At 45.5% G+C, this 57,671-nt stretch carries 50 protein-coding genes (2 of these 50 cut by a window edge); 26 read left to right on the forward strand and 24 right to left on the reverse strand.

Annotated elements, in window-relative coordinates; translation table 11 throughout:
• Window positions 1–657: the final stretch of a S8 family serine peptidase gene (locus tag ABIX36_RS18290; RefSeq protein WP_348083614.1), read on the forward strand. The gene continues 3,090 nt to the left of window position 1, outside the view; 657 of the gene's 3,747 nt are visible here — the last part of the coding sequence; the start codon falls outside the window, past its left edge; the stop codon is at window positions 655–657.
• A 72-nt stretch (window positions 658–729) separates the two neighbouring features.
• On the opposite strand, the gene ABIX36_RS18295 is transcribed toward ABIX36_RS18290, so the two are convergent.
• Complete coding sequence (locus tag ABIX36_RS18295; RefSeq protein WP_348083615.1) at window positions 730–1,221, reverse strand: hypothetical protein; 492 nt, start codon at window positions 1,219–1,221, stop codon at window positions 730–732.
• Between the two features lie 168 nt (window positions 1,222–1,389).
• On the opposite strand from ABIX36_RS18295, the gene ggt reads away from it, so the two are divergent.
• The 4 genes from ggt (at window position 1,390) to ABIX36_RS18315 (ending at window position 5,308) form a co-directional block, all read left to right on the forward strand.
• Window positions 1,390–3,102, forward strand: a complete 1,713-nt coding sequence (gene ggt, locus ABIX36_RS18300; protein ID WP_348083616.1) for a gamma-glutamyltransferase — start codon at window positions 1,390–1,392, stop codon at window positions 3,100–3,102.
• Between the two features lie 219 nt (window positions 3,103–3,321).
• Window positions 3,322–3,762, forward strand: a complete 441-nt coding sequence (locus ABIX36_RS18305; RefSeq protein WP_348083617.1) for a MarR family transcriptional regulator — start codon at window positions 3,322–3,324, stop codon at window positions 3,760–3,762.
• Between the two features lie 91 nt (window positions 3,763–3,853).
• Entirely contained in the window at window positions 3,854–4,348 is a 495-nt protein-coding gene (locus ABIX36_RS18310; protein WP_348083618.1) for an FKBP-type peptidyl-prolyl cis-trans isomerase, read from the forward strand.
• Between the two features lie 6 nt (window positions 4,349–4,354).
• Window positions 4,355–5,308 (forward strand): FKBP-type peptidyl-prolyl cis-trans isomerase, encoded by a 954-nt coding sequence (locus ABIX36_RS18315; RefSeq protein WP_348083619.1) that lies wholly within the window; start codon window positions 4,355–4,357, stop codon window positions 5,306–5,308.
• 2 nt (window positions 5,309–5,310) lie between these two features.
• On the opposite strand, the gene ABIX36_RS18320 is transcribed toward ABIX36_RS18315, so the two are convergent.
• The 4 genes from ABIX36_RS18320 to ABIX36_RS18335 all read right to left on the reverse strand — a co-directional run bounded on the left by ABIX36_RS18320 (window position 5,311) and on the right by ABIX36_RS18335 (window position 9,484).
• On the reverse strand, window positions 5,311–6,621 hold the full coding sequence (locus ABIX36_RS18320; protein ID WP_348083620.1) for a deoxyribodipyrimidine photo-lyase: 1,311 nt from the start codon (window positions 6,619–6,621) through the stop codon (window positions 5,311–5,313).
• On the reverse strand, window positions 6,614–7,519 hold the full coding sequence (locus ABIX36_RS18325) for a TIGR01777 family oxidoreductase (protein WP_348083621.1): 906 nt from the start codon (window positions 7,517–7,519) through the stop codon (window positions 6,614–6,616). Before ABIX36_RS18325 ends, ABIX36_RS18320 begins: the two co-directional genes overlap by 8 nt.
• Window positions 7,520–7,619: 100 nt before the next feature.
• A complete protein-coding gene (locus ABIX36_RS18330) occupies window positions 7,620–9,068 on the reverse strand; it encodes an SDR family oxidoreductase (RefSeq protein ID WP_348083622.1) in 1,449 nt (482 codons plus the stop codon).
• Between the two features lie 104 nt (window positions 9,069–9,172).
• On the reverse strand, window positions 9,173–9,484 hold the full coding sequence (locus tag ABIX36_RS18335) for a Dabb family protein (protein ID WP_128535778.1): 312 nt from the start codon (window positions 9,482–9,484) through the stop codon (window positions 9,173–9,175).
• A 308-nt stretch (window positions 9,485–9,792) separates the two neighbouring features.
• Between ABIX36_RS18335 and ABIX36_RS18340 the strand changes: the two genes are divergently transcribed.
• On the forward strand, window positions 9,793–10,005 hold the full coding sequence (locus tag ABIX36_RS18340; protein ID WP_348083623.1) for a hypothetical protein: 213 nt from the start codon (window positions 9,793–9,795) through the stop codon (window positions 10,003–10,005).
• A gap of 31 nt (window positions 10,006–10,036) precedes the next feature.
• Here the strand turns inward: ABIX36_RS18340 and ABIX36_RS18345 are convergent, their stop codons facing one another.
• Genes ABIX36_RS18345 through ABIX36_RS18355 form a run of 3 tightly spaced genes read right to left on the reverse strand, consistent with a single transcriptional unit; the run spans window position 10,037 to window position 12,799 of the window.
• Window positions 10,037–11,362 carry an AarF/ABC1/UbiB kinase family protein gene (locus ABIX36_RS18345; protein WP_348083624.1) on the reverse strand — a complete coding sequence of 442 codons (1,326 nt, stop codon included), beginning with the start codon at window positions 11,360–11,362 and terminating at the stop codon, window positions 10,037–10,039.
• A 3-nt stretch (window positions 11,363–11,365) separates the two neighbouring features.
• On the reverse strand, window positions 11,366–12,100 hold the full coding sequence (locus ABIX36_RS18350) for an HAD family phosphatase (protein WP_348083625.1): 735 nt from the start codon (window positions 12,098–12,100) through the stop codon (window positions 11,366–11,368).
• 48 nt (window positions 12,101–12,148) lie between these two features.
• The gene (locus tag ABIX36_RS18355; protein WP_348083626.1) at window positions 12,149–12,799 is read right to left on the reverse strand and encodes a TetR family transcriptional regulator C-terminal domain-containing protein; all 651 of its coding nucleotides are present in this window, start codon (window positions 12,797–12,799) and stop codon (window positions 12,149–12,151) included.
• Between the two features lie 281 nt (window positions 12,800–13,080).
• On the opposite strand from ABIX36_RS18355, the gene ABIX36_RS18360 reads away from it, so the two are divergent.
• Window positions 13,081–14,367, forward strand: coding sequence for a DASH family cryptochrome (locus tag ABIX36_RS18360; RefSeq protein WP_348083627.1), 1,287 nt, complete (start codon window positions 13,081–13,083; stop codon window positions 14,365–14,367).
• Window positions 14,368–14,510: 143 nt separating this feature from the next.
• Here the strand turns inward: ABIX36_RS18360 and ABIX36_RS18365 are convergent, their stop codons facing one another.
• Window positions 14,511–15,380, reverse strand: coding sequence for a DUF3667 domain-containing protein (locus ABIX36_RS18365; protein ID WP_348083628.1), 870 nt, complete (start codon window positions 15,378–15,380; stop codon window positions 14,511–14,513).
• A 192-nt stretch (window positions 15,381–15,572) separates the two neighbouring features.
• Here ABIX36_RS18365 and ABIX36_RS18370 point away from each other — a divergent pair, with 192 nt between their 5' ends.
• The 3 genes from ABIX36_RS18370 to ABIX36_RS18380 all read left to right on the forward strand — a co-directional run bounded on the left by ABIX36_RS18370 (window position 15,573) and on the right by ABIX36_RS18380 (window position 20,343).
• Entirely contained in the window at window positions 15,573–18,392 is a 2,820-nt protein-coding gene (locus tag ABIX36_RS18370) for a 2-oxoglutarate dehydrogenase E1 component (protein ID WP_348083629.1), read from the forward strand.
• A 125-nt stretch (window positions 18,393–18,517) separates the two neighbouring features.
• On the forward strand, window positions 18,518–20,095 hold the full coding sequence (gene odhB, locus ABIX36_RS18375; RefSeq protein ID WP_348083630.1) for a 2-oxoglutarate dehydrogenase complex dihydrolipoyllysine-residue succinyltransferase: 1,578 nt from the start codon (window positions 18,518–18,520) through the stop codon (window positions 20,093–20,095).
• 74 nt (window positions 20,096–20,169) lie between these two features.
• A complete protein-coding gene (locus ABIX36_RS18380; protein ID WP_348083631.1) occupies window positions 20,170–20,343 on the forward strand; it encodes a hypothetical protein in 174 nt (57 codons plus the stop codon).
• A gap of 340 nt (window positions 20,344–20,683) precedes the next feature.
• On the opposite strand, the gene ABIX36_RS18385 is transcribed toward ABIX36_RS18380, so the two are convergent.
• The gene (locus ABIX36_RS18385; protein ID WP_348083632.1) at window positions 20,684–20,962 is read right to left on the reverse strand and encodes a hypothetical protein; all 279 of its coding nucleotides are present in this window, start codon (window positions 20,960–20,962) and stop codon (window positions 20,684–20,686) included.
• A gap of 144 nt (window positions 20,963–21,106) precedes the next feature.
• Window positions 21,107–21,559: a DinB family protein gene (locus ABIX36_RS18390; RefSeq protein ID WP_348083633.1), complete on the reverse strand. Its 453-nt coding sequence runs from the start codon at window positions 21,557–21,559 to the stop codon at window positions 21,107–21,109.
• A 114-nt stretch (window positions 21,560–21,673) separates the two neighbouring features.
• On the opposite strand from ABIX36_RS18390, the gene ABIX36_RS18395 reads away from it, so the two are divergent.
• From ABIX36_RS18395 to ABIX36_RS18420, 6 genes are all read left to right on the forward strand, one after another.
• Window positions 21,674–23,395: a glycosyltransferase family 39 protein gene (locus ABIX36_RS18395; protein ID WP_348083634.1), complete on the forward strand. Its 1,722-nt coding sequence runs from the start codon at window positions 21,674–21,676 to the stop codon at window positions 23,393–23,395.
• Window positions 23,396–23,407: 12 nt separating this feature from the next.
• Window positions 23,408–24,430, forward strand: coding sequence for a hypothetical protein (locus ABIX36_RS18400; protein ID WP_348083635.1), 1,023 nt, complete (start codon window positions 23,408–23,410; stop codon window positions 24,428–24,430).
• Window positions 24,431–24,521: 91 nt separating this feature from the next.
• A complete protein-coding gene (locus ABIX36_RS18405) occupies window positions 24,522–25,241 on the forward strand; it encodes a DUF2490 domain-containing protein (protein WP_348083636.1) in 720 nt (239 codons plus the stop codon).
• Window positions 25,242–25,268: 27 nt separating this feature from the next.
• On the forward strand, window positions 25,269–25,544 hold the full coding sequence (locus tag ABIX36_RS18410; RefSeq protein WP_348083637.1) for a hypothetical protein: 276 nt from the start codon (window positions 25,269–25,271) through the stop codon (window positions 25,542–25,544).
• Between the two features lie 2 nt (window positions 25,545–25,546).
• Entirely contained in the window at window positions 25,547–26,467 is a 921-nt protein-coding gene (locus ABIX36_RS18415) for a DUF58 domain-containing protein (RefSeq protein WP_348083638.1), read from the forward strand.
• Between the two features lie 186 nt (window positions 26,468–26,653).
• A complete protein-coding gene (locus ABIX36_RS18420; protein ID WP_348083639.1) occupies window positions 26,654–28,123 on the forward strand; it encodes a glycoside hydrolase family 130 protein in 1,470 nt (489 codons plus the stop codon).
• Window positions 28,124–28,383: 260 nt separating this feature from the next.
• Here the strand turns inward: ABIX36_RS18420 and ABIX36_RS18425 are convergent, their stop codons facing one another.
• Together ABIX36_RS18425 and ABIX36_RS18430 are read right to left on the reverse strand one after the other, a co-directional pair.
• Window positions 28,384–31,122 (reverse strand): DUF5695 domain-containing protein, encoded by a 2,739-nt coding sequence (locus ABIX36_RS18425; RefSeq protein WP_348083640.1) that lies wholly within the window; start codon window positions 31,120–31,122, stop codon window positions 28,384–28,386.
• A 144-nt stretch (window positions 31,123–31,266) separates the two neighbouring features.
• Window positions 31,267–32,160 (reverse strand): hypothetical protein, encoded by an 894-nt coding sequence (locus ABIX36_RS18430; RefSeq protein ID WP_348083641.1) that lies wholly within the window; start codon window positions 32,158–32,160, stop codon window positions 31,267–31,269.
• Between the two features lie 337 nt (window positions 32,161–32,497).
• Between ABIX36_RS18430 and ABIX36_RS18435 the strand changes: the two genes are divergently transcribed.
• Window positions 32,498–32,893: a hypothetical protein gene (locus ABIX36_RS18435; RefSeq protein ID WP_348083642.1), complete on the forward strand. Its 396-nt coding sequence runs from the start codon at window positions 32,498–32,500 to the stop codon at window positions 32,891–32,893.
• A gap of 169 nt (window positions 32,894–33,062) precedes the next feature.
• On the opposite strand, the gene ABIX36_RS18440 is transcribed toward ABIX36_RS18435, so the two are convergent.
• The 3 genes from ABIX36_RS18440 to ABIX36_RS18450 form a co-directional block, all read right to left on the reverse strand.
• The gene (locus ABIX36_RS18440; protein WP_348083643.1) at window positions 33,063–34,067 is read right to left on the reverse strand and encodes a glycosyltransferase family 4 protein; all 1,005 of its coding nucleotides are present in this window, start codon (window positions 34,065–34,067) and stop codon (window positions 33,063–33,065) included.
• Between the two features lies 1 nt (window position 34,068).
• Window positions 34,069–36,345 (reverse strand): glycosyltransferase family 4 protein, encoded by a 2,277-nt coding sequence (locus ABIX36_RS18445; RefSeq protein ID WP_348083644.1) that lies wholly within the window; start codon window positions 36,343–36,345, stop codon window positions 34,069–34,071.
• A gap of 231 nt (window positions 36,346–36,576) precedes the next feature.
• The gene (locus ABIX36_RS18450; RefSeq protein ID WP_348083645.1) at window positions 36,577–37,776 is read right to left on the reverse strand and encodes an aspartate aminotransferase family protein; all 1,200 of its coding nucleotides are present in this window, start codon (window positions 37,774–37,776) and stop codon (window positions 36,577–36,579) included.
• Window positions 37,777–38,470: 694 nt separating this feature from the next.
• Here ABIX36_RS18450 and ABIX36_RS18455 point away from each other — a divergent pair.
• The 4 genes from ABIX36_RS18455 (at window position 38,471) to ABIX36_RS18470 (ending at window position 45,083) form a co-directional block, all read left to right on the forward strand.
• Window positions 38,471–41,788 (forward strand): DUF559 domain-containing protein, encoded by a 3,318-nt coding sequence (locus ABIX36_RS18455; RefSeq protein WP_348083646.1) that lies wholly within the window; start codon window positions 38,471–38,473, stop codon window positions 41,786–41,788.
• Window positions 41,789–41,873: 85 nt separating this feature from the next.
• Window positions 41,874–42,026, forward strand: a complete 153-nt coding sequence (locus ABIX36_RS18460) for a hypothetical protein (RefSeq protein WP_348083647.1) — start codon at window positions 41,874–41,876, stop codon at window positions 42,024–42,026.
• A gap of 6 nt (window positions 42,027–42,032) precedes the next feature.
• Entirely contained in the window at window positions 42,033–42,500 is a 468-nt protein-coding gene (locus ABIX36_RS18465; RefSeq protein WP_348083648.1) for a hypothetical protein, read from the forward strand.
• A 111-nt stretch (window positions 42,501–42,611) separates the two neighbouring features.
• Window positions 42,612–45,083 carry an outer membrane beta-barrel family protein gene (locus ABIX36_RS18470; RefSeq protein WP_348083649.1) on the forward strand — a complete coding sequence of 824 codons (2,472 nt, stop codon included), beginning with the start codon at window positions 42,612–42,614 and terminating at the stop codon, window positions 45,081–45,083.
• Between the two features lie 207 nt (window positions 45,084–45,290).
• Here the strand turns inward: ABIX36_RS18470 and ABIX36_RS18475 are convergent, their stop codons facing one another.
• Window positions 45,291–47,105 (reverse strand): DNA mismatch repair protein MutS, encoded by a 1,815-nt coding sequence (locus tag ABIX36_RS18475; RefSeq protein WP_348083650.1) that lies wholly within the window; start codon window positions 47,103–47,105, stop codon window positions 45,291–45,293.
• Window positions 47,106–47,185: 80 nt separating this feature from the next.
• Here ABIX36_RS18475 and rlmH point away from each other — a divergent pair, with 80 nt between their 5' ends.
• From rlmH to ABIX36_RS18495, 4 genes are all read left to right on the forward strand, one after another.
• Window positions 47,186–47,659: a 23S rRNA (pseudouridine(1915)-N(3))-methyltransferase RlmH gene (gene rlmH / locus ABIX36_RS18480; protein ID WP_348083651.1), complete on the forward strand. Its 474-nt coding sequence runs from the start codon at window positions 47,186–47,188 to the stop codon at window positions 47,657–47,659.
• Window positions 47,660–47,763: 104 nt separating this feature from the next.
• The gene (locus ABIX36_RS18485) at window positions 47,764–48,681 is read left to right on the forward strand and encodes a cation diffusion facilitator family transporter (protein ID WP_348083652.1); all 918 of its coding nucleotides are present in this window, start codon (window positions 47,764–47,766) and stop codon (window positions 48,679–48,681) included.
• On the forward strand, window positions 48,653–49,099 hold the full coding sequence (locus ABIX36_RS18490; protein WP_348083653.1) for a hypothetical protein: 447 nt from the start codon (window positions 48,653–48,655) through the stop codon (window positions 49,097–49,099). Before ABIX36_RS18485 ends, ABIX36_RS18490 begins: the two co-directional genes overlap by 29 nt.
• The gene (locus ABIX36_RS18495; RefSeq protein WP_348083654.1) at window positions 49,096–49,503 is read left to right on the forward strand and encodes a Dabb family protein; all 408 of its coding nucleotides are present in this window, start codon (window positions 49,096–49,098) and stop codon (window positions 49,501–49,503) included. Before ABIX36_RS18490 ends, ABIX36_RS18495 begins: the two co-directional genes overlap by 4 nt.
• A gap of 225 nt (window positions 49,504–49,728) precedes the next feature.
• Here the strand turns inward: ABIX36_RS18495 and ABIX36_RS18500 are convergent, their stop codons facing one another.
• The 3 genes from ABIX36_RS18500 to ABIX36_RS18510 all read right to left on the reverse strand — a co-directional run bounded on the left by ABIX36_RS18500 (window position 49,729) and on the right by ABIX36_RS18510 (window position 51,977).
• Complete coding sequence (locus ABIX36_RS18500) at window positions 49,729–50,229, reverse strand: DUF5606 domain-containing protein (RefSeq protein ID WP_348083655.1); 501 nt, start codon at window positions 50,227–50,229, stop codon at window positions 49,729–49,731.
• Window positions 50,230–50,300: 71 nt separating this feature from the next.
• Entirely contained in the window at window positions 50,301–50,738 is a 438-nt protein-coding gene (locus tag ABIX36_RS18505; protein WP_128535809.1) for a peptidylprolyl isomerase, read from the reverse strand.
• A 72-nt stretch (window positions 50,739–50,810) separates the two neighbouring features.
• Window positions 50,811–51,977: a PD-(D/E)XK nuclease family protein gene (locus tag ABIX36_RS18510; RefSeq protein ID WP_348083656.1), complete on the reverse strand. Its 1,167-nt coding sequence runs from the start codon at window positions 51,975–51,977 to the stop codon at window positions 50,811–50,813.
• Window positions 51,978–52,200: 223 nt separating this feature from the next.
• Here ABIX36_RS18510 and ABIX36_RS18515 point away from each other — a divergent pair, with 223 nt between their 5' ends.
• Window positions 52,201–53,382 (forward strand): asparagine synthetase B, encoded by a 1,182-nt coding sequence (locus ABIX36_RS18515; protein ID WP_348083793.1) that lies wholly within the window; start codon window positions 52,201–52,203, stop codon window positions 53,380–53,382.
• 151 nt (window positions 53,383–53,533) lie between these two features.
• Here the strand turns inward: ABIX36_RS18515 and ABIX36_RS18520 are convergent, their stop codons facing one another.
• From ABIX36_RS18520 to ABIX36_RS18535, 4 genes are all read right to left on the reverse strand, one after another.
• On the reverse strand, window positions 53,534–55,636 hold the full coding sequence (locus ABIX36_RS18520; protein WP_348083657.1) for a putative porin: 2,103 nt from the start codon (window positions 55,634–55,636) through the stop codon (window positions 53,534–53,536).
• The gene (locus ABIX36_RS18525; RefSeq protein WP_348083658.1) at window positions 55,636–56,451 is read right to left on the reverse strand and encodes a purine-nucleoside phosphorylase; all 816 of its coding nucleotides are present in this window, start codon (window positions 56,449–56,451) and stop codon (window positions 55,636–55,638) included. Before ABIX36_RS18525 ends, ABIX36_RS18520 begins: the two co-directional genes overlap by 1 nt.
• On the reverse strand, window positions 56,429–57,478 hold the full coding sequence (gene lpxK / locus ABIX36_RS18530) for a tetraacyldisaccharide 4'-kinase (RefSeq protein ID WP_348083659.1): 1,050 nt from the start codon (window positions 57,476–57,478) through the stop codon (window positions 56,429–56,431). The genes ABIX36_RS18525 and lpxK overlap by 23 nt, the downstream gene beginning before the upstream one ends.
• Before the next feature lie 82 nt (window positions 57,479–57,560).
• On the reverse strand, window positions 57,561–57,671 hold the 3' portion of the coding sequence (locus ABIX36_RS18535; RefSeq protein WP_348083660.1) for a hypothetical protein. The gene runs 390 nt beyond the window's last position; only the last 111 of its 501 coding nucleotides appear in the window; the start codon falls outside the window, past its right edge — the gene reads right to left on this strand; it ends in the stop codon at window positions 57,561–57,563.

A 57,671-nucleotide genomic window follows, 5' to 3' on the forward strand; every position in this document is an offset into this window, starting at 1 on the left:
GGGGTGAGCGGTTATCCATTTAAGATCGGCAACATCTTCAGTATTGTAGGCAACACGGCGCAATCGCCCACAAATGCTAACGATACTACCTATTACAAAGGCTTCTACTATTATTTTTACGATCTGCATGTAAAAAGTTTGGGGTGCCCGTCGGCCGCGCGTTTGCCGGCAGTTTTAAATAAACCCTTAATTACGCAAACCAACGATATTCTCAATTCAAACTTCACCGAAGGCAACCAGTGGTTTTTAAATGGTGTTGCCTTGGTTGGTGCCACCGGTGCAACTTACACGCCTATCCAAAGCGGCAACTATACCATTGAGGTAACGTTAAGCACGGGCTGCGTGAGCAGGTCAGACGTGTATAATTTTGCGCTGGTAGCCAAACACCCCGATACCAGTACCGATATAGGGCTAACGATTTTCCCAATCCCGGCCATTAACAATTTAAACGTGGTATTTGTGGCCAAGGAAGCGGGCAACGCCAAAATAGAAATTGTGAATACGGCGGGCCAGGTGGTGTACGAGCAATCGCAAACCATAGCGGCGGGTAATTTTAGCGCGGCGGTAAATACCACCAACCAACTCCCCGGCACCTACCTGCTAAGGGTAACTTTAGGCAAAAAAGTGTACGCCAAAAAGATAATTATTGTGAAATAGAGCTTAGGATAGCATTAACAACAAAGGGCACGCGATTGCGTGCCCTTTGTTGTTAAATTAGGTTGCTGAAGCTTAAAAAGTATACTTCAATCCCAAGCCTGGGGCGAGGTCAAAGAAGGGACCGGTAGCCAGTTCTAAACGTGGGTTAAGATCAAGGCTGACGGCGATAGGCGCGTCGGCTATCTTATATTCAAGGCCCAGCACACCATCGGCTCCTAAAAGGATATGGTTGCTATCGTAATATTGGTCGTTCCCAAAAGTACGGTAATTTCCCTTGCCAATAGAACCCAGGTGGGCACCAAAGCCATAGTAAAATTTTAATCCCGCGGTGTTAAAGGCGGGTTGGTGCAATTCGTAAAGGCCGGTAAGCACAGCACCATGCGAGCGAATGCCCACGATGCCTTCCAGCGCGGTACGCTCGTCCAAAAAGTGTTTTACGGAGAAGCCGTTTTCGTACCCGCCGAATTTTACGCCTGCGGCAGTTTTATAATCCTGCGCCTGCGATCGGTTGGCGATTAGTAAAAAAGAGCATAAAATAAATGCTATAAAGGAGATCTTTTTCATGATGATAGTTTTTGTATAAACGGCATACTTAAGGTTTTATGCTTATTTAGCCAAAATGAATGTGGCTTTTTGTCTGATATAGCTGGGTGTCAACAAGAAAATTACACGGTTGGGAACTGGAATTTTATCCCAAAATAGATTAATTTGGCAAAAATTATATCTGCACTGATGATGAACCCCCAATTTTCCACCTCCTATAAACTATTCACTGCTGTCCTGTTCTTATGCCTCACGGCAGGCTGTGTAAAAGGGCAGTTAGGGCAAAATGTAAGCGGCCAATACCGCAATGGTATGGTTGTTTGCGCCTACCCGGATGCATCACAGGCCGGGTTGGATGTGCTTAAAAAAGGCGGTAACGCGGTAGATGCCGCGGTGGCCGTTCAATTTGCACTGGCCGTTACCCACCCTCAGGCAGGCAACATTGGCGGCGGTGGTTTTATGGTTTACCGCTCGGCATCGGGCAAAACAAATACGCTCGATTTTAGGGAAAAAGCACCAGCGCAAGCCAGTGCAAACATGTACCTGGACGGTGCAGGCAACGTGATCCCGAACAAGAGCTTGTACACCCATTTCGCAGCTGGTGTGCCGGGTTCTGTTGACGGGATGGTGGCCGCCCATAAAAAATATGGCAAATTAAAATGGGCTGAACTGGTACAGCCTGCTATTAACCTGGCTCTTAATGGTTTTAAAATGACCGCGAGGATAGCCAATGATATTAACCGTGCTAAAGCGAAATTTAAAGCGCTTAACCCCGGTAAAAGTTACCTGATGAAGGATGCCGATTGGAAGGAAGGCGATATAATGATACAGGAAGACCTGGGCCACACGCTGGAACTGATCCGCGACAAGGGCCGCGATGGTTTTTACGACGGCAAAACGGCAGACCTGATAGTGGCCGAAATGAATACAGGTAAAGGCATTATGACCAAAGCCGACCTGCAAAATTACCATTCGGTATGGCGCGCACCTATTACGGGCAATTACAAGGGCTATAAAATTATCACCATGCCGCCACCAAGCAGTGGTGGTATAGTATTAATGCAGCTGCTGAAAATAGCTGAAAGATACCCGCTAAAAAGATGGGGATTTAATAAGGATTCTACCGTGCAGGTAATGGTGGAAGCTGAGCGCCGCGTGTACGCCGACCGGTCTAAATACCTGGGCGACCCGGATTTTTACAAGGTGCCTAAAGATAGCCTGCTGAACACCCAATACCTTATTAAACGTATGGCAAACTTTAGCTGGGACGCCGCCACGCCAAGCGCCAGCATACAGCCGGGCATGTTTGTGGGTTACGAAAGCGATCAAACCACTCACTTTTCAATAGTAGATAGAGAAGGGAATGCCGTGGCCATCACGACAACCCTGAACGATACCTTCGGCTCGCATGTGTTTGTAGCTGGTGCAGGCTTTTTGCTGAACAATGAGATGGATGATTTTAGCTCGAAGCCGGGCGTACCAAACATGTACGGTCTGCTCGGCGGTAAAGCAAACAGTATCCAGCCAAACAAAAGGATGCTATCGGCCATGACGCCTACTATTATTGAAAAGAACGGCGACCTGTATATGGTGGTTGGTACACCAGGCGGTGCAACCATTATTACCTCGGTATTTCAAACCATATTAAATGTAATAGAGTTTGACAAAAGCATGCAGGGAGCGGTATCAGCCAAACGTTTTCATCACCAATGGATGCCCGATGAAGTAGGTGCAGAAGCCGATGCGCTGGACAGCCTTACCATAGATAAGCTAACCAAAAAAGGCTATAAGTTTACCAAGCGCGGTTCGATAGGCCGGGTAGATGGCATCCTGAAAACCAAATGGGGCTACTACGAAGGTGGTGCCGACCCGAGAGGGGACGATACTAAATTAGGGTGGTAGATTTTAGTTCATGGCCGATGGTTCATAGCATAAGAGTTCATGGCCGATGGTTCATAGTTCATAGCCGGATAAGTTCTTGGTTAATGGCCGAAAAAGTTAATCTTATACTTAAGGCAGCCAAAAACCGTTAGCTATAAAGCACAAAGCCGGAGCTACCATGAACCATCAACTATTATCTATGAACCCACTTGAACTAAAAAATGTTATGTTTGTTGCCGTATGCGAAGCAGTGTAAAACACCAGGAAACAATTGATTACTTCTTAAAGATCGTTTGGCAAACCGTTGCTAACCGGTACAACCAGATAGTAACGGAATTTGGCATTACACAATCTATCGGCTACCTGCTCATCAATATAGACGAGGAAGGTACCACGGTATCGCAGGCCGCTGCTTTGCTTGGACTAAAATCTACCAGCCTTTCGCGCATGCTTAATCAGCTGGAAGAAACCGGGCTTATTTACCGCCAGTCTAACAAAGGCGATAAGCGCTCCGTAAAAATATTTTTAACAGACCTGGGCAAAGAGAAACGCCAGATGGCTAAGGACGTGGTAAAACAGTTCAATAACTATCTTAACGCGCATATCAGCGAAGCCGACAAGCTGTATCTGACCGAGATACTGAAAAAAATAAATCAGCTTACTGTCAACTATAAGCCTTAAACAAAAGCTTATTTATACCCTCCAAGTGTTAAAAAGTGTTAAGCTGCCGTTTTTGCCATATAAAACAATAAATTTGCGGATTATTAAAGGAATGAACAGGTTACTGGTGATCATATTATTACTTGCCGCTGGCTTATCCTCTTGTAAAAAAGGATTTGATGTGGCGGAGGAAGTAAGGGCGCAGGGCGTTGTTGATGATAAGATAGTGGAGGATTATATCGCCGCTAACGGACTCACCACAACTGCAAAGCGAATAGATACCACGGGCGTTTTTTATATTGTGATAGCTCCCGGTGAGGGCAACGATCTGTTCACCAATTCTACCAAGGTAACGGTTGATTACCACGGCAAAGTATTAACCAGCGGGCAGGAGTTTACGCAAAGTAACAATTTCCACCCCTCGTTTACGCTGGGTGAGGTGATAAGGGGCTGGCAACTGGGGATACCGCAAATTAAGAAAGGCGGCACCGTACGATTATTGATACCGTCGCGTTATGCATACGGCCCGTACCCTCAACCAACTATAGGCTTGCCCGAAAATTCGGTGCTTGATTTTGATATACAACTTTTAGATGTAACGAACTAATTTTAGATGAAACAAAAGATTTTTACTTTTTTACTGATTGCCGCCGCCGGCCTTAGCGCTTGCCGAAAAGATACCGTTGACCCTACTATAAAAGAATACGACGAGACGCAGATCCAAAATTATATTGCAGCAAATAGCCTTACCGGTTTTATCCGCGATACTGTTGGTGGCGATACTACAGGGATGTACTACAAGATCATAAACCCTGGCAGCGGCCCCAACCTGGAGTACTCCGACAGGCTTTCTTTAGTTTTTACGCTGAAAAGTTTTGATGGTAAATACACGTCAAGTGATACGATAGCCAACCATTTTTACGATTACCTGGGCCACCTGGCGCAGGATGGTTTACCAAAGGGCTTACAAACCGGCATATTTAACCTGCTGAAACATAAAGGTGCAAGTATGCGCCTGCTGGTGCCATCGCATTTGGCTTATGGCAAGGCCGGTTATGGTACAGGTAGTGTTACCAACGTAAATACACGTATTGCGGGTAACCAATCGCTTGAGTACTATGTACATGTAATTGGCGATCAGCCGGCGTATGACGATCTGGTAATACGTAATTACTTAACTGCTAATAGTTTAAGCGGCTATACAAAAACAACTTCGGGTTTATACTATAAAGTAATTACACCGGGCACGGGCGTAGTGGGCGAGATCAACGATCTATCTATAGTAACTACCACTTACACAGGCGCATTGTTAAACGGCGTTTCTTTTGACGAAGCATCAAAAACCACTGCTTATATATTTACACCTGCAATTAGCGATGGCCTTGCCGGCTTAGTTAAGGGTGTAAAAGAGGGACTGGAAGACCACGCCGCAGCCGGAACTTCCATATCGCTGCTAATACCATCGGGATTAGGTTACGGAAATACCCCGCCATCCGGGAGCTCAATACCATCTTTCGCACCGCTCAGATTCGAGTTTCAGATAACCACGGTAACAAAATTGGAATAATATTAACTTAAGGCTGCTTTAAAAGCCTTTAAACAACGGTCGCGTGCAAAAGCGTGATCGACAATGGGTTTTGGATATTTGCTGAAGTCGGCATATTCCGGAACCCATTTTTTTACGTATTCTAATTTGGGATCGAATTTTTTAAGTTGCGATTCCGGATTAAAAATACGGAAATACGGTGCGGCATCGGTACCGCTGCCGGCCGCCCATTGCCAGCCGCCAACGTTACTGGCCATCTCATAGTCCAATAACTTTCGGGCAAAGTAGCGTTCGCCCCAACGCCAGTCTATCAGCAGGTCCTTACTTAAGAAACTGGCTACAACCATGCGTACCCGGTTGTGCATGTAGCCGGTGGCGTTTAACTCGCGCATGCCGGCATCAACCAGGGGATAACCGGTTTCGCCATCGCACCATGCTTTAAATTGCTTTTCATCGTTCACCCATTTAATGTTGTCGTAATCGGGCTTAAAGGCATGATCCATCGTTTTTGGGAAATGGTGCAGCACCATCATGTAAAACTCGCGCCAGATCAGCTCATTCAGCCAGATTTTCTCATGGGCCTCATGCGCATCGGTTGCGCATTGGCGGATACTTACCGTTCCAAAGCGCAGGTGCAGCCCAATATGCGATGTGCCTTTTATCGCCGGAAAATCGCGCTTTTCGGCATAATCGGCAATGTATTTTTCATAGCCTGTTTCGGGGAACTCCGCATTACTTTTTGTAAACCCCATTTCTGTTAACGAAGGCAAAGCCGATGCTTTAAATGGATACAGATTCTTTAAGTACTTTTCGGTAGGGAAGGCCTTCAGGTAAAAGGGCTTTAGTTTTTGGTACCACTTGTTTTTGTAGGGGGTGAAAACCGTGTAGGGTTTGCCATCATCCTTCACCACTTCTGCCCGTTCAAATATTACCTGATCTTTAAAGGTTTTAAATTCAATATCGTGTTTGGCCAATAATTGTTTGATGGCCCCGTCGCGCGCTGCGGCGTAGGGTTCATAATCGTGATTGGTATATACGGCGACAACCTTATAATCTTCTATCAGTTTGGTAAACGCTTGTTCGGGTGTACCGTACACTACTTCAATATCGCTGTGGTGTTTTTTAAAAGCAGATTTTAACTCTTCTATTTTATTGTAAATGAACGTTATCCGGGCATCATCTTTATCCTCCAGCTCATTGAGTATTTCTTTATCAAAAATAAAAACAGGCAGTACGGGGTTACCGCTTTTAAGGGCATGGTAAAGCCCGGCGTTATCATCTATGCGCAGGTCGCGGCGGTGCCAAAATAGAGTTACGGAGGTATTTTTATCCATAAATTTCTTGAAGTGCCGATGCTATATCCGGGTATTTAAATTCGAAGCCTGCATCTATTATTTTTTGTGCCGATGTTTTTGTGCTGCCCAATACCAAAGTTGCCAGTTGGCCAAAAAGCAATTTTATAGCAAATGCGGGTACTTTTGGAGCCCAAAGCGGGCGTTTCAGCTGCCTGGCAACGGCTTTGGTTAATTCTGCATTGGTTACAGGGATGGGGGCAGCCATGTTATAAACCCCACTGAGTTTCTCATTATTCAGCCCCAGCATGTACATATCCACCACATCGCGGTGGTGGATCCAGGGGATCCACTGTTTGCCGGTGCCCAATGCCGAACCAATGCCGAATTTTATAGGCATTGCCAGTTGGGGCAGGGCGCCGCCATCGGTACTGAGCACCACCCCCGTGCGGAATTTTAATACGCGCAAGCCAAGTTCCTTGCCTTCGTCTACTGCCTTTTCCCAGTCAATGCAGCAGGTGCCAATAAAATCATGCGCAGGTTCGCTATCCTCGGTTAGCAAAACATCGCCACGATCGCTGTAATAACCCACGCCTGATGCGGAAATAACGGTGTGCACGCGGTTAGCCTTGGCCTTCATCAGCCCATATACCAGGGCGATAGATTTGGTACGGCTTTCCACAATTTCGCGCTTGCGCTCGGCTGTCCAGCGTTTATCGGCAATGGCTGCGCCGGCAAGGTGGATAATGGTATCTATACCATCTATGCAATGCTCGTCTATCTGTCCCTTATCCACATCCCATAAAAAGGTTTTCACCTTTGGGTTTTTGCCTTTGGTGCGACTAAGATGGTTTACGGTATGGCCCTTGCTCAGTAATTCTTCGGTAAGTTGTTTCCCCAAAAGCCCCGAGCCGCCGGTGATGAGTATGTTTTTTTTCATTTATAAATTGTTCATTGTTAATAGGTGATAGTTCATAGGAAGCTTCTAAGTTTGATGGTAAAGGTTCGGCTATGAACCATAAACTATCAACCATGAACCATCATCTTTGAGCTTCTTCAAAATTCACTATCCGCCGGGCCATCCCTTTAAATATAAAAAGGTGAAACGGCCACATCAGGTACCAGTACATACGGCCCCAAAGCCCGCGGGGCCTAAAGGTAGCTACCTGGCTGAGAAAAGTTTTACCGTTGCGTTCAATAATTTTAAACTCCAGCCAGGCCTCTCCAGGCAATTTCATTTCGGCATACAGCAATAGCCTGCTGTTGAGTTTATCGGCAAGTAAAACACGCCAAAAATCTATCACATCGCCGGGCGAAACGCTGATGTTGCTGGTGCGCCCACGTCTGCTGCCCACGCCGCCAAAAAGCTTATCCAAAAAACCGCGTATGCTCCAGATCCAGTCCCAATAGTACCAGCCCCTGCTGCCGCCGATAGCCATAATGTTTTTTAATACATCTGCGCTGTCGCGGTTAAAGGGCTGTTTTACCTTGTATTCCAGCGTGCCGTTCTGCGGTACTTTTATCTGGTCCATAAAGCGCGAGGTAAGGTAGCCGTTGTTCAGGGCATCCTTCCAACTGCTTACAATGGAATTTTGTTCTATCTTTTTAAAAGCAAGTTGCAGCGCCTCTTCGTAGCCCAGGCAATCCCGCTTTACCACGCCGTCAATATCATGGTTTTTCATGATGGTTTCGTTCTTCATGCTATCCACCAGGCTTTGGGCAAGCGAATAACTGGTAGAAGTAACAAAGTACAGCCAATACGATGATATTTTTGGCGAGAGGAAGGGAATGGTAATAATATACCTTTTTAGCTTACGCACTTTGGCGTAAACCAGCATCATTTGTTTAAAACTGAGGATATCCGGCCCGCCAATATCAAATGTTTTATCAAATGCATTTTCGTTCAGCAGCACACCTTCTAAATAGCCCAGTACATCGCGGATGGAGATGGGCTGGCTTTTGGTATATACCCAGCGTGGAACAGTCATGATGGGGAGCTTCTCTGTTAGGTCGCGGATAATTTCAAATGACGAACTGCCGGAGCCGATGATAATAGCCGCCCTTAAAACGGTTATGGCCGCTTTGCATTCCTTCAATACATCTTCTACATGCCTGCGCGAACGGAGGTGATCTGATAACCCGGTATCGTTCACTATTCCACTGAGGTAAACTACTTGCTTGCAGTTTGTTTTATTAAGCGCCTGCGCAAAGTTATGTGCCGAAAGCGCCTCCAGCGCTGCAAAATCAGCAGCCTGCGCCATGGAGTGCACCAGGTAACAGGCCGCGTCGACGTCCAGCGGGATGGCCTCTATACTTTCTTTCTTCAGCAGGTCGCCGGTGAGGAGGGTAACCCGTTCGCTGTAATCGTTTTGTTCGTGAAAGCGGCGCTTGTCGCGCACCATGCATACCACGGTATGGCCCTTTTCCAGCAATATGGGAATGAGCCTTGTACCTATATAGCCATTAGCGCCGGCAAGTAAAATTTTCATGTGTTAATGCAACAGCCAAAGCGGCGGCCTGTTTTACATAGAGGTATAAGGAGTAAGGATAGGTGGCATAGGTGCCCGGATTGGGCCACCTATGCTATCGCTTATCAAATATTCACGCTGTCCTGCACCACTACTTTACTGCAAAGCACTTTTGCATATTCATTAGCGAAAATTTGATGAGTGGCATCTACCTGGTAAGCTTCCTGCGCCTCGGGCGAATCAAAAAGCAGTAGCAGCGATACATCGTACGAGCGGTCTATCACTTCCCTGAATGTTTCTGCAGGTACGCCGATATGGATCTGGCGGATATGTGGGATAGGGATGAGGGTTTTTAACCCTTCTATCAATTTATCTTTATCGGCTTTGTTGGTCAGCCAGAAATGTACGTGGTGGGTGAATGTGTTTTCTAACAGCATGTTAATAATTTTGTAGATGTAATAATTTTGATTGTGGTACTATTATTGAATTTATGTAGCAATTGCAGGTTTTTTTACCCCGGATATTTTTGAAGTCTAACGCAAGTTTAACGTAAATGGAGGACATAACCGGTTAAAAACAACAATAAGCAAACAAAATTGGGCCGCAACTGTGATACATTAATTACACAATAAAAGTAATAAAATTCACACTGTAGGGTGGGTGCGCGCCATTTAAAGCTTGTTAAATTAAGTAAAACTTTTTTGAACAAAATATTCGTATATCCCGTAAAAAAGCAAATACAGCTATGATATCTACCGACTTTCAAAAAATGATCACCGTTTTCTTCTTCCTCCTGATAATGGCGGTTTTTGCTTTCGGCAGTTATTGCAACCGTAAATCAAAATCGTTTGTTGGCACAGGCCGCGTTGCCGAAATTGAGGCCTGGTATGTAAAATCTGTTATCAGCTGGATAGCAACCTTCGGGCTATCTATAGTGGCTATTGTAAATTATATATAAGATACCTATCTCATCAATTTATTGACGTAAACTAAACTGCTTCCTCCACATGTGGCTTATAGGTATCTGTTTTTACGCGTGCCTTTAACTCGTGCAGGATATTGTACAGGCCAAAATTGGTGCGGTTTACATAGATGAAATGCTTTACGCCCCGGGCCTGCTTAAACCCGGGCATTTTGGATACCTTTTCGCCAAAGCCGAACAGCTCATCAAAAAAGGCCTTCTCGCCAAAATCAAACTCGTTGGTAATATAGGGTTTAGCAAACAAGCCAATCATTTGCTTAAACATGGTGTAATAAAATTCTATCTGTGCCGGGGTGTCGTTGGGTAATATCATCTCCAGCTTACGGAAAGCCTTGATGGTATCTTCTTTGCTTTCGAATAAATTGGTAGAGGTAAGGGCGAAGAAGGGATAGTAAAAATCTTCGGGCATTACTTTAATGCAGCCAAAGTCAATCACACCCAGTTTACCCTCGGGCGTTATCATAAAATTGCCGGGATGCGGGTCGGCGTGGACGGCGCGGAGTTCGTGCTGCTGAAAATTGTAGAAATCCCACAGCGCCTGGCCTATCTGGTCGCGTAACTCCTGTGATGGGTTGGTAGCTAAAAACTCGCGCAGGTGTTTGCCTTCCAGCCAATCCATGGTAATAATGCGTTTGCTGGAAAGTTTTGGGTAATACTTTGGGAATACCACGTTATCCAAATTGGCGCAGGCTTCAGAAAACTCTATCGACCGGCGTACTTCCAGTTCATAGTCTGTTTCTTCCAGCAGGCGCTCTTCCACCTCCATCATATAAATGTTCAATTCCTTTTCGCTCATGCCCAGCATCCTGAAGGCGAAGGGTTTGATGAGCTTAAGATCCGACGAGATAGAATCGCCAACACCGGGATATTGAATTTTTACCGCCAGCTTTTTGCCCTTTAGCTCGGCCTGGTGTACCTGGCCAATAGAAGCCGCGTTAGTAGAGCGGATGTTGAATTTATCGTAGATCTGCCCTGGTTCTTTACCAAAATATTTTTTAAACGTTTGCACAATAAGCGGCCCCGAAAGCGGTGGCGCGTTGTATTGCGATTGCGTGAATTTATCAACATATGCCTGCGGCAGCAGGTTTTTATCCATACTGAGCATTTGGGCTACTTTTAGCGCGCTGCCTTTTAACTCGCTGAGAGATTGGTAAATATCCGTCGCGTTATCCTCGTTCAGCTCAGATTTATCCAGCTCGGGGTTGAAGAGTTTTTTGGAGTAGTGTTTAATATAATTACCGCCAATTTTAAAGCCTGTTTTTACAAACTTTGCGCTTCGTTCTACTTTACTGGTGGGGATACTGTTTTGCTCTTTTGGAGTGTTATCGCTCATAATTTATTCATCAAATAATACCGCCAGCTTTTGCAGGCTCATACCGGCATAATCGTTTATCACCAGGCGGGCTGCTTTGGCAACGGTTTCTGCCGGGTGGGCGGTGGTAATACCTACTACCTTCATGCCTGCATCATTGCCGGCTTTAAGCCCGGCTGTAGAATCCTCAAAAACGAGGCAGTTTTCGGGGCGGGCGTTTAGTTGTTCGGCAGCTTTTAAAAATATCTGCGGACTTGGTTTAGGTTCGCTTACCATATCGCCGGTTATAATGGCATCAAAGTATTGACGAATGGGGATGGTATCAAAAATGAAATCCACATCCGCCATGTCCGACGAGGTAGCAACCGCCATTTTAACCCCGGCATCTTTCAGTTCCGCCAGGAAATTCTCCAGCCCGGTTATTGGCCTTAAGTAGGGGAGAAACTCCTGCTGGTAAAAGGCCTGCTTTTCGTGAGAAATAGTTTTGATAAGGCTTTCGTCCGCATCAGCAAAATAGCGCCTAACGGTGTTGGCAATAGGTACACCGCTTATTTCGCCTTTATAAGTTTCGCGGCTCGGCTCGGGCATGTTATACTTTTTAAACAGCAATTGCCAGGCTTTGTAATGGAACGGCGTATTGTCTATCAGGGTGCCATCCATATCAAATATGGCAGCGATGGATGCTTCTGGTGCCTCACCTAAATCCTCTCCAGAGGAGAGGACTTTGCCGTTATAGTTTGGGTGTTGTTTGTCGCTCATTTATATTTTTAGTCCCTCTCCGCTGGAGAGGGGTTGGGGTGAGGCTTTCTAAAATCCCATTTTCTCTTTTATGCCACCGTTCTTAGCCAAAAACTTACCATACTCAAACAGGTTATCAATGGGCGAGCGCTGGAACAGGTCGAACGTTACGTTGATGCCTTTTTCTATAGCTTCATCGGTTTTCTCAAACCCGGCGGAGTCGTCGTTGATCCAAAAATTAAGCACAAAACCAAACTGGATCCAAAGGGCATCTTTATAGCGTTTGCTAAAAAATTTGCGGTCGGTTAGTTCCTGGGTTTCTATGCCTTCGCTTAAAATGCCTTCGGCAAATTCTTCGAAGATGTCTTTAGTGGGCTCCAATACTTTTGGCGTTCCCAGGCCGCGTTGCTTTTTAATGCTGTAAACGGCAAAGCTGCGGCTGCTCTTCAACAGTTCAAAAAAGCTGTAGAAGAACGATAACGCTTTTTCGCGCGAGGAATATTGCGGCCACACTTCCTGGGCGCGTATTTCGGCCAGTGTTTTGCGGGTAAGGTCGGTCCAAACGCTTTGCTCCACGGCATCAAACGAACCAAAGAACTTATAAAATTCCTCTTCGGCCATCTTATTCTTCTTGGCAAAAATGTAAACCGATTTTGGCTGCACGCCTTCGGTCAACACAAAATCTATATATGCTTTCTGGATACTTTCGGTAGTTGCCATAGTGGGTTGATTTTATGAGTTAAAGTTACCATTTATTATATACGCAAATATCATGCTTGTGTTATAAAGAAGTAGCGTTTAAGATTTTAATTGAACCGTCATCCATAGGTGCAAGATAAATTTTGTAGAGACGCGATACTTCGCGTCTTTTGTGCTCATAAAATACCCGTTGCAACCGTTAAATGTTGTGGCGATGTCAAATAATACTTCAGCATTAGCCGAACAAATAAATAATTCCCATTTTTGTAATTAATCTAAATAAGTTTAGATTAGGTGTTCATATGGGTGAAAAGACGATACTGGTTTGGTTTAGGAATGACTTGCGTATACACGATAATGAAATATTATCTGAAGCCATACGCAAGGCTGATAAAGTATTGCCGGTATATGTTTTTGATCCGTATTACTTTAAAACCAGCGCTTCGGGTGTTTTAAAAACAGGCAGTTTCAGGGCGAGGTTTTTGCTGGAATCTGTCTCCAACCTGCGCGCCAACCTGCAACAGTTTGGTGCGGAGCTCCTCATCCGCACCGGCGACCCTGCCGAAGTGCTTACCCAACTGGCCGAGGAATACCACATCAGCGAAGTTTACCATCACCGCGAGGTAGCACCCGAGGAAACCGATGTTTCTGAAAAAGTGGAAGCCGCTTTATGGAAAATGAAGCTAAACCTGAGGCATTTCATTGGGCATACCATGTACCATAAAGAGGATCTGCCGTTCCCTATAAAAGATATCCCCGATAGCTTTGTCACCTTTAAAAAAAAGGTGGAGCGCGATAGCAATGTGCGCCAGTGCGTAACCTCGCCCGAGCAGATTTTGATACCCGAAATTACTGATGCGGGTGACCTGCCAACCCTGGCTGATCTCGGCGTACCCGAACCTGTTGACGACTCCCGCGCTACCAACCACTTTACCGGCGGCGAAACGGAGGCATTAAACCGCCTGGAACAATATTTTACTACTCAGCAAAATTGCGGGCAAAAAGCAGGCAAAAATGTAGGCGGCGTCGCCTCATGCTTGTCACCATGGCTGGCCCTGGGCTGCGTATCGCCAAGGCAGGTTTACTGGGAGGTGGTAAAGTACCGCAGCACTTTGCAAAATGCTGATGCTTTAATGCTGGAATTACTCTGGCGCGATTATTTTCGCTTTATGTTTAAAAAGCATGGGCAAAAGTATTTCCGTGCGGAAGGTTTTAATGACGAAACCCCCCAACCTGCCAGTAACCAGGATGAACTTTTTGAGCATTGGAAAAACGGCGAAACGGGCGTGCCTTTTATAGATGCTGCCATGCACGAGCTGAATGCCACAGGCTACATTAGTAATTACAGTCGCCAGGCTGTGGCTACCTATTTAACCAAGGAATTGCAGGTAGACTGGACCCGTGGCGCGCTTTATTTTGAAGAAAAACTGATAGATTATTCGCCGGCGAGCAACTGGGGCAACTGGGCGTTTGTTGCTGGTGTAGGTAACGATACCAAAAGCAACCGCTACTTTAACGCGGCCAAACCCGCTAATCAGTTGGATAGCAAGAGCGATTTTATAAGCACGTGGTTACCCGTATCGGCGTAACAAAGCAATAAAATATCAATCCAATCGTATATATTTGTATATGAACTCCTTCGAACAATTCACCATTATTATCGGCCTGCTGGCCGTGCTGTTCGAGGGATTGAGCTATGTGCGCAGCTACCTGCACAAGCTAATGCATTAGATCAGTGCATCGTCCACATTAATTTATAGAATATCAGTAATCGGTACCCGGTTAGTATCCCAACAAACATTACTGTAGTTATCACCGCGCCCGAAAAGGCATGGTAACCGCCCACCTTGTAAAATCTTTTTGCAGCAATGGTGAAGTATGTGCCAAAGACCGCCATATTAACCACCGAGGTGATGGTGTCAAATGTGCTGGAAAACTCCAGGTGCGTAAACCAGTAAAAGGGTTTTATAACCAATAAAGTGAACAGGGTAAAATAGATGAGGATGAACGAGAAATAATGCGTTGCAAACACCAGGTGTTCGGTAAAGTATCTTTTGGTGTTGAAGAAGATGAGCGCGAAAACCAGGGCCAGCGTGGGGATGAACAGGGCGATGTATAACTTTGATTCGTTACCTACCTTTCCGTTAAAAGTGGTGGCCAGGGTGGTAAATTCGGCATCGTTGTGCACCTTTTTTAAAATAGTTTCTTTGGTGTGAAAGGAGACGTATGGGTCGTACGCGTAAAAGCTGTAAAGCGGCTGCGAAAATATATTAAGGCTTCCTGCCAAAAAAAAGAAGAGGATGTTGCAGATCAAAAACAGCTGGAAGGGTTTGAGATAGGCCATTCGTTTGCCTTTAGAGAAATCGGCCGTGAGGAGTCCGGGTTTTGTGATGAGTGTTTTGGCCGTGCGGAAAAACTTGTTGTCAAAATGGGTGATCCCTTCAACCGATTCTTCTACGTAATGCTTCAGGGCGAAATCGTGCGCGTCTACCTGCTTTTCGCCGCAGGTGCCGCAAAACTTATCGTTAACTACCGTGCCACATGATGCGCACAGGCCAGGTGCCGCCAGTTCACTGTGCATTTTGTTGATTCTTTTATTCACGGGCAAAATTTATTAATGGTTAAATATAATAAATCGGGAGCGGCTTATACAAACTACAGGACAGAGGAATTTATTGCAAAAAGAAAAATTAGCCGCTAAAACTGCACTTTAGTTACAAAGTTATAACATATAATTTGGGGCATATTGTACTATTATGCTTAATTTTGTACCGTTTTACAAGAATGGTTTCTCATGGATCGCCTAAATTATATTGATAGCGGAAACGCTGCCTACATCGACTCTCTTTACGAATCGTATAAACAAGACCCCGAATCGGTAGATTTTGGTTGGCAAAAGTTTTTTGAAGGCTTTGATTTTGGTAAAGAATCGCAGCCCGCAAAAGCGGCTGCACCTACAGCAACGGGTAGCGTTATGCCCGAAAACCTGCTGAAGGAGATCAACGTGATGAACATGATAGATGGCTACCGTACACGTGGCCATTTGTTCACCAAAACAAACCCGGTACGCGAGCGCCGCCAATATTTCCCCGGTAAAGAACTGGAAACTTTTGGCCTGAGCGAAGCAGACATGGATACCGTGTTTAACGCCGGTGTTGAAGTTGGCATAGGCCCCGCCAAACTGCGCGATATCCGCCAGCTGTTAGAAGATACTTACTGCCGCGCCATTGGTGCCGAATACCGCTACATCCGCAACCCTATCAAACTAAAATGGTTTGAGGACAGGATGGAGACCAAGCGTAACACGCCAAACTTCAGCATCGAAGAAAAGAAGATGATGCTTTCGAAACTCAACGAGGCCGTTGTTTTTGAAAATTTCCTCGGTACAAAATTCCTCGGGCAAAAGCGTTTTTCGCTGGAAGGTGCAGAATCTTTGATCCCTGCGCTTGATTCGGTTATCAAACAAGGTTCGGAGCTGGGCATACAGGAGTTCATCATCGGTATGGCTCACCGTGGCCGTTTAAACGTGCTCACCAATATTATGGAGAAGACCTACAAAGAGGTGTTCTCTGAGTTTGAAGGCAAAAACTATGATTCGGAATCACCTTTCGGTGGCGATGTAAAGTACCACCTTGGTTTCTCTACGGATATAAAAACAAAAAGCGGTAAAAACGTTCACTTAAGCCTTTGCCCAAATCCATCGCACTTAGAGGCGGTAGACCCGGTTGTGGAAGGTATCACCCGCTCTAAAATAGATTTTAAATACAACGGCGACCACTCTAAAATTGCCCCGATACTGATCCATGGCGATGCTTCTGTAGCAGGCCAGGGTATTGTGTACGAGGTGTTGCAGATGGAGAAACTGGATGGTTACCGCACAGGCGGCACCGTGCATTTGGTTATTAACAACCAGATAGGTTTTACCACCAACTATAAAGATGCCCGCTCGAGCACTTATTGTACCGACGTTGCTAAAACTGTGCTTTCGCCCGTTTTCCACGTAAATGGCGACGATGTTGAGGCATTGGTATATGTAATAAACCTGGCCATGGAATACAGGCAGGTATTTAACGAGGATGTGTTCATCGATATCCTTTGTTACCGTCGCTACGGCCACAATGAGGCTGATGAACCAAAATTCACCCAGCCGGTATTGTATAAAGCCATTGAGGCACACCCTAACCCACTGCAGATCTACAGCAAAAAACTCATCGCGGAAGGTTCTGTAGACGAAGCATTTGTAAAAACGTTAGAGAAAGATTTCCGTGCCGAATTGCAGGGAATGCTGGATGAATCTAAAGCCGAAGACCGCTTTACCGATACCATCGCCATGTTTGAAGGCGCATGGAGCGGGTTGCACTTGGCTAATCATAAAGAATTGATCTCGGCTATTGATACAGCCGTACCAAAAGAAGATATTATAGCGATAGGCAATCAATTAACCGTATTGCCAACAGATAAGCAGTTCTTCAAAAAAATTGAAAAATTATTCGAAGACCGCAACGCCATGGTAAACAAAACCGGCGTGTTTGACTGGGCCATGGGCGAATTGCTTGCTTACGGAACCCTGTTGAAAGAAGGTTTCCCGGTGCGGCTGAGCGGAGAGGACGTTAAACGCGGTACCTTCTCGCACCGCCACGCAGTATTAACGCTGGCTGATAGCGAAGACGAATACACCCCGCTTGGCACTATTAATGAAGAAACAAGGCTAAGCATTTTCAACTCTTTACTGTCGGAATACGGCGTATTGGGTTTTGAATATGGTTACGCCATGGCTAACCCTAACGCATTAACCATTTGGGAAGCGCAGTTTGGCGATTTCTTTAACGGTGCGCAGATCATCGTTGACCAGTACATTGCCAGTGCCGAAACAAAATGGCAGCGTGGTAATGGTTTGGTAATGTTGCTGCCGCATGGTTACGAAGGCCAGGGTCCTGAGCACTCTTCTGCACGTGTGGAGCGCTTCTTGGAACTTTGCGCTGACGATAACATCCAGGTGGCTAATTGCACCACGCCTGCAAACTTCTTCCATATATTACGGAGGCAAATGCACCGCGATTTCCGCAAGCCATTAATCATCTTTACACCTAAGAGCTTATTACGTAGCCCTAAATGCGTATCGCCAATAGCGGACTTTACCAGCGGGAAATTCCAGGAACTGATAGACGACACTTATGCTGATATTAAGAAAGTAAAACGCGTGCTGCTATGTACGGGTAAGGTTTATTACGACCTGCTGGAGAAACAACAGGTAGACAAACGCAAGGATGTGGCCATTGTTCGTGTAGAGCAATTGTACCCGACACCTATACAGCAGATCATCAAAATAAAAGCCAAATACGAAAAAGCAACCGAATTTATTTGGGTGCAGGAAGAACCGGAGAACATGGGCGCATGGCCATACATCTGCCGTAAATTCCATGGCGATAAGCATTTTAACATGAAGGTGATCTCTCGTTTAGAGGGAAGCAGCACGGCTACCGGTTTTGCCAAACAGCATGCCGCGCAGCAGGCCCACATTGTTACCAAGGCATTTGATACCCCTGCCGGTAAAGTGGTAAAAGCAGCTATAAAAAAGACAACCGAAAAAATGGCTAACGCGGGAGCGGATTGAGGTATTAGTTTTAAGTAGTGAGTGTTGAGTTATGAGTATCATAGCACATCTTATTACTTATACAAATATTAATGCGCGATATAAAAACTCAATACTCACAACTCAATAACACATAACTAAATAACATGAGTTTAGAAATAAAAGTTCCGCCGGTAGGCGAATCCATAACCGAAGTAACATTATCTGCCTGGAAGAAAAAAGACGGCGACCATGTGGAAATGGACGAAGTAATAGCCGAACTGGAATCAGACAAGGCAACTTTTGAACTTACCGCAGAAAAAGCCGGGACTTTAACCACCAAAGCTGCAGAAGGCGATGTACTGCCTATTGGAGCCGTGGTTGCTACCATAGAAGAAGGCGCCGGCGCTGCTGCACCTGCCGCTGATAAAGCACCTGCTGCACCTGTTGCCGCTAAAGAAGAAGCCCCTGCGGCTGCTCCTGCAAGCGCACTGGCTCCAGCTGTTGCACCATCATTGTTGGAAATAAAAGTGCCAACAGTAGGCGAATCTATTACAGAAGTAACCCTTTCGCGCTGGATGAAAAAAGATGGTGATGCCGTTGAAATGGACGAAGCCATTGCCGAACTGGAATCAGATAAAGCAACATTTGAGCTTACTGCCGAAAAAGCAGGAACGCTAAAAACTATAGCCAAAGAAGGCGATACCCTTGCCATTGGCGCGGTAGTTTGTACCATTGAAGGTGGTGGCAGTGAAGCACCCCGAGGCGCTACCGCCGTAACCCCTGCAGTTGCCGATGCGGTTAATGAATCACCACAAACTGCTCCATCAAAAGGAACAACTTATGCATCGGGTGTGCCATCGCCTGCTGCCGCAAAAATATTAGCTGAGAAAGGCGTTGAATCCGCATCAGTAAACGGTACCGGTGTTGATGGCCGCATTACTAAAGGTGATGCATTATCCGCACAAAAACCTGCCGCTGCTGCACCTGCGCCAGCTGCAAAACCTGCTGCCCCTGCCGCCGCACCTTCTGCACCTGCTGGTCCGCGTTCAGATCGCCGCGAAAAAATGTCTTCTCTACGTAAAACCGTAGCAAGGCGCTTGGTCGCTGTGAAAAATGAGACCGCGATGTTAACCACTTTTAACGAAGTGGATATGTCGCCAATTATGGAACTGCGTGGTAAATACAAAGATAAATTCAAAGAGAAGCATGGCGTGGGCTTAGGCTTTATGTCGTTCTTTACAAAAGCCGTTACTGAGGCCCTTAAAGAGTGGCCGGCCGTTGGCGCACGCATAGACGGCGAAGAAGTGGTTTACAGCAATTTTGCTGATATCTCTATCGCGGTATCGGCTCCAAAAGGCCTGGTGGTTCCGGTTATCCGCAACGCGGAGAGCATGAGCCTTGCCGAAATTGAAAAAGCTATTGTTGTTTTAGCAGGCAAAGCCCGCGAAAGCAAACTGACTATCGACGAAATGACAGGCGGCACCTTCACTATCACCAACGGGGGTGTATTTGGTTCCATGATGTCTACCCCGATCATCAACTCACCACAGAGTGCCATATTAGGTATGCACAACATCATAGAGCGCCCGGTTGCCGTAAATGGTCAGGTGGTGATCCGCCCGATGATGTACCTTGCCCTGTCATACGACCATCGCATCATTGATGGCCGCGAATCGGTAAGCTTCCTGGTACGTGTAAAACAATTACTGGAAGACCCTACAAGGTTGTTGTTAGGCGTGTAGTCGCTCGTTCTTAAAATATGGAAGCCCGGTTATGCCGGGCTTTTTTTTGTGGGTGCAGTTAATTATATTTGTATATGGGCAAAGTAATTGAGATAAATAAAAACACTACGCGTAGCGAGCTTGATAAGGAGTTAGCTAAGCTTCCCAAAAAGAAGGAGCCAATTGACCTGGATAAATATTTCGGGAAAATAAATTTTGGTGTAGATGGATTAGCCTATCAACTGAAGATCCGCGATGAGTGGAAATAGTATCGTAGTAGACACTTCTGTAATTATCAATTTGTTTAATGGAGTAGAAGAGGTCCGCCAGCTAATAGCAGGGCGAGATTTATTTGTATCCATAATTTCCGAATAGAGGTTTTAAGTTTTTCAGCTTTATCGAATGAGCAAAAGGTGCTAATAAAGACGTTTTTATCTCAGTGCCATATCGTAGATATTGAGCCTGAGATAAAAGATTTGACTATCGAAGTTAGGTCGACATCTAAAATAAAGCTTCCCGACGCAATTATCGCTGCAACTGCTTTGTACTACGATTTGCCTTTATTTACTACCGACAAGGGTTTTAACAGACTGCCTGATTTGCAAGCCGTTATTTTGTCGTTATGATTTTAGTGAATTTTGATGTGAACTTTTCCAGTTCAATCGCCTCGTCGCCAAAATATGCTTTAAATTTAGCTGATAGCCGTTCATCCGTGAATTTTACAATCGTATACCCGCTATCAAAACAAATAATCTCTATTGCAGCATCAGGATATTGAAGGTTCCCGTTCTTCCATATTAACTCGTTGCCCTCGGCTAAAGGTATTGCATTCTCATCAATCGTAATTTCGATGTTGTAAGGGATTGCTATAAATCGGAAAATAGTCAATTAAAATCCGCTACATAATCATGGATCGGGTTTAATATCACACGCAGATCTGTGTGATATCGCATTTTTTTAGTCTTCCCAATAATCCAATTCATGATCTTTTTTTCAAGTAATCAAAAATCCCCTCTCAGAGAATTAGATGCCCTACACCAACTTCCTTATCGCCATAATGTACCCAATATGTAGCCCTTCGTGAAACGGCAAAAATGAAATCGCGTCGTCGATATTGCTGATAACTACGCCGTAGCGGGTGCTCCAGGTGGGGTAGTTGGCGAAAATGCCGGCCTGATGATCTTTTTCTAACTGGTCGAGGCTGCTGATCAGTCTTTCTTTTATCTCATCAAGTTGCTGTTGGGTTATAGGGCCCTCCGGTTTACTTTCCGGTTTGTACGTTTGGTAAAAGCTTTCATCAACTTCCAGTCCGGCGCGTTTGTAGCAAATACCCAGTTGGGCGGCCAGCATGTGCCCAAGGTTCCAGGCAATGTTGTTGTTAAAGCCGGCGGGGATGGCGTTTATTTGCTCCAGCGTGAATTTTTCTAATATGTTTAATACCATTAAACGGGGCCGTTTAATGGTATCGAATTGTTGTTTTGTCATGGGTCAAATATTCAATTTTTATATGAATTGTACGGCCGTTTCTTAAAATAATCATAACCATTAATCACCGCGGGCTTAATGCATTTATTTTAACTTTGCAGCATAATCTGTTCAATGGCTACCACTGCAAGCAATCCCGTTCAATCCAATAAACCCATCTGGTACTTCATCGCCTGCTGGACGGTTTTGAACCTGCTGCAGGCCGCGGTTTTAGAACTCCATGGCGACGAAGCCTACTACTGGCTTTACGCCCAAAAACCGGATTGGGGCTACTTTTACCATCCGCCTATGATGGCGGTGTTTATCAAAATTGGCTACACACTTTTCCATAACGAATTAGGCGCGAGGCTGGTGGCAGTGCTCTCCAACAGCTTAGCTCTTTACCTGCTTTGGCTCGTTGTTAAAAAATACGCGGTAACGCCCAAGTGGTTTATATTGCTTACCTCCTGCGTATTGGTTTTCCATGTGTATGGTTTTACCACCACGCCCGATGCGCCGCTGTTTTTCTTCGCGGTGGTGTTTTATTATTTCTATCAGAAGTATGCAGAAAAGGATAGCTGGCGAACGGCAATTATTATTGGGTTGGTGGTTGCCTGCCTGTTGTACAGCAAATACCATGGGATCCTGCTTGTCGGCTTCACGGTGCTATCTAACTGGAAATTGTTTAAACGTCCCTCATTTTACCTGGCTATTGTAACCGGGCTTATTTGCTTTACGCCACATATTTTATGGCAGGCGCACCGCAATTTCCCGGCGGTAAATTACCAATTGTTCGAGCGCTCGTCTGACAAGATCTACAATATATCCTTAACCATCGAGTACCTTTCGGGCCAGCTTTTACTTGGCGGGATCCTACTGAGCTGGTTCTTATTCTACAAAGCATTTCGAACTAAAATTACAGATACATTTACTCGGGCGCTGGTGTTTAACGCCATCGGTACTTTCGGTTTCTTTTGTGTGAATACGTTTTTCGCCAATGTGCAGCCGCACTATACGCTTATTGGTTTTATCCCATTGGTAGCGTTGGTGATGATCAATCTGCAACGGAATAACAATCATCCCAAATGGCTTTTTAATGTCGCGATTGCCAATATCGTGCTCATTTTGGTGCTGCGCGCTTCGCTGGTTTTGGGCTTGCCATTTATTAAAAAGGTGCAGGCGCTGCAAACCTATTTTGGTTTCCGGGAGTGGGCGGCAAAGGTGCACGAAAAAGCAGGCGATGCCTGGATGGTGATGGACGATGGCTTCCAAAATCCATCTAAGTACGATTTTTATAACCATACCCTTAAAGGTTTCGCTTACGATTCGCGCTACTATGGCCGCACCATGTTTGATATATGGCCGATGGAGGATAGCCTGCAGCACAAACGCGTTTACCTGGTGTTGAGCGATCCGCTGCCAGGTTATAAAACTGATACCATCACCGGCGAAGTTGGTACCTGGTACGGCACTTGGGTTGAGGACGCACGAACCTACCAAAAGATAGCTATCGACACTAAAATAAAGCCGGTGACCGCGCATCCCGGGCAAAAAGTGGAATTTGACCTCAAGATAACCAACCCTTACACCTACGATGTTAATTTTACCAACGTTGGCTACAAACACCCCGTGTATTTGGAAGGCTGCTTTTTTACAGGGCCGACGGATATTGCGGAGGTGCAGCAATCCGGTGCTGATTTTAACAACATCAGCCTGAAGTCCGGTGAAAGCAAGGTCTATAAAACATCGGTGGCAGCGCCTAAGGAGAAAGGCACGTATTACCTGATGTTCTCTATCCGTACCGAACCGTTCAGGGGTAGTAAGAATAGCCGCCTGATAAAATTTACAGTTGAATAATAAATTGATACGATGCACAAAAAGATATACTTACTCATAGTTACTGTTTTAATTGCCCGTGCCGCTGCTGCCCAAACGGTGGATGTACATTTTAATGGATCGGTTTTTTTTGATAACCGGGAGTATAAAGAATCACTCATCCGTTCGCGCACTTATTCGGGCACCAGGCTCGCGCTCGATTTTGGGCTGAACCTGGATAGCGCCAACCGCTTTATTGTGGGTGTAAACGGCCTGCACGAGTTTGGCGCGAAACCTTACTTTTTAAAAGTGAACCCGGTTGCCTACTTTAACCATACAGGTAAACGCTGGCTGTTTAACGCCGGTGAATTCCCGCGCGAAGGTTTGCTGACCGATTATCCCCGTGGGATGCTTAACGATACGCTGCGTTACTTTCGCCCTAATGTAGAGGGTTTGCTGGCTAAATATCACACTGGTAATTTTAGCGAAACCGTGTGGATAGATTGGGTGAGCCGTCAAACGGATACCGAGCGCGAGCAATTCCTGTTCGGCTTTTCGGGCAAGTACCAGCCTTTTGCAAAAGGGCCGTTCTACCTTTCACATTACTTTTTTTTACTGCACGATGCAGGGCCGGCGATTGCCATTCCTGACGACCATATCCGCGATAACGGAGCCATACAAGTAAAACTGGGAGCCAATTTCAGCCATAAAACCTTTCTCGATTCCTTAAATTTTGAAGCAGGTGGTATGATGTCCTTCGAGCGGGAGCGTAATGTTTCGGGCTTTAAAAAACCTACGGGCTTTGTTGCCAACGCCTATTTAAGCTATAAGCGTTTTGCCCTGTACGATGAGTTTTACAAAGGCGACGGGCATAACGTCTCGTTCGGGGATGCCTATTACCAATACAAAACCTATAACCGCCTGGATATCATCTATACACCGTTTCTATACAAAGGCATAACCGGGCAGTTTATCCTTAGTTTTCATCAAACTCCGCTCAGCGGCGGTAGCAACCAGGAGGCTTTCCGCTTGTCATACGATCTTGGTAGGAAACGAATAGCCAAGTTTAAAGATTAGCATTTTTAACCAAAAATAGTATTTTTGCGCAATAACGCCATGAGGGTGTGCCCCCCACGCCAGGCCATTGTATTATATCTATCTGTTATTTATGAAGAATAAACTACTCCAGCTTTTGCTGCTTTTTACATTTTTAGCACCTTGCAAACTTTTCGCTCAGGACAATCAATCTGCCGGCTGGGCGGCCTTGTTCCACACCCAACGATTTTCGCAGCATTGGGGAGCCTCGTTCGATGCGCAGTTCCGCTCGGCAGACCGGGTGGACTATTTACGCAACGTGCTGCTTCGCCCATCGATAAATTATTATTTCTCAAAAAATAAGATAGGCGCTGTTGGGTATGCTTACATCGCCACCAATGGCAGGTCGGCAAGTGGTGCTTCCACTTTTCGCCCGGAGAGCCGCATCTGGGAGCAGTTTATCATCAATCAAAAATTAAGCAGAACTGTTTCGTTACAGCATCGTTTCCGGTTAGAGCAGCGCTTTTTGGGCAATACCTCCGCTACGGCTACCGATAGCTACTTTTCGCAGCGCCTGCGTTATTTTGCCCGGGCGGTGGTGCCTTTTAAAAGCGATTCGGTGTTTACCAAAGGTCCGTTCTTTGCATTGCAGAACGAAGTTTTTGTAAACGTGCAAAACAAGGATAAAGTTAACAAACACTTCTTCGACCAAAACCGTGCTTACGCTGCCTTCGGTTTCCGCTTCAGTAAAAAGTTTGACGTGGAATTGGGCTACATGAACCAATACACCAAACAGGCTACCGCTTACACCGTTAACCATATTATACAAACAGCGTTTTATACGAGGTTTTAAGTATCTTCGTTTTGATAATGCCTCACTGTGAACCGATTTTTTGCTAAAGCTATTTTAGTGCTATTTATGGCTGTTTCTTTCAGTAGCCCTTGTTTTGCAGAAGGGCAGAGAGGCATGGGCGTGGCATTTTTTGTTGCTACAATTTTTGGGGTGACATGCGTTGCAATGATTTTAGCCGTTTTGTTGATACTGATACTGAAAATAACTGAAAATCGTTATTCAAAATCAATAATATTCGGCGTCGCAGCAGCCCTATCAATAATTAGTTCAATTTTTATTGGGCTGTCACAAAATTTTATCTAATAATGCCTCAGTTAAACAACAATCAACATGTGCGCCAGCTGGCCAACCTGGAATTGCTTGCCCGGCAGGTTGTTGAGGGTTTTATAACGGGCCTGCACCAAAGCCCTTTTCACGGCTTTTCGGTAGAATTTGCCGAGCACAGGTTGTACAACAATGGCGAATCGGTAAAAAATATTGACTGGAAACTCCTCGCCCGTACCGATAAGTTGTTTGTAAAACAGTTTGAGGAAGAAACCAACCTGCGCTGCTATTTGTTGCTGGATACCTCATCATCCATGAATTTCCCGACGGAGGGCATCAATAAACTGCAATTCTCGGTATATGCCATCGCTTCGCTGATGTACCTGTTTAAAAAACAACGGGACGCATTTGGGCTGTGCCTGTTCTCGGATAAGATGGACTGGATGAGTCCGGCCCGCTCCACATCGGCGCACTTGTTTTACCTGTATGCACAGTTGGAAAGGATCTACAACAATCCGAAGCAAAATACGGCTACCAATATTTCTACGGTGCTGCACCATTTGGCGGGCGAAATTCACCAGCGCTCGATGGTGATCATTTTTAGCGATATGCTGGAGAATAGTATCAACCCACAAAAAACACAGGAACTCTTTGCTGCCATACAGCACCTTAAATATAAAAAGCACGAAGTGGTAATCTTTAACGTAACCAGTAAACAAAAGGAGCTGGATTTTAATTTTGATAGCCGTCCGCATCATTTTGTGGATATAGAGACCGGGGAAGAAGTGCGCGTGCATCCCAATAAAATTCGCGAAAGCTATATCACATCGCTTAAAGAATACCGCCACCAGCTGGAACTGAAATGCGCCCAGTACCATATTGATATTGTGGATGCCGATATTGAGCAGGGTTACAACAACATCCTGAAGGAATATATGATCAAGCGCAACCGGATGGCCTAACCGGGTCGGTTCTATTAAACCTTTTGCCTTAAATCTTATCCGATGGTTATACGCTTTTATTTAAAAAGACGCGTTAAATGCAGTGCTTAGCCCGATTATTGAGGATAATTTCACCTTGATTAAGGTTTTATAAAATTGACAAATCAATTTAGCGCCAATGGTGTTAAATAATAAACTATTTTTTTGATGAGACTTTCCATAGAAAGAAAACCAGTAAGAGTAAATCCCGATCCTAAGCGTGTAATTGCGAGATTCTTTTTTAACGGGAATGATCGTGCTAAGGAAGTTTTGCAAAGAGTAATGGGCATCAGCGAAGAGGTTGCATTTGGCATTGTTTCGCCGCTATTGCAGGAGTATTCTAAACGCCACCGTAATATCACCCGGGTTTTAAACCGCCATTGCAGCAAACTAAAACCCCTTTTTGAAGAACTGGCAATCGATTTTGATACCCTGACGGTTTATCGCAAGCTCCTCATAGGGTCTTATTTTACCCACGAGTATTCTATCGAGTCGGCTGCATTTTTTAATCCTTCTATCGTGGAGGATCCCGATCAAACCGAGCTGGAAGACGGGCAACGCCGCGTGATCATCAGCTTCAGGGCGGTGGGTGAGGGGCATATTTCCTCCATTACCTTCCGCAGGGCGTTGATCGATAAGAATAATAATATTACCGTTTTGCCGGCCGGGAGCTATATAGATGAGGCGGAGATTGTGCGCAACGCGGTTTACAACAAAAAACTGTTTTTTGATAAGGCTGCCATCACGCAGATCAACATAGATGTGCTGCATGAACTGGAAAGCAAGCTCGACCATCATTTTGAATACTCTAACCTGCGCCGCATCATCCTCGATTCGCAAAAACTGCAGGAGAGTGATATGAAGCGCCTGGAGTATGACAAGGTGCTTTGGCTGGCCGATTCATATTATGAAATTGTTTTCTCGCTGGATACCGATATCTCTGATAGGGTGATATTCCCCATCTCTGAATATGAGCGTAAGGGTATTGAAGACGCGCGCTTTGTGCAATTCCAAAACGAAGATGGAACCTCTGTTTATTATGCCACTTACACCGCTTACGATGGCGCGCTAATTATGCCCAAGCTGCTGCAAACCACCGATTTCTATAATTTTAAGATCATGCCGCTTTACGGCGCTGGTGCCCAAAATAAAAATTTGGCGCTTTTCCCCCGTAAAGTGAACGGAAAGTACATGATGATAAGCCGGATAGACGGTTGCAACAACTACATCATGTACTCGGATAAGATAAACATTTGGGAGAAGCCGGTATTGTTGCAACAGCCGAAATTTAGCTGGGAGTTTGTACAGATAGGTAACTGTGGCTCGCCGATAGAAACCAAAGACGGCTGGATAGTGATTACCCACGGTGTTGGCCCTATGCGCCGCTATGTGCTGGGCGCAAGCCTGCTAAAGTTGGACGACCCGGCTGTAGAGATTGGCCGCCTAAAAGAACCATTATTGATCCCCAACAGCGACGAGCGAGAGGGGTACGTACCAAACGTGCTGTATTCCTGCGGTGCGCTTATCCATAATAACAAGTTGATCGTCCCATACGGCGTATCCGATTCATCAACCGCCTTTGCCGAAGTGGATCTGGATGAGCTGCTGAATAAGTTGAAAGCGGACGGGATAGAGTAGAGAGATCGGCTTCTCGACTCTTTGGGATGATGTCATTATTTAAGGATGATCAATGCACCATAGGTGCAAAAGGTGGGTAGAATAAACATTGTAATAGTGTTTGGTGTGCCATTAGGTACACTACTGGCGCGTTTCGTACCTAACGGTACGAGAGAATTTTCTTGGCTACATACTACCGACCTTAAACCCCGATGGGGTTTCTCAAGTAACGACATTGCCCTCCAGGACACGGAAGCCTATCTGAATACAAAAGGTATTAACTACCTGCTCAATGTCACTTCTGTAGTTTTCGTCCCTAAAGCTATCACATACGCTCCTCGTTCTGTAACTTGTTTTCCTTTCAACTTATACTGCGCTCCTTTCGCCGATTGTTGGATACGCAAATACGCCTTCGGTGTAAAATCATCGGCAGCATTTAAAGTAATAGCAACCTGGCCGGTTGCAGGGTTATAGGTAACCGTTTTAAACGTACCGGCATCCAGTGTAAGCCAAAGCCCGGCAGGTGCAATAAATACCCGTTGAGCAGATGCGGTGGTGATGTTGACCTTTATCAAGCCATCAGCCTTCTTCAAATTCCCACCAAAGGCCAACCAGCCGAAGTTTTTATCATGGGTGATATAAGTGGCCGAATTTACCGCGTAACCAAAAAAGTTTGGCCCGTAATCGCCGGAGAGACCATCTATTTTGAGGGTGGATGGATAGGAATGGAAAGCTGCGGGACCAAAACCATCCTGCGTGATGTTGGCCACCGACCCCATTAAACCGCCATAACCCACACGTAATAAATACAGGTCATCGGGGTGGCTGCGGTATTCGCTGAGTACGGGTATGGCATTCAGGCCCGAACCGTAGTGGTGCAGCTGCCGCTCGATGCGGGAGAGTTTGCCTCCATATAAAAAATCCCAATACCGACGCGCCGAGCCATTATATCCCCAATGCGGTACGGTTGGCATATAGCCCAGTATTGCGTTAATGGTCACCTCCGCTTTATCAGTATACCCAAAGTAGGCCGACCAGTTGTAAACCTCTTCCTGCCCGGTAGAATCCCAGGGCATTTCGCTGCCGAAGGGGTATTGCAACGTGCGCCAGTGATCGGCACGTTTACGCATTTCGGTTTCTAATGAGAGCGCTTTATCGCCCCAGCCTTCGGCTTTCAAGTCCATCAATAGTAAATAGAATATTGTTCCCTCCATTTGGCCAAACTGTGCATAATAGGGGGCCTGCTTCACCATGGCCATGGCCGTTTCGTAGGAGTTGTTTAAATAGAATTGCCAGTTTTGTTGTGTAACCAAACTATTGTGGTTGCGCGCCAAGCGGTACATTACCCAATGCGCAGCCGTAACGTGCGGGTAATTGTAAGAGCGGCCAACATCATTAGCGTCCTTGTGGCTCCAGGCGGCCCAGGTTTTCCAGTTAAGGCTGTCGCTGTAAGTTCCTTTGGGGATGCTATCGGGCTGGTAATAAAATACGCTTTTCTTCACGCCGTATTTTTGCGGCCCCTCGCTATGCTGGATATTGCCGAACAGCGTATGGTTTACAAATTCCTGCAGTTTGGCTATCTCGGCCTTATCGGGCTGTACCAATTGTTTCATCATTGCACCCAGCCAGCTGCCGGCACCACCCTCATCGCTCAGCCCGGCTATCCAAACGCGACTATCCTGGGTAACCTGTTGTTTTTTTTCGTAATCGTAAGTGATCACCGATGGGTTGCGGTGGAAGGTATCGGGCTTATCAAACCATTGTTCGTGGGTAAGAAACCGGCCGAAATCTTTAACCAGATCATGCTCCGACTTAATCACTTTATAACTGATGGTTTGGTTTAACCCGTCGGTATAAGTAATGGTTAAGCGCGCGCGGCCCCATTGCAGGCCTTTTACGGTGTAGGCTTGCAGGTTCTTGTTTTCCGCAGTACTTGGGCTAACGCTCAAAGCCCCGGCGGGTTCCACCTTTAAACTCTTTACTTCTTTGCCATAATTTAAAAATAGCTTTGCATCGGTGCCCTGCGGCAGCACGTAACCCGGCACACCTACCGCAATGGGGCGGTGCTGCTCAATCAGTTTTTGTTCGATGCCTTTAATAGAAGGGGCCAGTACAAACTGAACACCATATTCAACGGTTTGGCCGGGCTTTATGTAAACTGAGGTTGGCTTGTTCCAGGGTTCGGCTTTTTTCCAATCGGTTTCGGCATAGGCCTTGCTGTGCACCATCCACTCGTAAAAGCCCTCAAAGTCTATCCCTTTTGGGGTGGGGTCAGTTAATAATGGGTTATATGCCTCAAACGGCGAGTGGCCATAGGGCGTAACCAGCAATACCGGCCCTTTGCCACTCAGGCGGGTTACCTGTAAATAGCCCGCATCCTTACCAATGTATGGGTCGTAAAATACATTGCGGGCGTGGGCCTGTTCTAATTCCTCGCCCTGCAAAATATTGTTGAATATCATGGGCATTCCCAAAGCGCCTATCTCCACCGTATGGCTGCCGGTATTTTTTAACTTGAATAACAGCACCAAATTGCCGTTAACCACCTGCCAGTAACGTTGCACATTCAGCGGGATGTTGGCGGGCAAGGTTGGCGACAGATCTGCCGCGGCGAGTACGCCCGCTTGTTTTGTTTCTAAAGGAATTACATCGGTCCGGTTGGAGGCGGTAGCGTATTTTGTCCAGGCGGTATCGCCTTCGGTTTTTAAACGCAGGTTGAGATCGCCTAAATGGTACATGCCGTTGCTGCTGCGCTGTGCAAGGCGCGCGGCGGGTGTATAATCAAAATATTTTTCGGTATTTGGTTCCAGCGCGGCAACGGTTTGCGATGCTTTTACCAGTTTGAGGCGAAATGCGGGTGTATTGAAAGTTAACAGCCCCTTATCCAAATTAAGGGTAGATGGTCTTTTCTCCAGATTTTTCCAGGGATCCTGCGCATAAAGTGAGGTGCTGGAAACTAAAGCCGATGCAAAAAGCATCATAAATAAAGCATTACGGAAAGAGCGGTTGACTGTTTGCATATTACACACGAAACATAAAGTGGTTAAGGTAAATGTAGCGCATTATTATCCATCAAATGATTGGAATTTGCCCTATTGTAGCTGTATGTTATCCAGTAGGATACGTGATATTAAATAACTGAGATAATTCTTTTGATTGACGGTTTACTTGCCGTAGCTGTTTATTTTTTTGATCACTATTTTCTCAAAAAAGCCTATAGCCTTTTCCCGCTCGTCGGTTTTGCTGGTTTGCTCAACATATTTTACCAGGTTCAGTAATTTCAACTCAGAATGGGCGCCGTTGCCCGATATATTGATATCGGAATACATGGTGCGCAGCCGGACGGTGTCCTGGTCTTTCAGCCGCTCATAATCCAATATTTGTGCTATCGTATCTTTTTTGCTGAAGGTGGTGCTGTAGTAAAATATATTTGCCTTGCTATCGAAATCTATCCGTGCGGTGTCGGGCTGTAACGTGCCTTTTACGTTATTACGGCTGTGCACAAGGTTCTCAATGTCTTTTACATATTCCAGTTGCATGGAGTTTACCCTCGATATCAATTCGCGCTTTGAAAAATTGAAGGCGTAGGTTTTGTTGATGCCCCTGAATTTAGTGTACTTACCCTTAGGCATGGAAGTGGCCACAAAGGAGAAAACGGAGATTGCCATCAAAGCATTTAACAGCGCGGGTTTCAGTTGGTAGGCGGTCGCGGTATTAAATACATAAAACGATAGCGGCAAAACAGCCAGCGCGTAGTAATCGCTGTAATCCACCACCCGCGACATGGGGATGCCCAGCGAATTTACAGTATCTATAATAGGCTGCGTTACAGGCGATTTCCACACGACAAACAAGAGGGAAACAGTGACATAAAAAAGCATCTTTCTTCGGGGCCAAAGCGTGCTCAAAAAAAATGGCAGCGCGAATAGCCCCGCAAAGTCCGACAGTTTGCCTGTCAGTTGGTTATGATACGTTTGCTTGAGGTACCAATCGTTTATCAGCAGCGCTGTAACAGCGCCGATGAAATACGGGTTCCCTAATTTTTGTTTGCCGGTCATTGGTTGAAAACAGAGGCAATTTATAAAAAAATCAGCACATAAATAAAGCTTAACGCGGTGTATGTATTTCTGAACAGTCGTCAACTGCTTTGCTATAAAGATTGCCGGGATTAACCTCATTTTAAGCACTTTTAGATTTTTTTACTACAGAATTATTAATAAACGTTAAACTTTTTTAATGATTAATTAACCCGCTGAAATAAAAGTATTAACAGAGCCGATAAACCATGATTAAAGGGTTGGCTGGCACACACATTGCATGAACGATTAAGAGCCCTTATTAAACTAATAACGGGGCTATTAACAAATCCCCATGCAAAAATAATTACCAAACAAAATGGATCACTATAGAGAAATAAAAAATAATTTAACCTGGCATAACGAAGGCAAGTTTGAGGTTGAATTAACAAACGGCGTAATCACACGCCTTAACTTTTGCGAGCCTGGCAAAGGTCCCGATGATACTGGTAAAGCCCTTACATCAACCAGTTACAAATTCCTGCAGGCAGTTCACTCGGCACTGGGCGATCTGTTTACCTTTATTGAGGAGGAAAATAAACGATTAGGTTATAGTTACGCCCGCCCGGCAGATTTGGGTTCTTACAATGAAGAGGTGGTAGAAAAACCTTACATGCAACCCACCGAAACCAAACTGAGGCCGCTGATTAATTACGATAACCAGCCGGAGTTGAGCCATCTTACTATTGGCGAGGGTTTGCGGGATATTGGGTAGTTTGGTGAGGGGAGAGTGGTGAGTGGTTTCTTTCGCTCCGCAGATTTTTAGCCGCATAGCGAGGATTATTTAACCCTCTTTTTTGCGGAGCAGAGAGGGTCGACCAGCGTAGCGTAGTCGGGGTGAGTCTATCGCCACGCGGTTTAAGCAATTGTTCTAACCCTGCCTCTCAACCTAATATCTGCTGATACAATTTATAATAATCCCCTGCCATTTTCTCTGCAGAAAATTGCGAAGCCGCCCAATCGCGGCATCTTTGCCGGCTGATATTGCTTAGTTGCAATACCGCGTTTACCGCCTCATCTATCGTATTTACTAAAAAACCGGTTCTTTCGTGTTGGATTAATTCCGGCATCGAGCCTTTGTTGAAGGCGATAACCGGCGTACCGCAAAGCATCGCCTCGGCTACACTCATGCCAAAGGGTTCGGCAAAATTGATGGGGTGCAACAGGGCGGAGGCGTTACCTAAAAGTTCGTTACGCTTTTCGGGACCGGCATGGCCCATATACTGGATCTGCTCGTCCAGGTAAGGCTCCACTTTTTCGCGCCAGTAATTCTCATCCTGGATGATCCCGGCAATCAGCAGTTTCTTTTTTGCTTTTTTGGCTATCTGTATGGCTTCGGCAGCGCCTTTGTCGTGGTGAATGCGGCCAAAGTATACCAAGTAATCTTCAGGTATTTCGGTGAAATTAAATTCTGCGGTGTTTAACCCGTTATAAACCGTGGCGATGTATTCCAGCTCGGCGCTGCGATCGGCATTGCTGATGGATATGTAGTGGCCAATGGAATTATACTTTTTATAAACCGGGATAATTCGTGGCGACGAAAAACCATGTATCGTAGTGATCATCGGCGTTTTGATCAGCGCGGAATATGTCAGCGGCAAAAAATCGAAGTTATTATGGATGATATCAAACTCGCCTGCCTTTCCCATCAAATTACTGATGTGCAGGCACTCCAAAACCTTGGCATCCTGTGTGCGGTCTTCCTCGTAACCCTGGTCGCAAATAGCATCTAATTTCCCCAAGGTGATAGAATCGCCCGTGGCAAATAAAGTCACCTCAACGCCCAGCTTTATCAAGCCTTCGGCAATGTTTGATGCTACCTGTTCCCACGGCCCGTAGTGCCTGGGCGGTGTGCGCCAGGCAACGGGTGCTAATATGGCTGCTCTCACGTTAGCAGAGTTTTACGTGTTCTTCAATCTTATTATACTCGTACTCCAGCTCGAAGGCTTTTAATACCGTTAAATGCGATATCAGGTAAGCCAGCGTACTTTCGGCTCCCTGGTTACGGTTAATACCTGTTGGCAGCAGACCGTCGCAGCATCCCTTGGTTTCGTGGTCGTAAAGCGGCGCGCGCAAGGTGTTCTCGCCCAGGAACCATTTATAGCTCAGGAACATTTTTTCGATATACTGCGGCTTGCGGAAGATCTGGTATGCCTGGAAATGCATCAGTACCATAGCCATAGTTTCGATAGCCTGCTGATCGAACGTTGGGAACTTGCCCCCGCGGTAATACCAGCCATCGTTACCAACCGGACTTAAATAGCCGTTTGATAAGGTTAGCTTATCAAGGAACGCCATGGTGGTCAGCGCTATCTTTTTGGCCCCCTCATTGCCGGTTATTTCGCAGGAATGCAAAAGGGCCAAAGGCAATATAGCGTTATCGTAGGTCATGCTTTCTTCAAACCATTCCCAATCATCACTGCGGGTGTTATTGTAAGCATCTATCAATGGCTGTGTCATGCGTTTTAGTTCTTGCACCATGCCCTCATCCGTTGGAAACGCTTGCAGGTATAAGCTAACGCCGATGATCGTATTAGCCAAACCTCGCAAATACCTCAGCGCCTTAAAGTGCGGGTATGATCGGTGGAAAAGCTCCAGCGCAAATTCGCGGTAAGAGTTGCTTGCCGCGCAATTGATGAGATGGCCCAGTGCCCAAATGGTACGGCCAAACGAATCTTCGGTACCAACCTCATCCAGATATCGCCTGTCAAAGCTGAGGAAGTTGCGGAAGTTACCATCATCCGTTTGCATGTAGTGGATATAGCTGAGATAGATAGGCAATAACCTATAAGCTTCCTGGCTGCCGTTACGCTGATAGGCCATTAATGCCATAATAAGCGCACGGGAGTTATCATCAACACAGTAGCCTTCCTTTAAATTGGGAATGCCGTATTTGGCGTGTTGTACAATCCCCGTATCATCCGTTAAACGGGTTACGTGCGCCAAGCTGAATTTGGGCAGTACTTCGGGGTCTACAATGCTGTTCTTTAATATTTTGTCGCTAAAATCATGCGTTGCGGCTGCTTCCTGTGCTACTTTGATGAATTCCGACCCTATCACAGGCCAGCGTAAATGCAAACCGTATTCGTAGGCGTTTTCTTTCAGTTCATTCAGCAGGGCATCGTCGTCCAATAATTCATTAACGGTTTCGGCCAATGCATCTGCGTTTTTAAAATCGAAGAGGCGGCCACGATCATCCGCCAGCAGTTCGGTAGCGTGCCAGTAGGGGGTTGATACCACTGCGGCACCCGCGCCAACGGCATAAGATAAAGTCCCGCTGGTGATCTGCGCTTCGTTCAGGTAGGGTGTTACATATACTTCGGCGGCAGTAAGGTAATCTATCAATTCATCCTCCGCAACAAACTTGTTAATGAAGGCTAAATGCTGCGTTACCTTCAGTTGCGCGGCCAGGCTTTTAAGGTGGTCGCGGTATTCCTCGCCGGAGTGTTTAACCACGCCGGGGTGTGTGTTACCCAGTACCACGTACATTACATCGGGGTGTTTCTCCACTATTTTTGGCAGGGCACGCACAACGGTTTCGAGGCCCTTGTTGCGACTGATCAAGCCAAAGGTGAGCATCACGCGTCGGTTTTTAAATGGTGTAAGGTTTTTAACCGGGTTTTCTTCAGATGCTTCCAGGTCGGGCACGCCGTGCTCTATGATCTGGATCTTTTCTACAGGGATATCGTAAATGGTGGTTAGAAACTCTACCGCGCGTTTGCTCATCACCACTATTTTGGAAGATTGTTCGGCTATTTCGCGGATGATGATACGCTGCACATAGCTTGGGTCCTTCAATATGGTGTGCAGGATAGAGATCAATGGTTTTTCTAAACGGTTGATGAGCGGCAGGATGTAGATACCACTCTCGCCGCCGTAGATGCCAAACTCGTGCTCCAGTATCACCGCGTCCACCGCGCTGGTATTGATATAATTTGCAGCACGGATGTAATCCTTCTGATGATTTTGGCGGATCACGTATTTTACATCTTCCGGGTATTCGTATTCCTGTATGTTTTCCGAGTCGTTAAGGGCGACCACGAAACCGCCTTCCAGCAAAGTTTTCCGTTTAGGATAATTTGCGTTGATGGCATGCATCAGGTTTTGATTAAAAGTAGCAATGCCGCATTCGCGGGGCGGAAAGGTAGATATATAAGCGATTTTCATAGGTAGATGTTGGTGCCGTATGTTTTGTTTTGTAATACAATTGAACCGTATTGACCCAAAAAATATGCAGTTGTGGCCTTAAAAGCCACATTTACGAGTGTAAAAAGCAATCTTTATGCGGGCATACCCATAGTGCATAAACTATACCAATTAACTGGGAATAAATTTTGGTAACCGCGTTTTTACACAGAAATTATAGTAATAATTAAAATTCTGAAGAGAATTGGGAGTTTAGGCCCTTGTGTTGGTATGATACTCAATAGCCTCTATAATTACCGTGCAGGCGTGGTTGATCTGCTCAGCGGTAATAATTAATGGCGGGGCAATGCGCATGGAGTTGCTGCAGTGCAGGAACCAATCGGTAATTACGCCGTTTTCTATACAGCGGTCGATTATTTTTTTGTTCAGGTCGAAACTTTCAAATTCTACAGCCAGCATCAGGCCTTTGCCGCGGATGCCCTTGATGGCCGGGTGAGTAAGCTGTTGATGGAAAAGCTGGTTCTTTGCTTCCACACCATCTATCAGTTTATCATTCAGCAGAACTTCCAGCGCGGCCAGCCCTGCGGCGCAGCAAACCGGGTGCCCGCCAAAGGTGGTGATGTGCCCCAATATCGGGTTTTCTTTAAATGCCGACATGACCTCAGCCGAAGCAATAAATGCCCCCACGGGCATGCCGCCACCCAAGGCTTTAGCCAGCAACAGAATATCCGGCACAATGCCAAAATGCCCGAAAGCAAACAGCTTGCCCGTACGCCCGAAGGCAACCTGGATCTCATCAAGAATTAATAGCGTACCCGTTTCCGTACAGCGGGCGCGGAGGGCCTGCATGTATGCCACATCCGGCACGCGGATGCCGGCCTCGCCCTGTACAGTTTCTACAATAACGCAGGCGGTTTCGGTGGTGATGAAGTGGAGATCCTCAGCCTCGTTAAACCGGATGAAGTTTACACCCGGTAACAGTGGGCGATAAGCCTGTTTAAATTCCTCGTTACCCATTACGCTAAGCGCCCCATGGCTGCTACCGTGGTAGGAATTATGCATGGAGATGATCTGCTGCCTGCCGGTAAAACGCTTGGCGAGTTTTAACGCGCCTTCTACCGCTTCGGCACCGGAATTGGTGAAGTAAACGGAGTTGAGGTTTTGGGGCAGGACAGAAACCAGCTTCTCTGCAAACTTTACCTGAGGGGTTTGTACATATTCGCCGTACACCATCAGGTGCATATATTTATCAACCTGCTCTTTTATGGCTGCTATTACCTGCGGATTGCTGTGCCCCAGGTTGCTTACGCCGATGCCGGAAATAAGATCGGTAAAGGGCTTGCCATCCTTGTCGTACATATAAACGCCTTCAGCGCGCTCAAACTCCAGCAACAGGGGGAAGTGGGTGGTTTGGGCGTTGTTGTTTAAAAATAGCTGGCGAAGGGTAAGCATGGCGCAAAGGTAGAAATAGTTTGGGCTTCTTGAGGATTTGAGATGGTTGTGCTTTCAAGTTTGTGGTTCTTTAGTGCTTCGTTAGGTGCAGTATGTGGTTGTGGCTTGGCCTGTGGATGTTACTTTTCTTTTCCGCAAAGAAAGGTAACCAAAAGAAACTCCCGGCTGCGCCCTGTTCTATGGAAGGTTGTGCTTTAGCAGTTTCAGTGGTTGCCGAACAGGACAAGGCCGGTTTTTGAGGCTTCGTTCTGCCTGTTATTTGTCGCAGCAAATCAAAATCCTTTTAATCGTATAAATCCGCTTAATCCCGGTTCAGACAATCAGCGGAATCATCTAATCATTAAAATCAACGGTTCAGACAATGCGATAGGGATTGCAGTGGAAAGCCCGTAAATGCAGCGCAGCGAAGTGCGGACTTGGAACGGAAAGCCCGGGCCAAAGGCATCGCCCATAATTATCTGAACTCGAATTAAACGAATTTTAGAAATTTGCAGAATTCTAAAACAACGAACCTCATTTCGCATTACCCTTACAACCCTTACAACCCTTACAACCCTTACAACCCTTACAACCCTTACAACCCTTACAACCCTTACAACCTCTAATTAACTTACCTCCAACCTAAACCCACAATCTCTACCAAACTAACCGTCATTTTTATTATTTTCGCACCCTCACATGCGCAATTAATAAAATGGACTATCAATTTAAGGATATAGAGAAAAAGTGGCAGCAGTTTTGGGCGGATAACCACACCTTTAAGGCCGAAAATAAAACCAACAAACCCAAGTACTATGTGCTGGATATGTTCCCTTACCCAAGCGGTGCGGGGCTGCATGTTGGCCACCCGCTGGGCTATATTGCTTCTGATATTTTTGCGCGTTACAAACGATTAAAAGGCTTTAACGTACTGCACCCGATGGGGTACGACAGCTTCGGGCTGCCGGCCGAGCAATATGCCATACAAACCGGGCAACACCCATCGGTGACCACCGAGGATAATATTGCCACTTACCGTCGCCAGTTGGATCAGATAGGTTTCTCGTTCGATTGGAGCCGCGAGGTACGCACCAGCAGCGCCGGTTATTACAAGTGGACGCAGTGGATCTTTATGCAGCTTTTTAACAGCTGGTATAACAAGGAGGCCGACAAAGCTATATCGATTGCCGACCTGGTTGCTCATTTTGAAAACAAAGGCAGCGCCGGCATCAACGCCGTGTGTGATGAAGAGATACTAAGCTTTACCGCCGATGAGTGGAAAGCGTTTACTGAACAGGAACAACAAGCTGAACTGTTAAAATACCGCTTAACCTACCTGCGCGAAAGTACCGTTAACTGGTGCGCCGCCCTGGGTACCGTACTGGCAAATGACGAGGTAAAAGACGGCTTTAGCGAGCGCGGCGGCTATCCTGTGGAGCAAAAGAAAATGATGCAGTGGAGCATGCGCATTACCGCCTATGCCCAGCGTTTGTTGGAAGGTTTGGACACCATCGACTGGCCTGAGCCTTTAAAAGAAATGCAGCGCAATTGGATTGGCAAGAGCGTAGGAGCATCAGTTAGATTTCCGATTGAGCAAACCACTCAAAACGCACAACTCACCACTAACTACATAGAGGTTTTCACCACCCGTGTGGATACTATTTTCGGTGTTACGTTTGTGGTTTTGGCACCCGAGCATGAACTGGTTGCAGCTTTGACCACACCCGAGCAGAAAAAGGATATAGAGGAATACATTGCCAAAACCAAAAAGAAAAGCGAGCTGGACCGTATGGCCGATACCAAAACCGTATCGGGTGCATTTACGGGCAGCTATGTGCTGAACCCGTTGAACGGCGAGAAGATCCAATTATGGATTGCCGATTACGTGCTTGCAGGTTACGGCACAGGTGCCGTAATGGCCGTACCAAGCGGCGATCAGCGCGATTATTTGTTCGCGAAGCATTTCAACTTGCCGATAGTGCCGATCATCGATATCCAGAACATAGAAACCGAAGCCGACCCTACCAAGGAAGGCACCTATATCAATTCAGACTTTATGAACGGCCTGGATTATAAGGCCGGCACCGCCGCTGTGATTGCCAAATTGGAAGAGGTTGGCGCGGGTAAAGCAAAAGTGAACTTTAGAATGCGCGATGCTGTTTTTGGTCGCCAGCGTTACTGGGGCGAACCCGTACCCGTTTACTTTAAGGATGGCTTGCCCTATCTGATTGATGAAAGCGAATTGCCCTTAATATTGCCCGAAATTGATAAATACCTGCCAACCGAAACCGGTGAACCACCGTTGGCGAGAGCTACGGATTGGAGTTACAAACCAAGCAACAAGCCCCACCCAAACCCTCCCCGGGAGGGAGGGCTTAAAGAGCAAGACGGAATATATAGGGAAACTGCGGACCCTGTATACTATGAGCAGTTGAAGGATTTTAGCAGGGATAACCGAAAAAATCCAACTGAAGCTGAAGATATTTTGTGGCAGCTTTTGCGTGGTGAAAAAACGGGTTATAAAATTCGGAGACAGCATGCCATTGGTCAATTCATAGCTGATTTTGTTAGCCTAAAAAAGGGACTAATTATTGAATTAGATGGCCATCACCACAAATTAAATAAAGAGGCTGACGATGCAAGGACTGAAGTGCTTAATCATTTAGGGTTTGAGATATTAAGATTTGATAATGATGAGATATTAGATAATCCGGAAAAAGCCATCAATACCATAAAACGCAAATTAGATGAACTCCCTGAAAGGGATAAAACTAAAATTTCTGGTGACCAGGACGAAGCTAAAGTCTCCCCTTCCGGGGGAGATTTAGAGGGGGCTGACGCGGATGGAAGTTATGCTTACGAACTTTCAACCATGCCCGGCTGGGCTGGCAGCAGCTGGTACTGGTACCGCTATATGGATGCCCAGAACGATGCCGAATTTGCATCGGAAGAGGCGATTGACTACTGGAAGGCGGTAGACTTATACATTGGCGGCAGCGAACACGCTACCGGCCACTTGTTGTACAGCCGTTTCTGGAACAAGTTTTTAAAGGATATTGGTAAAACACCGGAGGAAGAGCCGTTTAAAAAACTGATCAACCAGGGGATGATACAGGGTAGGAGTAACTTTGTGTATCGTTTGTCTGACGAAGACGGGCGGGGTACCAATACTTTTGTATCTCACGGTTTGATAAAAGATTATAAGGTATCGCCTTTGCATGTCGACGTTAATATTGTTGACAACGAGGTTTTGAACCTGAACAAGTTTAAAGCTTGGAGGCCTGAATATGCCGACGCAGAGTTTATCATGGAGAACGGCAAATACATCTGCGGCGTGGAAGTCGAAAAAATGTCGAAATCTAAGTATAATGTGGTTAACCCGGATGATCTGATAGAACGTTACGGTGCCGATACTTTGCGCATGTACGAAATGTTCCTTGGTCCGCTGGAGCAGAGCAAGCCCTGGAATACCAATGGTATTGAGGGCGTGTTTAAATTTCTGCGTAAATTCTGGAGGCTTTTCCATGATGCCGACTGGAACTTTACTGTAAGCAATGCTGAACCAACTAAGGCCGAGTTGAAATCATTACATAAAATCATCCAAAAGGTGGAGCAGGATATTGAACGTTTCTCGTTCAACACTTCGGTTTCCAGCTTTATGATAGCGGTGAATGAACTAACCGACCTTAAATGTAACAAACGCGCCATCCTGCACAATATGGTGATCATACTGGAGCCGTACGCGCCACACATTTGCGAGGAGCTTTGGGTATTGCTGGGTAATGAAGCCGGTACCTTGTCTTATGCTCAATATCCTACATTCAACCCGGCCTACCTGGTGGAGGATGAGTTTAGCTATCCAATATCGTTCAACGGTAAAATGAAAACAAACGTAAGTTTGTCATTAAGTCTTAGCAACGAAGAGATTGAGGCCGCCATCCGCTCACACACCGACGTACTAAAATACCTCGACGGCAAAGCCCCTAAAAAGGTGATTGTAGTTAAAGGCAGGATTGTGAATATTGTGGTGTAAATAACCCTTTATTAGATATTTACTATAGCGATAGGTTTCAAACCCATCGCTATTTTTTTTAGAAAACATAGGTTGTTGATTTGTCATGGTGAGCTTGTTATCGCATTTGGCATACCTCAACAATTTTACCGGTGCGCCATATATTAACCCCGTTTACTGGACATTGGGTATCGAGTTCCAGTTCTACCTCTTTGTGGCGCTGGCGTTCCCGGTTATCGTAAGTAAATGGGGCACATGATTTTTATTGGGTTTATGCATCTTATCGTACTACATCCACATACCGGGTTCCACGCTATTGCGCGTGTTCCCAATTTTTGCGCTCGGCATTTTATATTACCTGTATTTTACCAAACAAATTAGGCCGGTTGCTGCGTTATTATTTGCTTTGCCTGTAGCCTTGGTTAGTTATTTTAATATTGGCTGGGTAGAAACAGCCGCCACCCTGTTTACCCTTTTATTATTGGCCCTCCCGCTAAAAAGTAACAAGGTTATCAGCTTCTTTTCTACCATTTCGTTCTCGCTGTACCTCACGCACGATACTATTGGTGCCAACCTGGTAGTTTATGTGGGCCAGCTGCTGCCCAAAACTATTATTTGTAAGGCTGCGGAGTTCACCGGGGGCATTATCGTCAGCTTTTTATTTGCCTGGATATTCTATTTATGTGTAGAACGCCCGTTTTTAAAGCTATCAAAACGCATACTTTATAGCTGATTATCAGCTTAGTGTAACATATACATTACAGTTATTAATATTTTACAAAAAAGGTAGAATTGCTTGTAACATTTTATTCATTTTCGCCTCCAATTACCAAAATGAACTAATATGAGACGTATAATTTTACTTTTAATAATAATTTGTGCTTCATTCACAGCCAATGCCCAGTTTGGTGTTGGCGGCGGTGGCGGCTCATCTATACTCGGGAAAATAGCCGGTACGGTTATCGATTCCCTTACTAAAAAACCGGTTGACTATGCAACCATCAGCGTATTTAAAAGCGGTGGTACTGTGCCTATCAACGGTGTTTTAACCGACGAAAAAGGAAACTTTAAGCTTGATAACGTAAAATCTGGCAGTTACAAGATCACCATCTCTTTCTTAGGGTACAAAACCAAAACTATCGACCCGGTTATCACCTCGGCCTCAAAACCGGATGCTAACCTGGGCAGCCTTATTTTGCCGCCAAGCGCGCGTGCTTTAAAAGAGGTGCAGATTGTTGGACAGCAGGCGCTTATCGAAAATAAGATCGATAAGATAGTTTACAATGCCGAAAAAGACCTTACAGCAGCCGGTGGTACCGCTACCGACCTGTTATCGAAAGTGCCGATGGTGTCGGTAGATATCAACGGCAACGTTTCTGTACGCGGCGATCAAAATGTGCGTGTGCTCATCAATGGCAAGCCGTCAGGTGCAACATCGGCAAGTTTAGCTGATGTGTTAAAATCTATTCCTGCGGATCAGATCAAATCTATCGAGGTGATCACCTCGCCATCGGCAAAGTACGATGCGGAAGGTTCTGCGGGTATCATTAACATTATCACCAAGCAAAAAAATGTTTCGGGTTTAAGCGGTGGTATCAGCGGCGGTGTGGGTACACGCCAAAACAACGGTAACGCCAACATCAACTATAACAAAAACAGGTTTAACCTGAATGCTAATATAGGTGGTAATGCTTCATGGCCGCAAACTTCAATAACCAATTTCGAGCAGTATTTTGAGAACAATGGTAATGTAACCTCTATTATTACCAACGGCGAGAGCAAACTTAAAAGGCATGCGCTTATCGGTTCGGTAGGTGCCGGGTATCAATTCAACGGTTTTAACAGCCTTAATACTACCTTTAAATTCAACCAGATCACTTTTGGTACCACAGGTTCTTCTACTACCGAGGCCTTTAACCCGTATACCAGCATCACCAACAGCGATAACAAGATAGATGGTTTCGACTGGAATATAGATTATACGCATAAATTTAAAAAAGAAGGCCACGAGATAGATTTTTCTACCCAGTGGAGCCACAATACAGGTATACAGGCCTATCAGAATCTATACAGCGGCGTGTACCAAAGTGTTAAAAACAATATCGACGGAAAAAACAACGAATACACTTTTCAGATAGACTACACGCTGCCAATAAATAAAGTGTTTAAACTGGAAGCAGGTGGTAAAACAATTTTCAGAAGATTAAGAAGCGTAAGTGATTATTACAGCTATGTGAACAACGAGTTTATTTACAACAATACCCTGTCTAATCAGTATAATTACAATCAAACGGTAGTGGCCGGTTATTCGGTGCTTACCATTACGCTCCCTAAGCAATGGTCTATATTAGCTGGTTTGAGGTTAGAGAATACCGACATTGCAGGCGAACCTATAAGTGCTACACAGTCGCTTACGCCTTTCGATCAGAACTATAACACCTGGGTACCAAGCCTTACATTCCAAAAGAAAATAACGGCGTCAAACACGCTGAAACTGGGATATTCTAAGCGTATAACCCGCCCGAGCCTGCAATTTTTAAATCCGTTCGAAAACCGCAGCAATCCTCAGAATTATCAGCAGGGTAACCCAACGCTTAGTCCGGAGGTATCACAAACTATTGAGCTTGGCCTGAACAGTTTTATTAAAACGTCTATAGTAAACCTTTCGGTTTACTACAAACGCACCTCGGGCCTTATTGAGGGAATTACTGATACCGTTAGCAACCAAACGTACACACTTACCAAATTTCAAAATGTGGGTAATAATAATTCGTTTGGCGGTAGTTTCTTCGGTACTATAAACCCAATAAAAGCGCTAACCATTATCGGTAGTATTAACGGGTTTACTTACAAGCCCAACCCTACCGGCAGGTTTGTAAATCAGCAATCACAAAATGGCACATATGTAATGTTCAATGGTTTCCTTCGTGCTACTGCAACGTTGCCAAGCAACTTTATTGCTGAAGCATTTGCTTTTGGTAGCTCATCGCGCCGTAGTATACAGGGTTCACAGCCGGCATTCAGCATCTTGGGTTTTGGTGTGCGCAGGCAGTTTATGCAAAAGAAAGCCTCGCTTGGCTTAAATATTATCAATCCTTTCTCGGAGTATAAATACTTTAAATCGAGCACTACGAGCCCCGGCTTTAGGCAAACAAGCAGCTTCGCTTTGCCATTCCGTTCGTATGGCATAACGTTTAGCTACTCGTTTGGTAAACTAAGCTTTAGCCAGCCTAAAAAGAGCGGCGTAAACAACGACGACCTTAAACAAGGCGATCAGGGCATGGGCGGCGGTGGCGCACCAGCCGGCGGCCGATAGGTTGATAGAGTCAAGAAATAAGAATCAAGACACAAGACGACAGTTATATAACAAAAGCGAGCCTTCTGGTAGAACGGGAGGCTCGCTTTTGTTTGTATTGTAGTCTTTTGTAGCTACCGCGAGTTACGCTACGCTAATCTCGCGGCAGCAATTTTTTTCTTTTTTCTTGTCTCTTGATTCTTACCTCTTGATTCTTGACTCTATCCCTTACTCCGCAGAAACATCTATCCCTATCTGTTTAAGCAATAGCGAGGCGTTGAAGGTTTTGCACTCACCGTGCTTTATCTTGTAATCGAACAGCATTTCGCCGCCGATAACCTGTATATCAAAGTAATAGTTGCGAATGTAAGCGGGGTATTTGTCTTCCAGGCGGGCTATCTGGAGGTCGTGCGTGGCTACCATGCCTACGCCTTTTTTGGCTATGAGTTGCTCTATTACGGCCTTACTGCCCAGGTATTTATCAACTGAGTTAGTGCCGCGCAGCATCTCGTCTATCAGGAAGAAAACCCGGCTTTCGTTTTCTACGGCGGCAAGCAGCATCTGCAACCGGTCAAGCTCTGCCTTAAAGGTAGATGTGCTTTCGTTCAGGCTGTCTTTAATGCGCATGTAGGTCACCATGGTAATAACCGACACTTCCATTGCCGCAGCGCAAACCTGTGCCCCAGCCAGCGCTAAAACGGTGTTAATGCCAATGGTGCGCAGAAAAGTGCTCTTGCCCGCCATGTTGCTGCCGGTAATAATATCAATGCTGAAGGCATCGTTCAGTTCATAGTCGTTATCAACCCGCTTGCCACGGATAAGCGGGTGGGCTATGTTTTTGGCGGTAAGCGTATAACCTTCGGTATCAGCAATAATAGGGTAGGTCCAATCCGGGTAGTTGATGGCAGGTACGGCAAGGCTAATGAGAGCCTCAAACTCGGCTATCACGTCAAAGGCCGTTTCAAAATTCTCGTGGTTAGCTTTTTTCCAGGCTTCAATGGCTACCAACTGGCGGATGTCCCAAATGAACAGCGCGTTCAGCACTACCATCAAAATCAAGTTCAGACGGTAGTTAAGCTTGTTGATGAGTATAGATAGTTGTTTTATTTTGCGCGATACTACCAATCCGTTAGCATCTTTCAACTTTTTGGCGGCTTCATTAAGCCTGCCCGACTGCCATTTTTCCTCCTCTATGTTTTGGAAGGCCAATACAAAATGGCTTAGCGCGGTATCTATCCTGCCGGCAATCAGGTCTGTTTTTTTTACAATTTTCTCCCGGGTAGATGCCTGCCTATAGTTGAACCACGCCACCGGGCCTAATATGTAAAAGGCCGGTGTGTAAAATATGCCGGCTATAGCCAACGCAAGTAATACAAACGGCGCAATGTGCATATATACCTTTACAAATTTTTCGTTATCCAGCTCCACCGGTGTCTTTAAATAGGTGATGAGGTTTTTTACCTGTTCGGGGTGTTGCTTTAGCGAGAAGAGGAGGTTAGTTTGAAATTTTAGCTTCCATTCCGCTTTAGCAGCTATCTCTTTCACTGCTTCCTGCCGCGATAGCACTACTTCTTTTTTTGATGCAGAAGCCAACCAGCTTGCCAGTTTGTTGTTGCCACCCAGCGTAGCGCAACGGTTAATCAATTGATGCAGAGAGCTTTTTCCGAAGATATCCAGGTCGGAAGTGTACTTGTGTTTCTCATCCAGGTACCAACTACCATCGTGGTAAATATTAGCGTTGCTTTGTATGCTTTGTGCTTCGTTGCTGTTTATCGCCTTAAGGTCGAGGTAGTATTTTTTTGCGGTTTCAAACTCGTTTTGTTTGTTTACCAGCTTGGCAAAAACAAAGGCAAGCACCGCTACCGAGGTGCCTAAGATCCATAAATTGTTTGCGCTTACTGCTAATACCACCGAGCCGATGAGCAACGCGAAAACGCCCAGCCGGTAAAGCGAATAGGTGTTGGCTTCTTTAGCAAAATTGTCGGCTTGTTGTTGCGCGGCATCCGCAGCGTTTATATAATCGTTTAAAATATCCTGTTCCATTAGCTGTTGTAAAACCTTAATTTTGGAATGTTTTACAAGTTTTCAATTTTACAACAAATACGCAACATTTAGCGCCTCTAATGAAGATCACTTTTATAACCGTTGGCAAAACCGAGGATGCTTATTTAAAAGATGGCATAGAAAAGTATGTAAAACGGCTAAAGCACTATACCAAACTGGAACTGGCCGAGATCCCTGAGCTAAAGAACACCAAGGCTCTTACCGAAGATCAGCAGAAAACAAAAGAAGCGGAACTCATCCTTAAAAAAGTTACCCAGCAGGATCACCTCATCTTACTGGATGAGGCAGGGCAGGAATTCACCTCGGTACAGTTTGCCAATTATTTAAACAAACGCGCCATCAGCTCGGTAGCCAGCCTGGTATTTGTGGTAGGCGGCCCTTACGGGTTCGACCAATCAGTTTACCAGCGCGCTAACGATAAGATTTCTCTCAGTCGCATGACGTTTTCTCACCAGATGGTTCGCCTGTTTTTTGTGGAACAGTTGTACCGGGCATTTACCATTATTAAAGGAGAGCCGTATCATCATCAGTGAGCTTGATTTGAAGATGAGTGAATTTGAAGATTTGAAAATTGAACTCAGCCATTTTCAAATCTTCAAATCGCCAAATTTTCAAATCAATTAAATACCTTTACCCCATGCACAGTCACGATCACTCCGGCCATCATCATCACGACCATGCCCCTAAGCTGGATAAGCTAAACACGGCCTTCATCTGGGGAATTGTATTAAACTCGGGTTTTGTAATTGTAGAGGTAATAGCCGGATTGATCAGCGGTTCGTTATCCCTGCTAACAGACGCCGGGCATAACCTGAGCGATGTGGCCTCTTTGGCTTTGGCGCTGCTTGCCTTTAAAATGAGCAAGGCAAAATCGAACAGTAAATACACCTATGGCTATAAGCGCTCTACCATCATCGTATCGTTTTTTAACGCGGTGATATTGGTTGTAGCGGTTGGTTTTATTGTGTACGAGGCGGTGCTGCGCTTCCTGCACCCGGAGACGGTTACCGGAACCACCATAGCCTGGGTGGCTTTTTCAGGTATTGCCATAAACGGTTTTACCGCCTGGCTTTTTGTAAAAGATAAGGATACCGACCTGAACATAAAAGGTGCCTACATACACATGGCGGTTGATGCCATTGTATCGCTGGGTGTGGTTATATCGGGTGTAATCATCTACTTTAGCCACTGGTATTGGGTAGACAGCGCGGTGAGCATCATCATTGCCATTGTGATTTTAACCGGCACCTGGAGCCTGCTGAAAGACAGCCTCCGCCTGGAAATGGACGGAGTCCCCAAAGAAATGGACCTTGCCGAAATTAAGGCCGAACTAAAAAAAGCAAAAGGCGTGATAGATGTGCATCACATGCACGTTTGGGCGCTAAGCACCACCGAGAACGCCCTTACGGCCCACCTCGTGGTAAAACCCGAGGACATGACAAACTTCGATAACATTAAGCACGACCTGCGCCACCGGCTGGAGCATCTCTCCATCAGCCATAGTACTTTCGAGCCGGAGTTTGAGGATGAAAAATGCGAGCAGCCGAAGTGCTGAGATGATAGGCGGAGAAAGTTATATCAAGTTAGTAAAAGCTTACTTTTCGTATCTCGATATGGAATATGGCTTTATGCGATTAGCCGAAAAGATACAGGGAAATGCTTTTTACGGAATTGAGTACACTGATGGACAAAAGATAGTGTCCGTTTCTTATGAAAATATTACTGATTATTTTACAGTAATATTTTTCTTACTTAAAGAGGGGGAGCGGCCCAATTACGACGATAAAGAGAAAACCTTACATCTTGACAAGCTTAATGTAAAGGTTTTTTCGGTTGCGGATAATGATGAGATCCAATTAAACACAAAGTATTTTTCTAAATTTAAGGCAACATCTGAAACAGAAAAGAAATTGCTAAAAGCCGCGAAAGAATTGCGGCTTTGCTTAAAATATTTTGATAAGTTAACTATATGAGCACAAACAGAAGAAAATTTATAGCCACCGCAGCAACAGTAGTTGCCGGTACGGCGGTAGCGTCGGCTGCGCCGTTAAAAGAATTAGATCCTAAATACCCAATACTGCACCACGCTTTATTTTGGTTGAAGAACCCGGGCTCTAAGGAAGACCGCGATATGCTGGTTGCCGGCGTAAAAAGCCTGGGCAAAATACCGATGATAAAAGAACTGCACGTAGGCATCGTAGCCAGTACCGAAAAACGCGAGGTGGTTGATAACAGCTGGGGCGTATCAGAAGTAATGTTCTTCGCCGATCTGGAAAGCCAGGCAGCTTATCAAAGCCACCCCATTCATCAGCAATTCATTAAAGATCATAGCCACCTTTGGGAAAAGGTTATTGTTTATGATGCGATAGACGCGTAGGCGAAGATAATTAACAGCAACCACATTGTTGGTGACAAGATATTGACACCATATCGTAATTTGTAAACATTTGATTATAAGTTATTTATAAATGTTCACGGTGTTCATATGTGCGGCGTGAACACTTTATGGTTGTTTTTTGGCGACTTACACGCAGCCAAAAAACAAAAAAGAGGCTGTATCAAAACCAATATGATACAGCCTCTTTAAATAGTAAAAAATTCCTTATGCTTTTTTGGCGGCAGGTTTTTTAGCTTTTGCTTTTGGGGTTTCTTCTACTGAAACTGCTTCCGCAACTTCTTCTTCCACGGGTTCAGCTTCTTCTGCAACAGGTGCGCTTTGCAGCTCTTCGCTAAACAAGGGCAGATCCTTTAATAGCAGGAACCAGTTGATGATCTTCTTCATGTCGCTTGCGTACACTTTTTCCTCATCATGGTCCGGGGCTACTTCGCGGAAGAATTTGCGCATTGCTTTGCCATCATCCTTTACGCCAGGTACACTGGCGGAGGCTTTCATGCGTTCAAATACGTCAACCAGTTTAATGTCCTCTTCCAGTCCGAAGATGGTGATCTCGTTCAAAGCGGCCAGCTTAGCAGTGCTCAAGTTAGCAATTAGCTTGGTTTTTTGCGCATCAAGGCTTTCTAAAACGTAACCGGTTTTGTTTTGCGCAAGCGCCTTCCATAAACCCGGTTTACCCGATACTGCAACAATTCCCTGTAAATTCATTTTATTTAGTTATGGGTTTTGAGTGGTGAGTTTTGAGTACTTATCACTCAAAACCCACTACTCAAAACTATTTAATCTTCTAACACTTCTACACCTAAAATTTTATCGCCCTGGCGTATATCGTCAACCACGTCAACGTTTTCTACAACCTTACCAAATACGGTGTGGTTACGGTCTAAATGCGCGGTGTTTGCACGGCTGTGGCAGATGAAAAATTGTGAGCTGCCGGTGTTGCGGCCTGCGTGTGCCATTGATAACACACCACGATCGTGGTATTGGTTTTCGCCGGTTAGCTCGCAGTCAATTTTGTAACCTGCGCCACCAGCACCAGTGCCGGTTGGGTCGCCACCCTGAACCATAAAGTTAGGGATAACGCGATGAAATATAACGTTATCGTAAAAACCCGATTTAGCCAGCTTTAAAAAGTTAGCTACGGTGTTAGGGGCATCCTTATCGAAAAACTCAACGGTCATGTCGCCTTTTTCGGTTTTAATTATTGCTTTGCTCATCATTATTTTAAATAGGGTGCAAAGTTAATCATTTGAGGTGAAAGGTGAAAGGGGGGAGAAAGGTAGGTAATCCTATTTAGCGGTGAAATCTATATTTTCCGTTAGAGCGAGGAGGTATTCGATTTTTTCAATTATAATACTCTTCATTCTGCCATCAAGAATTGCTTGCCAGGCTATTAATTCACTCCAATTATTATAAGGAAAATCGACACTATTAAACCAAGGCCACCAAACACTATTTTTGCTTAAATTATAAGGCAATGAATTCAATTCTGTTTTTAATTTATCGGGCAAGATGTTTTTTTCAGGGTCTTCTTGTAAAAAGCCATATATCAGGTCTTTATCATAATGCTGAAATTGAAAAGCCATGCTTACATGACGCCACTCTGATTTCCATATATAAAAGCCGCTATAACGCTCTTTGAAATCTACCTCATAGCCACAGTTTAATCCTCGTTTTTCTAGCTCTTTGCTTAAATCTTCACAGAAATCTTCGGCAATTTTTTGACATGCATTGTCCAAATTGCTTGCAATTACCCATGACGCTTCTATATGTGATTTTAATAAGGTGCTTACTTCTTCTTCCATATTATGATTGATTGTTTGATTGGTTAAGTGTTTTACAAGGTTTATGTAGTGACTTATCGCTTCTCTAATAAGTGGGTAAACAGCTACTTCTTTTCGACAAGACTCCAGCCATTTTAACACTTCATTTTTATACGAGTAGCATTTGTAATGCAAGTCTTCCTCCAAGTCTTTCTTACTAAAAGCAGTCGGAGATTTTCCATGAAGAGTTAAATATATTAAATCGGCACTATTTGAATAAGTATGGTATCTCAATAATTGATTTTCTTGGTCGCCAGCATAAATTTTATTCTCAATAATTATGTGATTTTTATGTTTGTCTGTGATAATAATGTCAATACGCCCCCCTTCGGTCTTATCCCCATTAATAAATCCGGTATGCTTTTCTATTTCAACTATGGAGCTTTCGGTATCTATAAGATTGCCTTTAAAACAGAAAGCTTTTATAAACAATTTTAAAAAAGTGTCTTTTTGGCCATGACTTCCATTTGGATTGAGTAATTCTCCAATAAAAGCGGAATGCATTCTAACTTCAGAAGAATCTAACTTGAGTATTCGAAATACGTTGAAGTTCTCTCCCGTTAACTCACTGATTTTTTCGTAGCGGGTTGTTATAGCTTTAATTTGGTTAAGTAGGCTTTCGTATTCGCGCATTTGTGATAAGATAAGGTTTTACAAGATACTGTTTTCTTTGTATCCAGAAAACAAGTTTGTTGATAGGTTCAGTTCATAGAGTTGTAATACATTTATTGTTTAATCGTTACATTTGGTAATCATCAAGCAAATCAAAGTGATAAAACCGCTCTACAAATACTTTTTAGCTTTTACATTTCTCCTTTTGCCTTTCTTAGTAAGGGCCGCCTCCATCCTTATCCCGATGGATGAGGAGCAGAAGGACCATTTAAAATCGTACGGTATTGCTTTTTGGGTGTTAAAGAACCAGCAGGAGGTAGATTGGCTGCTGAACTACCGCGGTGGCAGCTTTATGATGAAGTATGATAAACGCATTGAGGATGAGTGCAAGATCCGTGGGGTGAGTTACCAGGTGGTTGCCGATGCCGCCGCCACGCAGATCATCACCGAGGTAAGTGACCCATCCGTTAATATGGACCTGGTGAAACTGCAAAAGGCCCCTAAAATGGCCGTTTATTCGCCAAAAAGTAAGCTGCCCTGGGATGATGCCGTTACCCTGGTTTTAAAATATGCCGAGATCCCTTACGATGTTTTGTACGACGAAGAAGTAATAAAAGGCGACCTGCCCAAATACGACTGGCTGCACCTGCACCACGAGGATTTCACCGGGCAGTTTAGTAAGTTCTACGCATCGTACCGCTACGCGCAATGGTATAATGACGACGTAAAGGCTCAGAATGCTATGGCCAAAAAGCTGGGTTTTCAAAAGGTATCGCAAATGAAGCTGGCCGTAGCCGAGCATATCCGCGATTTTTGCGCGGGCGGAGGGTTCCTGTTTGCCATGTGCAGCGGTACCGATACTTTTGATATCGCCCTGGCATCATCCAATACCGATATTTGCGGACCCATGTTTGATGGCGATGCCGTTGACCCGGCAGCCCAAAACAAGCTGGATTATACCCAAACCTTCGCTTTTCAAAATTTTCAGCTGGATATGAACCCCGAGTCGCACCAGTTTAGTAATATAGATGTAACGCCCACCCGGCAGGTAGAACGCACGCGCGATTTCTTCACCCTGTTTGATTTTTCGGCCAAGTGGGATGTAGTGCCCGGTATGCTCACGCAAAACCACGATAAGGTGATCAAGGGCTTTATGGGCCTTACCACTGCTTTTAATAAAAACCGTTTAAAGCCCGGTGTTACCATCATGGGCGAAATGAAAACAGGGAACGAGGCCCGTTACATCCACGGCGAATTTGGCAAAGGTCAGTGGACCTTCTACGGCGGCCACGACCCCGAAGATTACCAACACGCCGTTGGCGACCCGCCAACCGATCTTAAACTCCACCCCAACTCGCCCGGCTACCGGTTGATACTGAATAATGTGCTATTCCCGGCAGCTAATAAGAAGAAGCAGAAGACATAACCCCCCAGCCCCCTGAAGGGGGAGCAGAAATAGACGCAAGAAATTAAGACACAAGAATCAAGATAAAAAGAAAAACCCGGTCAATTCATTAACCGGGTTTTTCTTTGTTTAAGCATTTCAAAAGCTCCCCCTTCAGGGGGCTGGGGGGCTCTTAGTTATAAAACGTCCACGCCACGCCAAACTTTAAGGCGGCATCCTGTTGCGGGTAGCGGTTTACCGTGTAATATCCTTTGCTGAACAGGCCCTGGTTAGCATAATCATACTGAATAAAAATGTTGGTACGCTGTAGCGTTGCTTTAAAAAATACGCTGGCAATAGGGTAGGAGGTAAAAGTTACGTTGGCCCCGTTATAAAACTGGCCTAAACCAACGGCGTAAGATGGCGCGGTGTATGTAGTATTGTAACGCAGGCTAACACCGTATTCGGATTTAAGCACATCAAACAATGTTGAGTTATGGTAAAGGCTGCTGTAGGTGTAAACTTCGGGTGTGCGCAAAAGCGTTAAGTTGTCTGATTTTTGGTAAACCACGTAATTATCAAAGTGGAACTTGTGCCAGGTGAGATTTTTGCCCAGGCTTACCTTAAGCATATTGATACTGCCACCAAATTGCTGCGGCGTAGCATCAACCCCGCCATTGGAGGCCGCGAAATACAGGTAGTCGGTTATCAAAAAGTACTCGGCCTTCAGGTCGAGTTTTAGCAGGTCGTTTACGTAGTTAAAGGATAGGTTGGTTATCTTCTGGTTATTAAAATCGGTATGGAAAATATAGTGGTTGCTTATCCAGTCGGTATAGATTAGCCCGGGCGAACTGCTTTGGATGTAGGCGCCCAGCACAATCCTGCCAGCTTTTTTACCACCGGCAAGGGTGAGTTTGGCATCATACAGCAGGTCGCCGAAGTTGCGGCCCTGTACTATCTGCTTAATATCCCCATCCAGGTTTATCCTGTCGCTAAAGCGGTAGCCAAGGCGCGCCTTTAGCGTAATGTTTTGAAAGGTTGAGTTCTGCACCCTGGATGGCCTCAATACTTTGCGGCCAAATTCGTTCAGGGTGGTATCGCTTACAAACTGGCTGTATTTGTAAAAATCCTGCGTTAGCCCCACATCAAGTTTTAGCTCATTCTTCACCATTTTTAAGGATTTCCCCCTCAGGTAAAAACTGTAGGAGAAATCATTTTGTAAGTGTAAAACGTTGAGCGAATCGCGCGAGCGGCCTGCGCTGAAATAATAATCGGGGAACACACCGTATTGGTCCAGGTCGTTTTGCAGGTATTCGTATTTGCGGGTGTTGTAATAAAACGTGTAGGCAACACGCTGCGTTGGCAATACATTGGTGCTGCCGGTGCTTTTTTTAAGGCTATCGATATGCCCGATGTAGTAAAATTGCTTGATATAAAAGCCGGTGTTTTTCCAGTCGCTGTAGCTGCTGGGCAGTTTAACCGGCTGCGTGGTTTTGTTAAACGTAAGCGTATTAAACACATCATCCTCTACCAGTGAGCCGGTTTCGGGCGTTTTAAGATTGTTAAAGAGTACATTGGCCAACATGTTATAGCGTTGGTTAACCGAGTGGTACCAGGAGAAAAAGCCGGCATTAAACCCGCTTACGTTCTGCTTTAATACATTATTGCTGCTGTAATACCCGCGCGACCCGTTAAAGTTGAGGATGAAGCCGATGTTCCAGTTGGGTTTAATGTTTTGGGTGTGCAATGTTTTAAAATACTGCTCCTTGGTGCTGCCCAGCGTATTGGAGAGCGAGAGCAGTGTATAGGGCACCCGCGCGTTAAAATAATTCATATCCTGCGGGTTTACCAGGTAGGCATCAAGGGCGTGCATCCCTTCATCAAAGCCAATGGTTTTGCGCGGGTTAAAAAGCAGGTCGCGCTGGGAGGTGCCCAGATAGCCCAAATGTACTTTGGGGTTACGGGGCTGGTTAAGCGGACTATAATTCTCAAAGTTCACCAGGCCCGTATCCAGCGGGAAAAGCTGGGTGCTATCGCTTAACAGCCGCTCGCTGGTTACCTTAATAAATTTGGAGGTGAATACTACGGAATCTTTTTTGCGCTCATCCCGCGCGCGGATGGAATCGATATTTTGCGAATCGCCGGGGCGGGTGTTTTTTATCCGGTTGCTGGTATCGCGGCTGTAAACAGGCTCGCGCGACTGCTGGCCGGGGTAGGTGGTTGGCACCTGCCCAAAAGCCGCCTGCACGGATGCGCAGATCAATACGAGTAATATGTATTTAAACTTAGCGCCCATTAAAGCCCTGCAATAAGTTCTTTAAGTATTTTTGTCATTTTAGGCTCTGCCTCGTGGGCTATGGCCAGGATGTCTTCCAGGGAAACCGGTTGCAATTCCTCGGTGAAGCCTTCATCTGTTAAAACGGATATCGCAAAAACAGGGATCCCCATGTGATTGGCTACAATAACTTCGGGTACGGTGCTCATGCCTACCGCGTCGCCGCCTATAATGCGCAGGTACCGGTATTCGGCACGGGTTTCCAGGTTAGGGCCGGTTACCGCAACATAAACACCCTTATGACAGCTGATGTTATTTGCTGATGCTATTTTTAAAGCTTTTTCAATCAGGTCGCGCCTGTAGGGCTGGCTCATATCCGGGAAACGCGGGCCCATATCCGAATCGTTACGGCCAATAAGCGGGTTTGCCGGCTGCAGGTTAATATGGTCTTCTATCACCATCAGGTCGCCTTTTTTTATGGCCGGGTTAAGCGATCCGCTGGCGTTGGAAACAAAAAGAGTTTGGATGCCCAGCATCTTCATCACCCTAACCGGTAAGGTGATCTGCTGCATGGTGTAGCCTTCGTAATAGTGTAGCCTGCCCTGCATGGCAACCACTTTTTTGCCTGCCAATGTGCCAAATATCAGTTTACCGGAGTGGAACTCCAGGGTCGACATCGGAAAATCGGGGATGTTGCTGTACATCAGCTGTTTTTCAACCTCAATCTCGTTTACCAGACCGCCAAGGCCGGTGCCTAAAATTATACCACATTCAGGCACAAAATCGCCAATGCGTTTCTTAATATAATTGGTACTATTCTGAATACTTTCTAACATACTTTCTAACTAATTCATCAAAGCTCTGCTGTGCATCGCCTAAAAACTCAACGCCTATCGGCATCACTAAAGCAAACAGCCGCGAAACAGCGGGAAGCAGTTCATGTACCCCTAAACGCTGCGCATCCTTTTCTGTTGTGATAATTACTTTTTTTTGTGATTTGCAGGCAGAAAACTCTGCAGCAAGTTTAGCGATATTTTTTAAGGTAAACTGGTGATGGTCGGGATAATTGTGGTGAATGATATGGCTGGTTGCCGTTTTTAAGTGGCCGGCCAATGGCGCGGGGTTGGCTATGCCGGTAAGCAAAAATACGGTGGTATCGGCATCTATCTTATAACCTATAGGCTGCTGGTGCATATCCTGTAAAGGCAAATAGTTTATGGATGTGAAAAACAAAGGCTGCCAGCTTTGCGGGTTCAACCGGTAGTAGCATTTTGTTTTTTCTTCTTCGGACAGATTTGGCGGGCATTTGGTGATCACCATCATATCCGCCCGCCACTTGCCGCTGAACGGTTCGCGCAGGTTGCCGGCGGGTAAAACAAAGCGCGGATCGAACAGCTTATTATAATCGAACAGCAAAATATTGAAGCCCGGTTTTACAGCGCGATGCTGGTAGGCATCATCCAGGATGATGAGGTTATGCGATGCCTGCAGTTGTTCTATACCTGCCACTCTGTCCTCACAAACGGCCACGGTAACCTCCGGGAATTTATGCTTGAACTGTGCGGGCTCGTCGCCAAATTCGGTAGCGGTTGCCGTGGCGGTAGCCATTAAAAAACCCTTTGTATTTCGCCCGTACCCGCGGCTTAGGGTAGCCAGCTTGTTATCGTTTTTGAGCAGGCGAACCAGGTACTCTGTCATAGGGCTTTTACCCGCACCGCCTACGTCGAGGTTGCCTACCGCTATTACCGGCAACTCAAACTCACGGCTTTTAAATAATCCGGCATCGTAAAGCCAGTTGCGTACCATCACAACCAGGCCATAGAGTAACGAAAACGGAAGCAAAAGCCAGCGCAGGTATTTCATAGAGCGGGTAAAGATAGGGAATTGGGAGGAGGGCCATTGCGGCAGATTGGAGAAATTCAAAAAGCTACCAAATATTATATCATTAGGAAAGTTGCGGGTATTCTGATGCGCAGATGAAGTTAATTTCCTGGTCTAAATCTAAATCAATTAGTTCTCTTTCGTTACAGTTCAAGTAATGGGTTCGCATATCCCA

The sequence above is a fragment of the Mucilaginibacter sp. genome (genome assembly GCF_039925265.1).
In the GTDB taxonomy this organism is placed as follows: domain Bacteria; phylum Bacteroidota; class Bacteroidia; order Sphingobacteriales; family Sphingobacteriaceae; genus Mucilaginibacter.

Coding starts and splice junctions, on each gene's coding strand:
- ABIX36_RS18295 (WP_348083615.1), bottom strand. CDS start 1,221: ATGAAAAAGATCTCCTTTATAGCATTTATTTTATGCTCTTTTTTACTA.
- ggt (WP_348083616.1), top strand. CDS start 1,390: ATGATGAACCCCCAATTTTCCACCTCCTATAAACTATTCACTGCTGTC.
- ABIX36_RS18305 (WP_348083617.1), top strand. CDS start 3,322: ATGCGAAGCAGTGTAAAACACCAGGAAACAATTGATTACTTCTTAAAG.
- ABIX36_RS18310 (WP_348083618.1), top strand. CDS start 3,854: ATGAACAGGTTACTGGTGATCATATTATTACTTGCCGCTGGCTTATCC.
- ABIX36_RS18315 (WP_348083619.1), top strand. CDS start 4,355: ATGAAACAAAAGATTTTTACTTTTTTACTGATTGCCGCCGCCGGCCTT.
- ABIX36_RS18320 (WP_348083620.1), bottom strand. CDS start 6,621: ATGGATAAAAATACCTCCGTAACTCTATTTTGGCACCGCCGCGACCTG.
- ABIX36_RS18325 (WP_348083621.1), bottom strand. CDS start 7,519: ATGAAAAAAAACATACTCATCACCGGCGGCTCGGGGCTTTTGGGGAAA.
- ABIX36_RS18330 (WP_348083622.1), bottom strand. CDS start 9,068: ATGAAAATTTTACTTGCCGGCGCTAATGGCTATATAGGTACAAGGCTC.
- ABIX36_RS18335 (WP_128535778.1), bottom strand. CDS start 9,484: ATGCTGTTAGAAAACACATTCACCCACCACGTACATTTCTGGCTGACC.
- ABIX36_RS18340 (WP_348083623.1), top strand. CDS start 9,793: ATGATATCTACCGACTTTCAAAAAATGATCACCGTTTTCTTCTTCCTC.
- ABIX36_RS18345 (WP_348083624.1), bottom strand. CDS start 11,362: ATGAGCGATAACACTCCAAAAGAGCAAAACAGTATCCCCACCAGTAAA.
- ABIX36_RS18350 (WP_348083625.1), bottom strand. CDS start 12,100: ATGAGCGACAAACAACACCCAAACTATAACGGCAAAGTCCTCTCCTCT.
- ABIX36_RS18355 (WP_348083626.1), bottom strand. CDS start 12,799: ATGGCAACTACCGAAAGTATCCAGAAAGCATATATAGATTTTGTGTTG.
- ABIX36_RS18360 (WP_348083627.1), top strand. CDS start 13,081: ATGGGTGAAAAGACGATACTGGTTTGGTTTAGGAATGACTTGCGTATA.
- ABIX36_RS18370 (WP_348083629.1), top strand. CDS start 15,573: ATGGATCGCCTAAATTATATTGATAGCGGAAACGCTGCCTACATCGAC.
- odhB (WP_348083630.1), top strand. CDS start 18,518: ATGAGTTTAGAAATAAAAGTTCCGCCGGTAGGCGAATCCATAACCGAA.
- ABIX36_RS18380 (WP_348083631.1), top strand. CDS start 20,170: ATGGGCAAAGTAATTGAGATAAATAAAAACACTACGCGTAGCGAGCTT.
- ABIX36_RS18390 (WP_348083633.1), bottom strand. CDS start 21,559: ATGACAAAACAACAATTCGATACCATTAAACGGCCCCGTTTAATGGTA.
- ABIX36_RS18395 (WP_348083634.1), top strand. CDS start 21,674: ATGGCTACCACTGCAAGCAATCCCGTTCAATCCAATAAACCCATCTGG.
- ABIX36_RS18400 (WP_348083635.1), top strand. CDS start 23,408: ATGCACAAAAAGATATACTTACTCATAGTTACTGTTTTAATTGCCCGT.
- ABIX36_RS18405 (WP_348083636.1), top strand. CDS start 24,522: ATGAAGAATAAACTACTCCAGCTTTTGCTGCTTTTTACATTTTTAGCA.
- ABIX36_RS18415 (WP_348083638.1), top strand. CDS start 25,547: ATGCCTCAGTTAAACAACAATCAACATGTGCGCCAGCTGGCCAACCTG.
- ABIX36_RS18420 (WP_348083639.1), top strand. CDS start 26,654: ATGAGACTTTCCATAGAAAGAAAACCAGTAAGAGTAAATCCCGATCCT.
- ABIX36_RS18425 (WP_348083640.1), bottom strand. CDS start 31,122: ATGCAAACAGTCAACCGCTCTTTCCGTAATGCTTTATTTATGATGCTT.
- ABIX36_RS18430 (WP_348083641.1), bottom strand. CDS start 32,160: ATGACCGGCAAACAAAAATTAGGGAACCCGTATTTCATCGGCGCTGTT.
- ABIX36_RS18435 (WP_348083642.1), top strand. CDS start 32,498: ATGGATCACTATAGAGAAATAAAAAATAATTTAACCTGGCATAACGAA.
- ABIX36_RS18445 (WP_348083644.1), bottom strand. CDS start 36,345: ATGAAAATCGCTTATATATCTACCTTTCCGCCCCGCGAATGCGGCATT.
- ABIX36_RS18450 (WP_348083645.1), bottom strand. CDS start 37,776: ATGCTTACCCTTCGCCAGCTATTTTTAAACAACAACGCCCAAACCACC.
- ABIX36_RS18455 (WP_348083646.1), top strand. CDS start 38,471: ATGGACTATCAATTTAAGGATATAGAGAAAAAGTGGCAGCAGTTTTGG.
- ABIX36_RS18460 (WP_348083647.1), top strand. CDS start 41,874: ATGGTGAGCTTGTTATCGCATTTGGCATACCTCAACAATTTTACCGGT.
- ABIX36_RS18470 (WP_348083649.1), top strand. CDS start 42,612: ATGAGACGTATAATTTTACTTTTAATAATAATTTGTGCTTCATTCACA.
- ABIX36_RS18475 (WP_348083650.1), bottom strand. CDS start 47,105: ATGGAACAGGATATTTTAAACGATTATATAAACGCTGCGGATGCCGCG.
- rlmH (WP_348083651.1), top strand. CDS start 47,186: ATGAAGATCACTTTTATAACCGTTGGCAAAACCGAGGATGCTTATTTA.
- ABIX36_RS18485 (WP_348083652.1), top strand. CDS start 47,764: ATGCACAGTCACGATCACTCCGGCCATCATCATCACGACCATGCCCCT.
- ABIX36_RS18490 (WP_348083653.1), top strand. CDS start 48,653: ATGAAAAATGCGAGCAGCCGAAGTGCTGAGATGATAGGCGGAGAAAGT.
- ABIX36_RS18495 (WP_348083654.1), top strand. CDS start 49,096: ATGAGCACAAACAGAAGAAAATTTATAGCCACCGCAGCAACAGTAGTT.
- ABIX36_RS18500 (WP_348083655.1), bottom strand. CDS start 50,229: ATGAATTTACAGGGAATTGTTGCAGTATCGGGTAAACCGGGTTTATGG.
- ABIX36_RS18505 (WP_128535809.1), bottom strand. CDS start 50,738: ATGAGCAAAGCAATAATTAAAACCGAAAAAGGCGACATGACCGTTGAG.
- ABIX36_RS18510 (WP_348083656.1), bottom strand. CDS start 51,977: ATGCGCGAATACGAAAGCCTACTTAACCAAATTAAAGCTATAACAACC.
- ABIX36_RS18515 (WP_348083793.1), top strand. CDS start 52,201: ATGGATGAGGAGCAGAAGGACCATTTAAAATCGTACGGTATTGCTTTT.
- ABIX36_RS18520 (WP_348083657.1), bottom strand. CDS start 55,636: ATGGGCGCTAAGTTTAAATACATATTACTCGTATTGATCTGCGCATCC.
- ABIX36_RS18525 (WP_348083658.1), bottom strand. CDS start 56,451: ATGTTAGAAAGTATTCAGAATAGTACCAATTATATTAAGAAACGCATT.
- lpxK (WP_348083659.1), bottom strand. CDS start 57,478: ATGAAATACCTGCGCTGGCTTTTGCTTCCGTTTTCGTTACTCTATGGC.